The organism is Psychrobacter sp. Ps6 (assembly GCF_022129235.1).
GTDB lineage: Bacteria > Pseudomonadota > Gammaproteobacteria > Pseudomonadales > Moraxellaceae > Psychrobacter.
The window spans coordinates 1-57,671 of the sequence record NZ_JADQAI010000001.1; the positions used below are offsets into that span (position 1 = coordinate 1).

Below are 57,671 nucleotides of genomic sequence, written 5' to 3' on the forward strand. Positions count from 1 at the left end.
CCGACTATCTTATCATAATGATTTGAATTGTCAAGCTTTTTTATAATTTGTTTCACCAAGTTAACTGCGTTATCAATATGTAATTTACATATTCGTTGCCGCTAGTCCGTCTGATGAGGGCGTATTATAGAGGGTTTAATTTTTGTGTCAACCTGTTTTATTAATGTTTTTGGACTTATTTTACAACCATTTGAAATTTTAAGTGTTTTCAATAGGTTGGGGTTGGCTGCTTTAAAAGGCAAATTGAAGTTTGCTCTGATTAATAATTTTATCGGATATGTAGTGCTGTTTATTATCTTTGGATTATCTTCTACCTCTTTTAAGGCACTCCTACTCATATCTCCAATGTTGAGATTAATACAAACATCACTATATACAAGGTTAATCGCCAAGTTTTATATAGTTTTGCCAACATTCTATTGTGAAATGTTCAAAAATAACTTTCGCAGTTTATCTCTTATTGGGCTGAAGGCTCTATCCCTCGCTATCTAGTGTTGATAGACGGTTTTTGCTATAATCATCCTTTTATTACATTACTTATTTTTGCTGATTATCTATATTAGATAGATGACAAGGTTCTGTCTATGATGTCGGTCTTGGTTTGATACTCTTGAATAACCAATAAAACCCACAATATATAGCAGTAGAAAGTATTGCAAGTAATGTGTCACTCTCACTATATATCACAACGATTAGATATAATTGATGCGGTCTCACGGTTATATGATTGATTGTTGCAATCATCACTGCCAACGGACCCAATAACAGGCGAATAGATTATGGTAGCGATTACTTTACCCGATGGTAGCGTGAAAAACTTCGAAGGTCATACAACAGTCATGGAAGTGGCGCAAAGTATTGGGACAGGGCTCGCTAAAGCGACAGTTGCTGGACGTGTCAATGGTCAACTAGTAGATGCGCACGATCCTATCGTCGCTGATGCCAACGTTGAAATCGTAACGCCAAAAGATGACGATGGTGTTGATATCATTCGTCATTCATGCGCTCACTTATTAGGTCATGCAGTGAAACAATTATATCCTGATGTGAAGATGGTCATTGGTCCTGTTATTGATGATGGTTTTTATTACGATATCTTTAGTGAAACGCCATTTACGCCTGAGCACATGGAAGCTATTGAAAAACGCATGATGGAGCTGATCAAGCAAGATTATGACGTTATTAAAAAAATGACGCCACGTGCCGAAGCGATCAAGATATTTGAATCACGTAACGAAGACTATAAGCTAAAACTAATTAATGATATGCCAGGTGAAGAAGCCTTTGGTCTGTATCATCATCAAGAATACGTCGACATGTGCCGTGGCCCGCACGTACCAAACACTCGCTTTTTGAAAGTATTTAAACTGACCAAAATGTCAGGAGCTTATTGGCGCGGTGATGCGAAAAACGAGCAGTTGCAACGTATCTATGGTACGGCGTGGGCTGATAAGAAACAGTTAAAAGCTTATATCCAACGTATCGAAGAAGCAGAAAAGCGTGACCATCGTAAAATTGGTAAAGCGTTAAACCTATTTCATATGCAAGAGCAAGCGCCAGGTATGGTGTTTTGGCATGCGAATGGTTGGACGATTTATCAAGTGCTTGAGCAATACATGCGCAAAGTACAATACGATAATGGCTATCAAGAGATTAAGACACCACAAATCGTTGATCGTAGTTTGTGGGAGCGCTCAGGACATTGGGGCAACTATGCAACCAATATGTTCACGACCTCTAGTGAAAACCGTGATTACGCGGTAAAGCCGATGAACTGCCCTTGCCACGTGCAAGTGTTTAATCAAGGCCTAAAGTCTTACCGTGACTTGCCACTACGTATGGCCGAGTTTGGTTCTTGTCATCGTAACGAGCCATCAGGTTCGCTGCATGGTTTAATGCGCGTACGTGGATTTACGCAAGATGATGCGCATATCTTCTGTACGCAGTCGCAGATTCAACAAGAAGTTGCTGACTTTATTAAGCTAACGCTTGCTGTTTATGAAGATTTTGGCTTTGATAACATTATTATGAAGCTATCTACTCGTCCTGAAAAACGTGTAGGTAGTGATGAGTCTTGGGATTTTGCAGAAAAAGCGTTGGCAGATGCGCTTGATAGTTCAGGGCTAAACTGGGATTATCTACCTGGCGAAGGCGCTTTCTATGGTCCAAAGATTGAGTTTAGTCTAAAGGATTCATTAGGTCGTATTTGGCAGTGCGGTACCATTCAGGTTGATCCAAACATGCCTGAGCGTCTCGATGCTGAGTTCGTCAATGAGCAAAACGATCGCGAAGTGCCTATTATGTTGCACCGTGCAATCTTAGGTTCATTCGAGCGCTTCATTGGTATTTTGATCGAAAACTATGCTGGTTGGATGCCAGTATGGCTAGCACCACAGCAAGTTGTGGTCATGAATATCACAGATAAACAGGCTGATGCATGTGAAAACGTGGTTAGCGAGCTTAAAAATGCAGGTTTGCGCGCTATTAGCGACTTGCGTAACGAAAAGATTGGATTTAAGATACGAGAGAAAACATTAGAACGTATTCCCTATATGCTAGTATTAGGGGATAAAGAAGTGGAATCGGGCAGTGTTAACGTCCGAACTCGCGAAGGTGAGAACCTTGGCGTGATGAGTGTTTCTGAATTTATTACATTAGTACAAACCGCTGTCAGTAAAAAAGGCCGACAGACCCCAAAAACAGATGAGGAGTAATACCTATTAAACAGTCCAACCGTTTGAACATCAACGAAGATATCAACGTCAAAGAAGTCCGTCTCGTCAAAGAAGATGGCGAGCAAATGGGTGTGGTTGATATCGCAACCGCGATGAAAGCGGCACGTGATGAAAACCTAGATTTGGTTGAATTAGTTCCTGAAGCTAAGCCGCCAGTATGTAAGATCATGGATTATAAACATTTCCTCTATGATCAAAAGCAAAAGGCTAAAGAAGCTAAGAAAAACCAAAAGCAGACTCAGCTTAAAGAGATGAAGCTACGTCCTAGTACCGAAGAGGCCGATTATCAGGTTAAACTGAGAAAAATCGTGAGCTTCTTGGAAGATCAAGACAAAGTTAAAATTAGCATCCGTTTCCGCGGACGTGAAATGGCGCACCAAGACATCGGTCGCAAACAACTTGATCGTATCATTGAAGATACTGCTGATATCTCAAACGTCGAACAATATCCTAAGATGGAAGGTCGTCAAATGGGTATGTTGCTCGGACCTACAAAGAAAAAGTAATCTGTTCATTGGGTTACTTTGAGTAGTGGCTGTTAGTCCATATAGCTATTTATAACTCTAACCATCAATATGCTACGGGATATTGATGGTTTTTTATTATTTGGACTGCCTACTATCTCTTTTAAATGTATTTAGCCAGATATAATTGGCTGACGCTATTTTACAAAATCTACCTTCTCAACTATTTGATTACGCGGTAGTCTAAAGGTCTGTTTTATATTTGCTAATCAGTATTTATCAAAATTTTTAGTCAGTGTATAACAATAACGTATATCGCGACCGCTAGAGTCACGGATAAAACACACTACTTTTAGCCGACATCAAAGGAAATTTCATGCAAGAATTGACGCCACCAGAAAACGCCACAACTCCTAGTATTTCTCTTACAGCGCCTGAACCTGTCAAAGAAATACAAAAAAGTGAAGCCGATCAAATGGTCAAGTTGGATGAGAGCCAAATTCCAGAACTCGATGCCAAAGTTGATGCGTTCGTCGATCACGTGATTACTAACTCGGTGCACAGTCCAGAGTTTCAGCAAAACGTTCAATCTATTCATAATTTAGGTACGAAAGAAATTCGTGAGTCAGCGCAAGTCTCTAATCGAATGCTGGAGCTACCGGCCAAAAGTCTCAATGACAGTTTGTTTGATAACTCCCCTATCGCCAAATCTCTAACTGAGTTGCGCGGTATTGTCGAGGACTTAGATCCGAGCAAAAAAGAGCTGACCAATTCACGTAAGCTATTCGGTCTGATTCCATTCGGTAATAAAGTACAAGATTATTTCCGTCAATACGAGTCGGCTCAATCGCATATCAATGCTGTTGTCACCAGTTTATATAACGGTAAGGACGAATTGCTCAAAGACAATGCGATGATTGAGCAAGAGAAAGTCAATATGTGGGAGTTGATGCAGTCTATTCGTCAATATATCTATGTCGGCAAGAAGATTGATGAGCAACTAGAGCAAAAAGTTTATGCTATAGAGGCAACAGATCCTGAGAAAGCCCGCATTATTAAGGAAGAGATGCTGTTTTATGTCCGTCAAAAAAATACTGACTTCTTGACCCAGTTAGCTGTCAACGTACAAGGTTATCTAGCGCTCGATACCATTCGCCGTAATAATTTAGAGCTGATTAAAGGGGTTGATCGTGCAACGACGACCACTGTTTCAGCACTACGTACGGCGGTGGTAGTTGCTCAAGCCATGACCAATCAAAAATTGGTACTTGATCAAATTACGGCATTGAACAAAACAACCAGTAGTTTGATTGAATCAACTTCAGCGATGCTTAAACGTCAGTCAGGTGAAATTCATGAACAAGCGACTAGCAGTAGCATTGAGCTTGATAAACTGCAGAATGCCTTCAATAATGTCTATGACACGATGGATATGATTAGTAATTATAAAATTGAAGCGCTAGAGAATATGAAGCAAACGGTCAATACCTTGACCACTGAAGTAGATAAAGCACAAAAATACTTGGATAAATCAAATCAGACTACGGTATTAGAAGTCTCAAAAGAGCTTGATAGCAAAAAGATCACCAATCAATCAAACAGTATTGATATCGACATTTGATTTGTCCACATAGCAGTCATCAAAACTGACTGCTTCCTGCTACCGAGGACACATAAGACAATTGACGCAAGATATTGCGCCGTCGTTCGTGTTAAGATAGTCACTATTAATAATTTTAAAAATAGATACGGTAATTTATGAGTTGGAATGATCCAAACGCCTCAAATGAGGCAAAAAAATATGACAACCCGATTCCTAGTCGTGAGCTGATACTCAGCACGATTAATGAGCATGGGGAAGTCACGCATCAGCAATTGGCAAAAGCCTTTAATATTGATGATCCTGACCAGTTTGATGCTTTGGGCAATCGCTTGAAGGCGATGGCACGCGATGGACAAGTGAACCGCGAAGGCCGTCCTTATCGCTATCGCACGGTCACTAAACAAGATATCGTTACAGGTACGGTATCTGCACATCCAAAGGGTTTTGGTTTTGTGGTGCTAAGTGATATGCCAGATTTGTTTTTGCATGAAAAGCAGATGCGCTGGGTATTCAATGGCGATACGGTAGCAGCTGTCGGCACCTCGACAGACAATCGCGGTCGTACCGAAGGTCGTATTGTTGATGTAGTCGAGCGCCGCCAAAACAATTTCATCGGTACGCTTGCACGTGATGAAGACGGCTATTGTGTTGAGCTTGGCAGTCCAAACAATCATCAACCGATCACGGTTACTGATGACAACGTACAGGCATTGAATGCTAAACAAGGCGCGCCTGTCAAAGTCGATATCATTGACTGGCCAAACCAGCATGAATTTGGGACTGGTAAAATCACTGAAGTGTTGTCTGATGATAACGACCGTGAATTGATTATTGAGACGACCCTTCTTAACTATGATATTCCATCAGATTTCAGTGAAGCGGCACTCAAGCAAGCTTCTGATTATCAAGAACCAACTGAAAATGATATAAAAGGTCGCACAGATTTGCGTCATCTGCCACTTGTCACTATCGATGGTGAAGATGCACGTGATTTTGATGATGCCGTATTTGCTGAGAAGCGCTCAGGTGGTAACTACCGTGTCGTGGTTGCGATTGCGGATGTCAGCTACTATGTCACGCCAAACTCACCACTGGACCAAGATGCCTATGAGCGCGGCACGTCCGTATACTTCCCGCATCGCGTGATTCCGATGTTGCCTGAAGTGCTATCTAACGGTCTATGCTCATTGAACCCTAATCTAGATCGCTTATGTATGGTTGCTGATATCAAAATATCGCGCGCAGGCAAGGTCACAGGATATGAGTTTTATCCGTCAGTGATTCACTCGCAAGCACGCTTAACTTACAACCAAGTGAACGACTATCTTGCCAATCCAAATGATAAGAGACTTCCTAAATCATTAACGGGTAACAAAGACGTCAAAAAATCCATCGATACGTTATACCAGCTTTATGAGCTACTGATTAAGAAGCGTGAAGAACGTCATGCAATGGAATTTGAAACGGTTGAAACGTACATCAAGTTCAACGAAAAAGGTGGCATTGACGCTATTTTACCGCGTACTCGTGGTGACTCTCAGAAGCTGATTGAAGAATGTATGCTCCTTGCTAATACCTGCGCTGCAAACTTTGCGCTCAAGCACGAGCTACCAGTCTTATATCGTAACCATGATAAGCCTGATAATGAGAAGTCGATGCGTATTCACGAATATGCAAAAAACTTTGGGTTACCTTTCCCAGAAGAGAATCCAACGCAAGCGGATTATCAGCGCATTATCGAAGCGACCAAAGATAGACCAGATGCAATCAGTATCCATAGCATGTTGCTGCGTTCGATGATGCAAGCAAACTATGCGCCTGACAATATTGGTCACTTTGGCTTGGCTTATGATGAATATAGCCACTTTACCTCGCCGATCCGTCGCTACCCAGATTTGATGTTGCATCGCGGTATTAAAGCTCAGGTAACGAACAGCAAACAGCCTGTGATGGACTTCTCTCTTGATGGTGCTGGTACACAGACGTCAGATACAGAGCGCCGTGCAGAAAAAGCATCGCGCTATGTAGAATCTTGGCTTAAGTGCCACTACATGACTGATCATGTTGGCGAAGAGTTCGAAGGGGTTGTGACCTCAGTCACTAACTTTGGTCTATTTGTCACCTTGACTGACTTATACATTGACGGTCTGGTACACATATCAAACGTTGGCGATGACTTTTTCGTTTATGATGAGCAGCAACAACAGCTCATTGGTAAAGACAAAGGCACGCTCTTTGGACTCGGTGATTTGGTCAAAGTACAGGTTGCTGGCGTCAACATGGATCTATTGCAAATTGACTTTGATTTAAAAGAAAAACTGCAGTCTAGTGCCATGAATCAGACAAAAAAGCAGTCCGCAAAAAAAGATCAGCCTAAGAAAAGCCCTGCGAAGAGAAGTAATAACCGTAGAGGATCTAGCAAAAAAAGCTAATCTGAAACTGTAGTACCATAAATAAAAAGGGCTAACGATAACGTTGGCCCTTTTTTATGCTTTATTACCCCTAATAACAGGCTGAATTTTTTTACTGTGCGTTATTTATCTGATCCAAGCGATCTTGTTCAGATTGCTGTGCTTGGTCAATTTTATTGGTTGCATTATCTAACATGGCTTTTGGCTGTTCACCAAGTGGTGTGCTGGCGATATTTGCAGAGCTATTCTTAGAGCTATCTGCATCAGATACAGCTGCTGTAGGCTGTTCAGAGGCAGTACTGCTAACGGCAACCTCTCTGTTTTTCTCGTGACTATTGCCACTAATGATATTAAAACCAAGCAATGCCACGATGCCGATTACGGCGAATATGATTAGATGCTTCATTTCCATAAAAAATCTCGACTTTGATTAATGACCAAATACGAGTTTCATTGCACTTTTTGTGCCTACTTTTAAACCTGCTATCTCTTACTATTCTTGCGGACTATTATTATTAAGCAAATCTGTTTCGTCCGAACTTTGAGCAATCTCTTGCTCGACCTTTTCCATCAGCTTGTCATCAGGGCGGGCATCGAGAACCTCATCAGCATTACGGCCTTGCAAAATAACTTTGGCTCGCGCCTTCGCTTGTTTTTTATCTTTATCATCAATAGGATTCTCATTATTTTGATGAGTCAAAGTAGGCTCAGGCGTGGTTGAGGTAATCGTCATGTCAGATTTAGCACTGCTCGTACTGTTCTGCATATGTTCAATGGCTTTCTCTAATTTGTCATTAAACCGCAAACGATAAATGGGTTCAGGTAAGCTAAAGCCTTCGTTTTCTAATGCATGTTTGGTCTCGCGAATGGCAATACTACGCGCTTTGGCAAAATCTGTCTCTGATTGATCTACCCAAACCTGAAACTCTAAAACGATATTAGAGTCACCGACATTGATAATGACGGCAATCGCTTTAGGCTCATCCAATACAAATGCTAACGTACCTATTGCATCCAGTCCTACTTTGATAGCTGCTAATGGATCATCATTCGCATCAACGCCTAATTCAAAAGTAAAGCGGCGCTCGGGGTTTTTGGTATAGTTCAGAATGGTACCTTTAAAGACTTCAGCATTCGGAATACGCAACTGATTGCCATCTAATGTCATCAGTATCGTCGCACGTGAAGTCAGACGAACGACAATACCCTCTTGCCCATTGATGACCACTTGATCACGTGCGCGAAATGGCTGACGAATACTCAGCATTAGGGAGGCGATATAGTTTTCGATAGTATCTTTGACTGCAAAACCAACGGCAATACCGATGACTCCAGCACCGCCAAGCAGAGTACCTAAAATTGTTTCTGCCCCGATGAGACTCAGGCCTAAGATAAGACCAAAAATAATAAAAATGACTTTTACAGTCTGCGACAACAGCTCAGCGACAAAAGGATTGGGCGTTAGGCGCTGCCACATTCTTTTGCGATTCGACAACCAACTGCCAAACCATGTCACCAATGCAAAGATAACGATACCGACTAGCAGTAAAGGTAACGCCTTTACGAGGTTTTCTAATTGTACTTTTAGACCTTGATAAACCGTCGAGACATTCTCTTGAACGTCCAACGTTCGATTAATATTGTCATCGACCGTAACAACATCTGTCAAACGGTTGGTCAGATTGATGGCTTGCTGCGCTTTTTTTTCGTTGGCAGTCTCCCCTGTTAGCGTGACAACACCTTGGCTAACACTGACATTGACGGCCTGTAACCCTTCAATTTCAGAAAAAATACCATTGATACGCTGACGGATTTCATTGTCTTTTTGCGGGGTGGGTGTGGTTTCAATTTGACCGTTATTGGTGCTCTCGCCACTAATTACTGGTGGCGGAGCGGGTGTCGGTAATGAGGTGGCAGGTTCTGATGCCTCCTCGTCTGGCGCAGGATCACTATCAGGTGTTGCCTCTTCTGTACTCTCCACGCCTAGCGCGGTTGCAATGCCAGAGAGTTCTTCACCAGCAGCGTAGGCGGGCCATGTACAAACGATGCTTAACAGCAACAGCATTTGACCCCACGCGTTTATAGAAAGGCGTATCATTCGACGGTCAAAATAAGTGGCCATAAGCATCCTTTGCTTGTTTATAGATTTTACAGCGCTCAGCTTTGTGCTGACAATTAATTATCTTATGTTAGCTATCTAAGTAACGTTGTGCTTCACTCAAATTCAGCGTGCCTTCATAAATAGCACGACCAGTGATGATACCTTCGATACAATCACCATAAGGCTTTAACAGCTCGATGTCTTTCATATCAGTCACGCCACCTGATGCAATCACCGGTAGACCGCCTTCGCGAGCCAAATTGACGGTTTGTTCAGCATTCACGCCTTGCATCATGCCATCACGAGCAATATCAGTATACACAATAGAAGAAACACCCACATCAGCGAAACGCTTGGCAAGCTCGGTTGCCTTGGTATCGGTAACATTGGCCCAACCATGAGTGGCTACCATACCGTCTTTGGCATCGATACCAACGATAATGTGCCCTGCAAATTCACGGCAAGCTTCTGCAACAAAATCTGGATCTTCAACGGCTTTTGTACCAATAATAATGTAAGTCAGACCGGCAGTAATATATTGCTCAATAGTATTCATATTACGCACGCCGCCACCTAATTGAATAGGCAGGTTCGGATATGCTTTGGTAATATCATTGACCACTTGTCTGTGTACTGGCACGCCATCAAAAGCACCATTCAAATCGACCAAATGTAGACGACGTGCGCCCTCATCTACCCAACGCGCAGCCATAGCGACTGGATCATCAGAAAATACCGTATCATCTTCCATACGGCCTTGTTTTAAACGTACACATTTACCATCTTTTAAATCAATGGCCGGGATAATAACAGGCACAGCACACATATAGCATTCCTTATAAAGCACAATATTGGCAATAAATTTAGTAAATTACATTGTTGAGAATGAAACGATATTAGAGAATCAAACAACGATAGAAAACACCACTCAAACGCGGTATAAATTATAGACAGATTCAAAAAACCAAATAAAATGGGTCAGAAATCTGCTCAAATAGAGACAGGATACAATCAAAACCAAACAATCATAACCATAAGTTGTAGTACGTAGAATCACCACCAACATTCGTTAAATTCTATTACTGACTGGCAATTTTAGGTCAATTTAGCGTATAATCCTAGGTAAATTTTTATTTGTTTCTATGTGATAGTAACCAGGTGTTACGCTTTTTGTTGAGTCGTTATTGCTTAGTAGCATATTGAGACGATTCAGATACAACGAGCAATGGCTAAATATATCTGTATGATATTGACTGATATTTTGCCAGAAAGGGTTATAATAGAAATCTAAACTGGTAGCTTGTATACCACCGATTCTGCAGTCTTAAACCCTATTGGTTGCCTTTTAAATCCCTATCACGAGCTAACAATATTAGAACAGTTATGACTAGAGTTATAGCAGCTCACAATAATGACGTGATGCTTGCTTATCTAGGTTGCCTTTTAGCCAGTTTATCATCTACTTCAATAGATCGTTGTTTGGTCACACTTCTAAAAAATCGCGTATTTTTAAACGATACTGATTGGATAAAAGTGGCCCATCATACTGGTGTTACAAGTTTTTAATTTCAATGAAACGTGTGATAAGGCTGTTATTTTCAAAGTAATCTCTTTTGGCAGTGTGCTTTTGGTGATTGATTTTGATTCGATAGTTTTAGCATACACCTTGGTAGCCAGTCGCCACTTTGGTAATTCGAATAAGACATTAACGTGTTGTTAAGGAGTCTAAGGTCAGCGTTAATACTCTTAATAGTAGTTATGATTATGTATTGTCCTCACAGAGCTTTCATCGCTATTTCAATATAGAAATAGATGATTGAAGGCTTTATTGAGTGATATAAATGTTCATGCTACCGATGTACCAAACAGGACGTCTGGTATCGTTTTAGACTATGGACTAAGTTTTCGCTTATGATTACCATCAAAAAAGGTTTGGATTTGCCCATCACCGGTGAACCCTCCCGCGAGATATCTGAGCACCAACCGACACATGTAGCACTTGTTGGCTATGACTACGTGGGCATGAAGCCTACGATGAATGTCAAAGAAGGTGACATCGTAGCAAAAGGTCAGCCCGTTTTTGAAGACAAAAAACGTGTTGGCGTCATCTACACTGCACCTGCTGCTGGTAAGGTCGTCGCGATTAAACGCGGTGAGCGCCGAGTGTTTGAAAGTCTTGTGATCGCGGTCGACCCAAAAGGTGAAGAAATAGACTTTGAGCGCTATGACTCACAGCAGCTTGCTGACCTAGACTCTGAAGTCGTTGAAACCCAACTGATTGCCTCTGGCGAATGGACTGCGTTTCGTACGCGTCCCTACAGCCGTGCACCAGAAATTGGTGCTCGTCCACACGCTATCTTTGTCACAGCAATGGATACCAATCCATTAGCCCTTGACCCAATGCTGGTGATCAATGAGCAGCTACAAGCCTTCAATGATGGTCTTGCTGTACTTTCGACACTCACGCCAAAGACTTTTGTCTGCTATCATGGCGATGCACAGCTGACGCCAGTTGCAAAAACTGCGACCAATAATGTCACTGAGTATCACGCCTTTGCTGGTAAACATCCAGCAGGTCTTGCTGGTACGCACATTCACTTTTTGCATCCAATCATGCGCGGTGTAACCGTATGGACGATTGGATATCAAGACGTGATTGCGATTGGTAAACTGTTCACGACTGGACATCTGTATACACGCCGTATGCTGAGTTTAGCTGGTCCTGCGGTTACCAAGCCACATTTGGTTGCGACCGAGCGCGGCGCTGATATTACGGCATTGACTAAAGGTCAATTGGCGGCAGGCGAGAACCGTATTATCTCAGGTTCAGTTTTGTCTGGTCGTAAAGTGTTTGACAATATCGCTTATCTTGGTCGTTTTCATAATCAGATCAGTGTACTAGCTGAAGGCCATGAGCGCCCAGCGTTTCACTTCTTTAGCCCAGGTAAAAACCGCTTCTCAAAACTGCCCATCTATATTTCGCAGTTCTTTGGTGGCAAAAAATACAATTTCACCACGACAAGTAACGGCTCACCTCGCGCCATGGTACCCATCGGTGTTTATGAAGAAGTCATGCCTCAAGATTACCTACCTACTCAATTGTTACGTGCTTTGATTGTCGAAGACATCTTAAGCGCCACTGATTTGGGTGCACTTGAGTTGGACGAAGAAGACTTGGCACTATGCACCTTTGTATCTCCTGGCAAATATGAGTTCGGTGATATTTTGCGTGATAACTTAACGCGCATTGAGCTGGAGGGCTAACCACGATGAAATTTTTACACAATATGTTCGATCGTATGGAGCCATCTTTCACTAAAGGCGGCAAACACGAAAAGTACTACGCTATTTTTGAGATGTTTGATACGTTTTTACGTCAACCAGACTCAACCACCTATGCGTCATCGCATGTGCGTGACGGGATTGATCTAAAACGTATTATGATTACCGTATGGCTATGTACGTTCCCAGCAATGTTCTGGGGTATGTACAACATCGGTCATCAAGCACTAACTGCTATCGCACAGCTTGGCTTGCAGCCTGACGGCTGGCGTACAGTTATCACTAGCATGGCAGGCTATAACCCAGACAGTATCTGGGCCAGCTTTGTCTACGGAGCCATGCAGTTTTTGCCGATTTATATCGTCACTTTTGCTGTCGGTATTCTCTGTGAGATTATCTTTGCGGTCGTCCGCGGGCATGAAGTCAACGAAGGTTTCTTTGTGACCTCGGTTCTGTTTGCGCTATGCCTACCACCAGATATTCCTTTATGGCAAGTTGCCCTTGGTATTATCTTTGGTGTGGTTGTTGCAAAAGAAGTGTTCGGTGGTACTGGTAAAAACTTCTTGAACCCTGCCCTATCAGGCCGTGCATTTCTATATTTTGCTTATCCAGCGTATATGTCTGGTGACTCAGTATGGACGGCAGTAGATGGATTCTCAGGTGCGACCCCGCTTGGGCTTGCCGCGCTTGGTGTGGTTCCTCAAGACTTTGTTGATGTTTATGGTAATGCGATCACGTGGAGTGATGCATTCTTAGGCAACATGCAAGGTAGTATCGGTGAAGTATCAACGTTAGCTATCCTAATGGGTGCTGCGGTGTTGCTTTGGACGCGTATTGCTTCTTGGCGCATCATGGCAGGTTGTGTGGTTGGTCTGATCGCTACGTCTCTTGTGTTCAATATGGTTGGCTCTGATGACAATATGATGATGAGCTTGCCGTTCTACTGGCACTTAGTGATCGGTGGTTTCGCTTTCGGTGCTGTGTTTATGGCAACCGATCCAGTTTCAGCTGCGCATACCAATAAAGGCCGCTGGGCTTACGGTATTTTGATTGGTTTTATGACCGTATTGATTCGTGTCATTAACCCTGCTTTCCCAGAAGGCATCATGCTGGCCATTTTGTTTGCCAACTTATTTGCTCCACTGTTTGATTATTTTGTGACCCAAGCAAACATCAAACGCCAAACCGCTCGGAGGGTTCGTTATGTCCAAGCCCAAAAGTAATAACGCAAAAACCATTAGTGTGGCTTTGATGCTGTGCTTGGTGTGTTCCGTATTGGTCTCGGCAGCTGCCGTTGGCCTAAAGCCAGCACAAGTCGAAAATGCGCGCTTAGATCGTAACAAAAATATTTTGGTTGCTGCTGATCTATACGATGCTGAATCTGATACAGCAGATGATGTTGCCGAACGTTTTAAAGACTTTGATGTCAAAATCATTGATCTAAATAAAGGCAACTACCTTGATGACGATGAGTTAAAAACGGCTGGTATTCCTGATCGTAATGCTTATGACGCCAGTCAAGCGACAAAAAATCAAGCCTTAAGTGAAGACTTGGGTGACAATGATCCTGCTGGTATTGGCCGCAAGCCAAAATATGCTAAAGTCTATGTCAAAGAAGATGACGCGGGTAAGCCTGAGCTGATTGTCTTGCCAATTCAAGGCTATGGACTTTGGGGTACGATCTATGGTTTCTTGACGCTTGAAAGTGACATGAACACCATCAAAGGTATCAGTTTTTATGAGCATAAAGAAACCCCGGGTCTTGGCGCTCGTATCGAAGAGCCAGAGTGGCGCGCAAAGTGGAACGGTATCCGCTCTTATGATGACAATGGCGACGTTGCCACAGGCGTAACTAAAGCCGGTAATTCAAAAGAAAACTGGGTTGATGGCATCAGCGGTGCAACACTGACTAGCCGCGGCGTCAGTAATATGATTCAGTTTTGGTTAGGCGAGCAAGGCTATAAGCCTTATCTCGATATGCTACGTGAACAGAGCGGCCAGACACTTGATAATGCAGACACACAAGCAAATCAATCAAAGCCTGCAGCTCAACCTAAAACCGAATTGGCAGCCACGCTACCAGTAGCAAACGGCAAGGAGGCATAACATGGCTGATACTAAAAGTATTTTAACCACGCCTATTTTTGACAATAACCCCATTGGTCTACAGATTCTCGGTATCTGTTCGGCGTTGGCGGTCACAACGAGTATGGCAAATGCCATGGTCATGTGTGTGGCATTGACATTGGTGACGGCGTTCTCAAGCTTCTTTATCTCTGTCATTCGTAAAAAGATTCCATCGAGCATCCGTATTATTGTACAGATGACGATTATTGCATCTTTGGTTATCTTGGTTGATCAGGTATTAAAAGCCGTCGCTTATGATGTGAGTAAAGGTCTGTCGGTTTTTGTTGGTCTAATCATCACCAACTGTATCGTCATGGGCCGTGCTGAAGCATTTGCGATGAGCAACCCGCCAATTCCAAGCTTTCTAGATGGTATTGGTAACGGTCTTGGTTACTCAGCGGTCTTATTATTCGTTGCCACCATTCGTGAGCTGTTAGGCGCAGGTACTTGGTTTGGTATCACTATCTTACAGCCAGTTACTGATGGCGGTTGGTATATACCAAACGGTCTGTTGCTATTGCCACCATCAGCGTTCTTCATTATTGCTTTGTTTATCGCAATCGTCCGTATCTGGAAACCAGAACAAGTGGAAGAAGCTGAGTTTGTAATGAAGCCGCAATCTAAAGGCATGGCACATGGAGGCGGTCACTAATGGGACATTATATTAGTTTATTTATAACCTCAGTCTTTATTGAGAACATGGCACTTGCCTACTTCTTAGGTATGTGTACGTTTTTGGCCGTATCCAAAAAAGTCTCAACGGCTATTGGTCTAGGGGTTGCTGTGATTGTCGTGATGGCCATCACGGTTCCGCTAAACAACTTGCTATTCCAGTTTATCCTAAAAGATGGTGCGCTGGCATGGGCAGGCTTTCCTGATATTGATTTGAGCTTTTTAGGATTGCTCAGTTATATCGGTTTGATTGCTGCTACCGTACAGATTCTAGAGATGTTCTTAGACAAGTTTGTACCAAGTCTTTATAACGCGCTTGGGGTATTCTTACCACTGATCACTGTAAACTGTGCCATCTTAGGTGGTGTACTATTTATGGTAGAGCGTGACTATAACTTTGGTGAGTCTGTCGTCTATGGTGTGGGTGCAGGCTTCGGTTGGGCACTTGCTATTACTGCATTGGCAGGTATTCGTGAAAAGCTCAAATACTCAGACATTCCAGCGCCATTGCGCGGTCTTGGTATTACCTTTCTCACGGTTGGTCTTATGTCGCTCGGCTTTATGTCGTTCGGTGGTATGTCCATCTAAACTACTAAGCTCAAAGCTTCTATTAGCTATTTGATCTATTTAATTCATTTATTCGGTAAGGGTTCGGACACAGCTTAAAACATGTCTTCGCACCCCTACCCCATAGATTAAGGATACCTACCATGGATTACGCTACGGCGATTGGTGGCGTTGCTATGTTTACCTTGATCATCATGGGCCTCGTCGCTATTATTTTGGCGGCGCGCTCAAGACTGGTCAGTTCAGGCGATGTCACTATCCATATTAATGATAATCCCGATAATGACGTGGTGACACCAGCAGGCGGTAAACTACTGCAAACGCTAGCTAGCGAAGGCATCTTTTTGTCTTCAGCGTGTGGTGGCGGTGGTACTTGTGCGCAGTGTCGTTGCCGCGTTATTGAAGGTGGTGGTTCTATTTTGCCCACCGAAGAAGGCTATTTTACTCAAGGTGAGATCCGCAATCACATGCGCTTGGCTTGTCAGGTGGCTGTTAAGCAAGACATGAAAATTGAGATTGATCCTGAGTTCTTTGATGTACAGAAATGGGAATGTGAGGTTGTCTCTAATGACAACGTTGCGACTTTCATTAAAGAGCTGGTACTAAAAATTCCAGAAGGCGAAGAAGTAAACTTCCGCGCTGGTGGTTATGTACAGCTTGAAGCGCCGCCGCATGAAGTACATTATAAAGACTTTGTGATTGACGAAGAGTATAGAGAAGACTGGGAAAAATTCGGTATCTTCAACTATGTCTCAAAAGTTGATGAACCGGTTATCCGTGCTTACTCGATGGCTAACTACCCTGAAGAGAAAGGTCTGATCAAATTCAACATTCGTATCGCAAGTCCACCGCCACGTGGTGGTGATGGCATTCCGCCAGGCAAAATGTCTTCATGGGTGTTCAGCTTGGTCCCTGGCGACAAAGTGACGGTTTCGGGCCCTTACGGTGAATTCTTTGCCAAGAAGACCGAAGCTGAAATGATCTTTGTCGGTGGTGGTGCTGGTATGGCCCCGATGCGCTCGCATATTTTTGATCAGCTCAAACGCTTGAATACGGATCGTAAGATTAGTTTCTGGTACGGTGCTCGCTCGATTCGTGAGATGTTCTACGTTGAGGACTATGACCAACTAGAAGAAGAGTTTGACAATTTTGAATGGCATGTGGCTCTGTCTGACCCATTACCAGAAGATAACTGGGAAGGTCCAACAGGCTTTATCCATAACGTGTTGCTCGAAAACTATCTGAAAGATCATCCAAACCCAGAAGACTGTGAATACTACATGTGTGGGCCACCGATGATGAACGCTGCTGTGATCGATATGCTACACAGCTTGGGCGTAGAAGACGAAAACATCATGCTTGATGATTTCGGTGGTTAAATAACCCCGCCAGATAAACTTAAAAGCGTATATAAAAAGAGTCTCAATTGAGGCTCTTTTTTTGTTTGTTTAGTAGCGGTTTTGAGTTTTTAGGCTACAAATCTCACTGGTAGAGCCGCTTTATTATCCTATATTATGGACTATTTACAGGCTGAGAAAGGATGCTTATGAAAACGAAATACAAAGATCTGACCATTTGGATTACTGGTGCCTCTAGTGGTATTGGGCAAGCATTGGCTATTGCCTTTGCCAAGCGTGGTGCTAGAATTATTCTCAGTGGACGTGATAACGAAAAACTAGAAGCCGTCAAAAAAAGCTGCAAGCACTCCAAAAAACATATCGTCATTCCGTTTGATATTAGTGACGCTGCTCAAGCAAAAGCAGCCTATGACAATGCCAAAGCTCAGGCAGGAACAATCGATTGGCTCATCAATAATGCCGGTATCAGTCAACGCTCACTCATCATGGAGACAGATGAAGACGTCGAGCGTCAGATCATGGAGATAGACTACTTTGCCCAGACGCGCCTGACGAGACTGGTATTACCAGACATGATTGCACAAGGCGGAGGCAAAATCGTCATGGTATCAAGTGTCGCAGGTTTATTAGGTACACAATATCGCGGCACTTACGGGGCAGCCAAAGCCGCACTGCATATGTGGGCAAACAGCTTACGTGCTGAGCTATATGACCAAGGCATAGAAGTGGCGACGATATTCCCAGGATTTATCCAAACCAATATCTCTATCAATGCATTAACAGGTGATGGCAGTGCCCAAGGAACGATGGATGAGGCAACCAATAAAGGTCTGACTGCCACTGAGTTTGCAAAGCAAGTGGTGAAGGCACTCACAAAAGGTGAGGAATATATCATTGTTGCGGGCAGTAAAGAAAAACTGGCAACACGAGTCAATCGCGTGTCACCACCGAAACTTTATAAGCTAATACGCGAGTCGCAAGTAAAATAACTTAGTCTGTAGTAGTTAGTATGCAGTAGTTTGGCATGCAATAGATTGTCACTGAACATTGCCATCGTTGGTATTTCTAGGGTCAAGGGGTGTAAAATAAGCGTGTCTTGTTTTACACCCTATTCATTTCTGCGTCATACCGAAGATATTATGAAAAATACAATGTACTGCTTACTTTCTAAGAAAACGATCAAAAATACGCTGTTTGGCACGATGAGCCTTGTCAGCGTCCTAAGCCTCAGTGCTTGCCAGCAAACACCAGATTATAACTATCTAACTGGTGAAACGATGGGGACAAGCTACCATATCAGTTATCAGCTCCCTGACAATGCAGACGAAGCTGCCATACAAGCGTCAATTGATGAACGCTTGAAACAGATTAACGACAGCATGTCGACCTATCAGAGCGACTCGACCATCTCTAAATTTAATCGGTTGAATAAAAACACACCGATTATCATTGACGCTGATTTTAGTCGAGTGCTGGATGTGTCAAAGATTGTCTACGAGCAATCTGGTGGTGCGTTTGATCCTACTGTTATGCCTTTGGTAGAGACTTGGGGTTTTGGCAGCACTATGACAGTCGAGCGTCTACAGAGCCCGCCTACAGCGCTCGAGATTGCCCAAGCAAAAGCACTGGTAGACTTTGAGAGCATCGTAAAAGAAGACAATACCGTTTCTAAAACGAAAGACGGCGTTGAGCTTGATTTTTCTGCCGTTGCCAAAGGGTATGGGGTTGATGTCATCGCTGACGTGCTCAGAGAGGACTATCAAATCCGCAATTATATGGTTGAGATTGGCGGTGAAATTTCGACATCTGGCGTTAACAATCAACAGCAGCCATGGCAAATTGCGATTGACGCCCCTATTGAAGGCAGCACTGTCAGCGAGCGCCAAACGATATCTGCGATTCGTCAACCAAAAAACACGGCTAGCCAAATGCATCTGGCAACCTCTGGAAATTATCGCAACTCCGTCATATTTGATGGTAAACGCTATAGCCATACCATCGATCCGACCACTGGCAAACCTATTGCGGGCGGTGCGCCCTCAGTCACGGTAGCAGCTGATTCAGTTGCATTAGCTGATGCATGGGCGACAGCGCTGACAGCGATGCCTTATCATAAAGCACTAGATGTCGCCAAAGCTCAAAACTTGGCTGCTATGTTTGTAGTATTGGCTGACGATGTAAAAGCAGAAGGGTCTGAGAGTAATACTTCGGATAACGTGTCTGATGATAATATCGATGACTGGCAAGTAGTACAGACACCAGCAATGCAAGCATTACGTGCTGACAAAAAGCCCTAGTAGGTTTCTGGCATTGAAACAAGAGAATACGATAACGCACAACGAGCGATACCAAAATTTGCTATACTATTAATTAGTTGCCATTAAAAGTACATCGTTATCACTAACAGCAACTGCCCCACTTTTGACAATGAGGTTTCCTCTATGCTTAGCCAATTGCTTCCCATGCTTGCCATTACCTTTACGGTGTTTATCCTATTTTTCATTTTTATGGGCATCGGTTATATGGTCAAAAAAAAGCCGCTTAAAGGCTCTTGTGGCGGCGTTGCCAAATTGATGGGTGATGAGCAGTGCTCATTTTGCGGCGATGATCCCAACAAGTGCGACTCATTGATGGCAGAACAGCAAGAAAACGCGTTAAGAGCTGCCCAACTTGGCAAATCTGTGTAAAAACTCATTGATTACCATATGCGGGTAGTATTTACCTAACATCTGTTCGTATAATAGCGTCAAGTCATTCAAAAGTGACTTGGCGCTATTTTTATATCGCCATCTCTTATTATTCCTATTTAGACACTCTCTATTTAGATATTTTCTATTTAAAAATTGGCCAACAGACATATCTGTTTTGCCTTCTACAAATTTTTAGTCCTGATTGACGTTATTGATTACCGTTTAGGTACGTGTCTGAGTAAATGATCTTTGGTGTTGTTTTACAAGCGACGATTTTTCGGCGCTGTTTTATAACGTGTCCTTTTTCCCTGTTATCGTTGTGCTGCTATGTCTACCTCATCCAAACTGCCTTCATCACGTTTCACCTTTTGGTTAGTGCTATGTGCCATGATTTTGCTAGCGACCAATATGCGTGCCCCTATCGTTGCGCTGGGCGCTATCGCGCCAGTGGTAAAAGAAGCACTCAATATCTCGGAGATACAGATTGGCTGGCTGGGCGCTGTTCCGATGCTGGGTTTTGCCCTTGGTGCGCTGATCTCGCCAGCCATTGGCAAACGCTTCGGGCTTGAGAATACGCTGATTGCCATGATCGCACTATTAACCACTGGCATGATTTTGCGTACCGTTATCCCGACGTGGACTGGGTTTTTGATCGGTACTTTATTGCTGACTCTAGCCATTGGCTTTGCTAATACTTTAGCAGCTCCTGTCATCAAGCAACGTACCCCGCAACATATTCCGCTGATTACGGGTTTGTTTAGTTTAACCATGACGGTGACCGCAGGGATAGTCTCAGGCATCGTCCTCCCTTTGTCTGAGCAAGTAGGCTGGCAATGGGCGCTGGGTGGTTGGACGATTTTAGGTATTTTTGCGTTATTGATTTGGTTGTTTTTGCGTGTGCGTTTGGGCTCATCAAACCACCAACCCGTTATATCTACAGATAAAGATGCCTCTGATATCTCTATGTGGCGAACGACGTTTGCTTGGCAAATTGCTGTCTTTATGGGGCTGCAATCATTACTATTTTATACCGTTGCCAGTTTTTTGCCCTCTATTTTGGTTAGTAAAGGGCTATCTGCTGTGAGCGCTGGACAAATGGGTTCTGTGTTTCAGTTTATGGCGCCTATCTCTATTTTGAGTCTGACGTGGCTAATCAATCGTGGTCGTCCTATTCAAGCGCTTGCCGTGTTTGCCGCTGTACTCAATGTCATTGGCGTATTAGGTATCAGTTATCTATCCACGGATTTGGCGTGGCTATGGTCAGCCATGATGGGAATTGGGTGCTCAGCGATTTTTACCTTGAGTATGATGCTGTTTTCCCTGCGTACCTATACCACCAATCAATCAAGTGAGCTGTCTGGTATGGCGCAAGCCGTCGGTTATTTGATTGCATTTTTTGGGCCGCTTGGCACAGGCTGGCTCCATGAATCGACTGATAGCTGGAGTCTGCCGCTTTTTATTATGCTGATACTCATGATTGCAAACGTGGTAATTGCGTGGCTCGTTAGTCGTACAGTGATGGTCGATGGCAAATACATTTGATTTCAATCTTTTGACTTCCATAAGCTTTTGATTTCTAACGCGTAATAAAGCTGTCTTTAAATTAACCTTAGGGCAATATTGGTTGCTGTCTTATTTTGCTACACTTTTTGCTACACTGGTTTGATTGCATATAGGACATAACCCCCATGATGAATTTACCCTTTCGTTTCGCTCAGCGTTTGCCTGCTATCGTCATACTCGCAGCCGTAATGGCGATCAGTGGCTGTCAAAAAAATGCCGAACCTACAGCGCCGACTGACACACAGAATACCGAAATAACTAACAATCAAGCCGATGCTGCGTCCGTAACCACGGAGGCCGCAGCGCCCGTGGATCAACAAGTCAATTCATCACCAATCACTATTTTAGCGCTTGGCGACTCACTGACGGAAGGCCTTGGGGTTGATAAAAATGATAACTACCCTGCGCAGTTAGAAGATCGTCTACAAGAGATGGGCTACGACAACGCCAAGGTGATCAACTCAGGGCTGAGCGGTGAAACCAGCACGGGGCTGGTCAATCGCTTAGATTGGGTGTTACAAACCAAACCTGATGTGACGATTTTGACCATTGGTGCTAACGATGCCATACGTGGTATCGATGTGGCGACGATTGAAGCCAATATTCGTACGGCGGTTAAACGTCTACAAGACAATGGTAGTGTCGTTATTTTGGGCGGGATGTCGATCTATGACAATTTAGGTAGTGACTATGTTGCAGCATTCTCAGACATTTATCCTCGCGTCGCGAAAGACATGAACGTGACCCTTATTCCGTTTTTCTTAGAGGGCGTGGGCGGTGATCGCGCGCTCAACCAAGCCGATGCGATTCATCCAACGAAGGAAGGCTACACGATCATCGTCAATGACAATATCTTGCCTATTCTAGAGCCTAAATTAAATGAGTTAAAAACAACCGATACAGAGAATACGACTGAAACAGTTCAAGCCGAAACGACAAAAAATACGCCAAATGAGACTACTTAACGAGACCATTTAACGAGACTATGTAATGACATCATCACCTTCGATTGTCGCTTTCACGCCACAAGCAGACGCTAAGACACAAGCCCTACTGACCGCCTCACAGTTAAATAAAACGGTGCAAGTCGGTGAGCAAAAATTATCTATCATTAAAGACGTAGATATCTATATCAACGCGGGCGAGTTTGTGGTCATCATGGGTAAATCAGGCTCGGGTAAATCGACCTTACTAGGGTTACTCGCGGCATTAGACTATCCTGATAGCGGTACAGTGTCGCTAGCAGGTCAAACGCTCAGTAGTCTGGACGAAGATGCGTTGGCGGTCATTCGTCAACAGGACATGGGCTTTGTCTTTCAGTCATTTCATCTACTCCCAACATTGACCGTCGCCGAAAATATCGCCTTTCCGTTAGATATCGCTAGACGTCCAAACCCATCACGTGTAGACGAGCTGATAGATGCGGTTGATTTGGGTCATAGACGTAACAGCTTACCCAATCAACTATCTGGTGGTGAGCAGCAGCGTACAGCAGTGGCACGAGCTTTGGTCTCTCATCCCAAGATTGTCTTTGCCGATGAGCCAACGGGTAACTTGGATGAGCAAAATGCCGATCAAGTCATGCAATTGTTATTAGACTTACGCCAGCAGGTTGGCTCGGCACTGGTGGTCGTGACTCACGATCCTGCGCTTGCTGAGATGGCAGATCGCGTTATTACCATGCATGATGGGCGGATTGAAGAATAAATAGGCATTCATTCTTTAGTCTTTAATACTCTACTTCAATAAGGTTAGTTCAATGGGAACTCTTGAGATAGAAAGCGTGGCAAAAGACTTACTTGCTGGAAAGTTCACTTTTGAAACCGAAGATTATAGCCAAGCAATCAATCAGTTGGTTTCGATCTATAAATTAGATAACGCGCTTTATTATTTAAAACAGATGGCTGACTCAAACGATCATTCCATTACTTTTGCACTCTCTTTTATATTAGAGCATTACTCAAAACCTTTCATCAATGCCAACAGAGACGAGATAAGTCAGCTTACTCTACAAGCAATAAGTAGGGGGTATTTGAGAGCAAATAATTATTTTCTATACCCTTTGACGTACTTTATGGAAAATGATGATGAGTATCTTTGTTTTTTAGACTTACTACAGAATGAGCAAAATACACTACAAAATGAGGTATTAAGACATTTATATTACTTTGATACTTATAAATATGAAAAGTTGAACCACCTCAGTAAACAGCTAGATTTTTCTTTGTTCTATAATTTACCTAGCAAAATAAATAAACACTGGTTTGAGCAACAAACAAAAGGTAAGCCTCTTCTTTATCAGAAAGTAGTCGCTAGCGCAGTATATAAGACAGTCAAAGATAAAAAATTCGTTCATTCATTAACTGATATGACAGATGCAGAGTTGTTCGACTTTATCTATGTTTGGTTACCTGATGACACACTTTAAAATTTCTTAATACGTCTACCGATTAAGCAAAAAATTATGACTAAAGCTACGATCAAAAAAAGCGATACTGCTATCAATAATCAAGCTACTGATACTAAAGGGAGCCGTTTTTTTAGCGGTCAAACTTTGGGCTCGCAAGCACTCAGCCGTAGCTGGTGGCAGCGCTGGGTCTATCCTGTCTTATTTCTACTCACATTGACCTTATCACTTGCAACCTACCTGACCCTCGACTCGGTACAGCAGTCTGTCGATCGCTATATCAATGACAATCAGCGCGCGCTCGTTGGTGGTGATTTGATTTTAAACAGTAAACAAGACTGGCCCAGCGAGGTACTGGCACAAGTAGAAACCCTCCCCGATACGCAAACCGTGTATGACTATCAGTTTAGCGCCATGCTCGTCACCGATGAGCAAACTTTGCTTGCCAGCGTCAAAGCCATCTCACCGTCTTATCCCTTATACGGTACAGCTGAGCTTGCCTCAGGACAACCGCTGTGGGATCAGCTGACATCCGACAGTGTGATCGTCGCGCCAGAAGTCCTCAGCGGACTCAAAGCCAGTATCGGCGACCGTATCACCATTGGTGATGCGCAATTCACGATCAGTGATGTACTGACCAAAGAGCCTGACCGTCCGCTGACCACATTTGGTTTTGGCGGACGCGTGTTAATGAAACAAGATGCGTTAGAGGCGACCAATCTACTCGGTCAGCGCAGCCGCATCAATTACCGTATCGAGATGGCAGGTGATCCTGAGCTGATAAACACGCAGCGCAAAAAGCTCACAGGCATACTGACCAGTTATTCTGATATTGAGCTCTCTGATGCTGATTCGGCGGACACTTCGGTCTCGCGTATCTCTGATAATGTATTGATGTTCTTAAAGCTACTGGTCATCGCGGTGTTGCTACTCTCTGCGGTCGCCATGTACGGCGTCATTAGTGCGTTCGTCAGCAAGCAGCAGTCCAATAATGCCATTCGTTTGGCATTAGGCGAGCCGCTTGGCTCACTCAAACGTAGCTACTATCAATTGCTTATCGTCACGACTGTCATTGCTTGTGTTGCCGCGATTGTCCTTAGTCTGGGATTACTTAAAATTGGCCAGCCGTATCTGGTGGCTATCTTACCTGCTGACGTGGGTCTATCTATCAATCCAATTAGCGCGATCAAGACCATCTTCATTGCCTTAGCCCTGACATTGCTGATTGCGCAGCGTGGTTTGAGCGCGCTTAACACAACCAAACCCGCTACCCTACTCAATCAAGGAGCAAGCACGCAGATGCAAAATCTGCCGTGGTATCGACGCACGCCATTACTGTGGTATGGCATCGTGCTGGCAGGGCTGTATGCCTTCTTTGCTTATGAAGTGGGGTCGCTGTCATTAGGCGCGCAGTTATTGGGCGGCTTAATCGTACTGGTAGCGATATTTTGGCTACTAGCGCGTGGGTGGCTGTGGCTGCTTAACAAGTTGGCGAGCAATGCCAAGGTCAGTTGGATGCAGCGTATCGCCATTCATAATCTGGCGCGTAAAGGCAATCAATCTGCGCTGTTCTTTGTCACTTTATCGCTATCGGTTGCAGTGCTGACACTCATCACGACACTCAATCACAGTATCAATGCGCAGTTTATCAATGCCTATCCTGAAGATGCGCCCAATTTGTTTTTGCTGGATGTGCAGAGCGATCAACATGACGATATTGATGCGATCATTGATGCGCCCGTCACTTATTATCCCGTCATTCGCGCGCGTGTGGAGACGGCCAATGACGTACCTGCAAAAGATATCGAACCTGAGGATGGCTTTGATGATCCTACACGGGTGTTTAACTTAAGCTACGCAGATACGGTGATGGATACCGAATACATCGTTGACTCACTCACAGACGATGCGCTGTATACGCCTATCGATGATGCCGATCAGCAAGTCAAACCTTTATCTATCTTGGACACTGCCGCCAGTATGCTCAATGTCGGTATGGGCGATCAGGTACGCTTTAACATTCAAGGTATCGAAATCGTCGGGCAGATCACCAGTATTCGCACGCGCTATGAGCGTGGCCCAAGCCCGTATTTCTATTTCTTGTTTGAGCCGTCCGTGCTGTCCGCTGCCCCGCAGATTCAATTTGCTACTGCGCACGTATCAGAAGATGCGATTCCAGAGCTACAAGGCAAACTGGTACGCCAGTTCCCTGCGGTCACCACCATCGATGGCACGGCTATCGCTAAGCAAATCCAAGAGCTGGTGGTACAAATGAGCCGCTTGGTCTATGTGTTTACTTTGCTTGCCCTACTCACTGGCGTCATGGTGCTGATCAGCTCGCTACTGTCTACTTCGCAAGATCGTATGAAAGACAGCGCGTCATTTAGACTGCTCGGTATGCAAAAGCGTGACCTGTATATGCTCAATATTTTAGAGTTGGGTGTGCTTGGTATTAGCGCGGCGACCTTTGCCGTGGTCATTGCCAGTGTTGGCGCATGGGCGGCAATCACGCAATGGTTTAATCTACAGTTTAGTGTGGCGTGGACGAGTTTGGCTATTGGCGGTGCAGCGTTAATCGTATTGCTGTTTGCCATTGCCATTATCTATGTGAGATTGGTGATTGGACGTGGGATTATGGCTAGGGTACGGGCGATGATTTAACTTTGAAAAATAAAAATATATTTTGAGTAGTAAATTTAACATCCATCATTTTCAATGTGCTACATTAAACAACTTTAAAAAATTAACAAGGTTTAATATGTCTAAAAGAATTGCTGTATTTAATCACAAAGGTGGAGTAAGTAAAACTACTTCTGTATATAACTTAGGCTGGATACTTAGTAAGGATATGAATGTTCTTGTAGTTGATGCGGATCCTCAGTGCAACCTGACAAGTTTAATATTAAATGATGATTTTGAAAGATATTACATTGAAGATTCGACGAAATCGCAAAATATTAAAGATGGAGTAAGTGCAGCTTTTTTAGGTAGGCCACAGCCTATACAGTCAGTAGAATGCTATTCACCAGAGAGAGCAGATAATTTATTTTTATTAGCTGGTCACGCTAACCTATCTGAATATGATGCAGCTCTTACTTTTGCTCAAACGTCTAATAACGCGCTTGCCACTTTGCAAAATCTACCAGGAGCTTTTTCAGAGCTTCTAAAATTAACTGAGGAAAAATATAATATTGACGTTACCATTATAGATTTAAACCCAAGCTTAAGCGCTATAAATCAAAATTTATTTTTATCATCGGATGCATTTATAGTACCAACCAATCCTGACCCATTTTCAATTATGGCTATTGATACTCTAATTAGAATTCTTCCTAAATGGGTACAATGGAAAGAATCTTCTATCGATATTTTTAAAGACTCTGCTTACCCTATGCCTACGGAAACACCAAAATTTCTTGGAAGTTTGATACAGCGATTTAATATTAGGAATGGTAGAGCTGCTCGACCTTATAGAAATAACATTACTGAGATAAAAAATAAAATATCGAATGAGTTTTATCAATCAATGTTAAATTCAGGAATGACTCTAGATGGTTTCTATGGCCAGGATATTATAGATAGAGGATATTGTTTAGCAGAAATACCAGATTTTCAAGGTCTTTTACCAAAATCACATGTTGCCCATGTGCCAGTATTCGCTTTGCTTGATGGGGATATGGATAATACAGGCAGCGTTTTAGAAACAATGATAAATAAAAGAAACTCTTTACTTGAGCATTTTGAATCCCTTTCGAAAGACATAAAAAAGTTATTAGAACATGTATAATTCATATAAAAATTTTTTAAAAAACATAGAAGATGTAAAGAGTTTAACTACAGTTTATAGTTACTTAACTAATAATGTTACTGTGCCTTTATGCTTTGACGACCTTTTAAGAGCTCAAATTGTCAATTCGCTTAGTGCTTTTGACAAACTCATTCATGACTTAGTCAGAATAGGTATTGTAGAAATATTCAAGGGTAGTAGGATTGCTACACCTAAATATTTATCTGAGCCTTTAAAAATGGATATCTATCATAAAATTTCAAATATTAATTCAACAACTATAGAGGCTGAATTTGAAAAGTTAAGTATATTTGAGCAATCAATTTACGACAAGCTAAAGTTTATTTCTTACCAAGACCCTAGTAAAATATCAGATGGCTTAAGTTACATTGTTAGTGATAATTCTAAGTGGTTTAAGATATCTGAGCATATGTCTATGAAAGAATCAGAAATAAAAACCCAACTTAAACTGATTGTTAGTAGACGTAATTCTATAGTACATGAGTCCGATATTAATCCACAGGATTTGAATAAGCTTCAAATCCTTCAGATAGATTGTGAAAATTGTATAGATTTTATATCAAAGCTTGGAGAGGCTATATATTCGTTAGCTAAACAGCCATAACTAAAGGCATCATAAATATTAATAAAGCATAGCTAAAGATAAATTTTCGGTATTTATAGATTTAGATTCAGCTTTTTAACCTAAGATGTTCCTAACTCAGTCTTGGCTCGCTCTCTATCCCCTCAAACCACCTCTCCCCTCATCCCCACCTTTTGCTATACTAGCCCAACTTTATCGGTTAAATATCCACTTATAACACCCTCCCAAACAGCATGGTAGCCTTATGAAATTCTCAAAGTTCGGTCAAAAATTTACCCAGCCCACTGGCATCTCACAATTGATGGATGATCTGGGCGACGCGCTAAAAAGCGATCAGCCAGTCAACATGCTGGGCGGTGGTAACCCTGCTAAAATTGATGCCGTCAATGAGCTATTTTTGGAGACCTATAAGGCGCTGGGCGTTGATAACGATACAGGCGTGCCCAATAGTAGCGCGATTATCAGCATGGCAAACTACTCTAATCCGCAAGGGGATGCAGGCTTTATCGATGCGTTGGTTGGCTTCTTTAACCGTCATTACGATTGGAATCTCACGGCAGAAAACATCGCCCTGACCAATGGCTCACAAAATGCGTTTTTCTATCTGTTTAATCTGTTTGGCGGCGCGTTCACAAATGAGCAGAGCCAATCTGTCGACAAATCCATTCTACTGCCATTGACCCCTGAGTATATCGGCTATAGTGATGTGCATGTGGAAGGTCAGCATTTCACAGCGGTATTACCGCATATTGATGAAGTGACGCATGATGGCGAAGAAGGCTTCTTTAAATATCGTGTGGATTTTGAGGCGTTAGAGAACTTGCCAGCACTAAAGGAAGGTCGTATCGGCGCGATTTGCTGCTCACGTCCGACCAACCCGACGGGCAACGTGCTGACCGATGACGAAATGGCGCATTTGGCCGAGATTGCGGGGCGCTATGATATTCCGCTGATTATCGACAACGCCTACGGTATGCCCTTCCCCAATATCATCTACTCTGATGTCAATCTGAACTGGGATAACAATACGATTCTCTGCTTTAGCCTATCGAAGATTGGCTTGCCCGGTATGCGTACCGGTATTATCGTGGCTGATGCCGAAGTGATCAAAGCGGTCAGTGCGATGAATGCCGTGGTCAATCTAGCACCGACACGCTTTGGTGCGGCGATTGCCACGCCATTGGTAGAAAACGATCGTATTAAGCAATTATCTGATAACGACATAAAGCCGTTTTATCAAAAGCAGGCGAAACTTGCTGTAAAGCTATTAAAAGAAGCCTTGGGCGATTATCCTTTGGTCATTCATAAGCCTGAAGGCGCGATATTTTTATGGTTATGGTTTAAAGACTTGCCGATTAGCACGCTGGATCTATACGAGCGCCTAAAAGAAAAAGGCACGCTTATTGTACCAAGCGAATACTTCTTCCCCGGTGTCGATGTCAGCGATTATCAGCATGCGCACGAATGTATCCGTATGAGTATCGCGGCTGACGAGCAGACACTGACGGATGGTATTAGAGTGATTGGTGAAGTAGTGCGTGAGTTGTATGATGAGAAGTAGGTTAGCTTCATAATATGACTTTGCGTGAGGCCTCTATGCGTTACAAATTTGAAAATTTGAAAATCAGTAGAGAAAAAAGATACTCGCTAGGTAGAGAAACCACTACCAATAAATATTACTTATCTTTTCCAGTTAGTCCGCCAAATCATAGGTATGTTGAGTATGAAGAATATTATGAAATTTCTTTTGAACAGCTCAATGAATTTTTAAAAAACGAAGATTCATTAATAGAATTTTTGGATCAATGTAGAAGAAGAAAAATGGATAATTTAGTTCTTTTTTATCCGATAGCTCCTATTCGAGGTTATCCAAATTAGATTACCCGCTTGAAAAAAACGGACTCATTAATAGTCCGTTTTTTTATGCTATGAAATGATTTATTTCAAGTGAACGGCTTGCCAACCTTTTAGCTAAGCGCTTTTAGTAATTCAGTAGCGCTCAGTTTACCAAACTCATTGGCAGCTAATGGTCCATCCCCCGAGATCAGTTTTCTGTCTTGATGAGTGCTACCGGTGGCCAGTTTATTGCTAATGGTGACGCCTAGGTCTTCAAGCTTTTCACCAAAGTACCATGGCATCGTACCAGGCAGATAGCCAATTTTTGGCATTTGCTTATCCATACTAGTGGGGAACGCTACCATCTCATAACCTTTAAAGATAAAGTCGCGCTCGGACTTATCATCTGCCTTATCAGAACCGTTTAGGTTAGCGGACAATAAAGCGGCAGGTCCATGGCAAATCGCCAAGGTAAACAAGTCATTTTCATGGCCCCAGCGTAGCAATTCACCAAGGTTCTTGTCCTCAGGCAAGCCTAGCATCGCGCCATGACCACCTGGAATAAAAATCGCTGCATAATCGTCGCTATTGGCCATGTCATTTTTGACAAAGTCAGCGATACTTTTCGGACTCTCAAGCTTTGACTGATACTCAGCGTATATTTGTTTAACATCGTCATCATCTTTTGGCATCGCCCATTGCTCAACTTTGACAGTTTCTCCTGTTGGCGTAAAGATATCCGTGTCAAAACCCGCTTTTTTAAAATGCAATAAAGGCACCATCATCTCAACAGGATGATTGCCGGTATCAAACTTTTTACCATTTTCCATAGTCATGTATTGCTGCTCGCTACAGACCATGAGGATTTTTTTATTGCCCGTATACGGCGTGTCATACTTTGTGTTGTCGTAGTTGGTTTTACTTGGGGCCGCCAATTTCAAAGATGACTTGGAAGGAATATATACTCCCGCTTCGGCTTCTTGTGCTTGCAACCCTAACGTTTCTTTTGCGTTGTCTAGTATTTCTTGGATATTCATAGTGCTTCCTAGTTATTATTAATTATGGAGAATGGATACCGAGTCAGGCGATATTTAAAGACAATATACTTAGGATATACGCCGATACCGCGACTCTTTTATCTTAAGATAACAAACTGAGAAAGGGTTAAATAGACAAGACTTTTTATATTTCGTAAGCTTTGTAAAGAGAGCGTGTTTAATCTGTCAAATTACAACCGCTGCAATAGCTACCGACTTAGGCATAAGCTATTTTAGAAGTCATTGTGTGGATGCTTTTACAGGAGTATTGTTCTTGACGAACAAACGCAAAAGCGTGGTATAAAAGCGATTGGCGGAAGTGTTTTGTGAACTTTGTGATTGAGCGCAAAACAAATAATTGTAAATAAAGCGAACAAATAAAAACGGACTCATTAATAGTCCGTTTTTTTATGGCGTTTGGTTATTGAAGTAGATCTATTGGTCGGGTGAAATATAGTCGTCCACTTATTCAGCGCAAAGAGCAGATAAGGCAGCAGGCACGTATTCATCAGATCATGCAGACTGGCCTTTATGTCCACCATTTCTAATGCCAAGAGGCCTTTTGGTATGATGATATGGCGATTGTCCAGATACTCACCTGATAACGCCACACCAGTGACCACGATCAACGCGATGAACGCTCTGATATTGTGGTTTTTGATGATAGGACGCAGCACAAACAGACACAATAGATAAACGCCAACCCCGACATAGATATGTAAGGCATCTTTGGCAAGGCCAGTTGTTTCAACAACATTTATTTTAAAGGCGGTAAAGTCCACTAGAGTATTCCAAATATAAGCGAGCAGAAAATGATTGAGCGTATCACTAAACAATAATAACTAAAAATTGATGGTTAAGAATGACAATAGTGGAGAATAAAATAGGGTAGATTATACAAGCGATAATCTACCCTATTCTGAAGCGAGTGTGCAATTTACGTTTACTGCCTGTCTACACATTCCACTCGACAAAATTCTTTAGCAGTTGCAAGCCAGCGGTATGGCTCTTTTCTGGATGGAACTGGGTGGCAAACAGATTATCTTGAATCACACTGGCACAAAACGGCTGTCCATAGTCGCATACCGCTGCCACTTGCTTGCGGTCGCTAGGTGCACAGTAGTAGCTATGTACAAAATAAAAATGCGCGTTGTCCTCGATACTGTGCCAAAGCGGATGGTCGAAATCCATACCACTAATGGTGTTCCAGCCCATGTGTGGTACTTTTATCGTTGCGCCTTGTTTGTCTTTCCACGTAGGATCAAATGCTTCTACCGTGCCGTTCAAGATACCAAGGCAATCTGTACCACCATTTTCAGCCGATTGCTCAAACAACGCTTGCATCCCCACACAGATGGCCATCACGGGTTTGTTAAACACTGCATGGCGTATCACCTCATCAATGCCTGCCTCATGCATACCAGCGATACAATCACGCATCGCGCCGACACCAGGGAATACAATTTTATCTGCTGCTGCCACGACTTTTGGGTCATTGGTGATAGAGACGTCTGCCCCGACGACCGACAAGGCTTTGCCAGCTGAATGCAAATTGCCCATACCATAATCTAATAGCGCTACTTTGGTCATCAATTGGTTCTCGTTTTTAAATATTTTGACTACTATACTATGTATACTATTTTCTGTTACTAAGGTGTAGATAAGGTTTTGCTACAAGGAAGTTAAACGCAGGCTGTAAAACCAGTACGCCAAGCTTAACTGGCCCTTTTGAGTAATCTTGTAGAAGAGCCTTAAATGCGCCTTAGAAAGCCTCTTTGGTCGATGGCAAGGTGTTTAGCGCACGCTCATCATATTCGCACGCCATACGTAGGGCACGTGCAAACGCTTTGAAGGTTGATTCAATCTGATGATGGCTGTTTTTGCCTTTGAGATTGTCCAAATGCACGGTCATCCACGAGTGATTGACGAAGCCATAAAAGAACTCACTGAATAGATCAACATCGAAGCGGCCAACGTGCGAGCGCGTAAATGGAATATCCATGTGCAGACCTGGACGACCTGACAAATCCACCACAGCGCGTGTCAACGACTCATCTAATGGCGCATAAAAGTGTCCATAACGACGGATGCCTTTTTTGTCGCCCAAGGCTTTATTGAAGGCTTGACCAAGGGTGATGCCCGTGTCTTCGACGCTATGATGGTCATCAATAAAGGTGTCACCGTTGCACTTGATATCCAAGTCAAACAAACCATGACGCTTGATCTGATCGATCATATGATCCAAAAATGGCACGCCCGTGTCTACCACACCTTTACCCGTCCCATCGAGGTTGACGGTACAAGTGATCTGGGTTTCCGCAGTATTACGCTCAACGGTCGCAATGCGCTCAGGGCGACCGTATAGATTTAGGTTTGTTGCTTGATTTTGCTCAGTTGCATTGGCTGTCATGGCTATTCTCTATCGGTTTTTTATCAGTGAAAAGCGGTCAATTATAAATAGGGCAAAACAGTACCCATTACTGTCCATAACATCACCGCTAACGCTGCCCTCAGCGCCAGCAAAAAATGTATGAAAAAATGATATATACAAAAGATATCAATATATTAGGGTTGATGTGTCCCACATATTATCTAGCCTCATCATAGCAAACCCTAACATTTACTGCCACGACCAAGCACCAAACCACGCACAAATTTACGTCATTCTGCTAAAATAGTGTGTTCAGTATTATCAATCATGACTGGCGCGAATGTTGACAGTCTCACCTTTATGGCACTACTCTCTATGACATGGTGCTGTCTGACCATAAAACCCCTCTGTTTATAGGAACTGCTATGCCGTTAGAAGCGATCGCCATTAATAATTTGGATGCGCCACTTATCAAAAAACCTGCCCGTGACAATGAGTTGTCAGAACGCTTGCAGGCATTGTACGATAGTGATGACGCGCAGCCTGATGGTGCCGAGGTATTAGATATCGTTGCGCAAGGGTTCAAACGCGGGCAGTATCTCTATGTCGGTATGTTCAATGATAAACCCATTGCTGCGGTTGCCTGCTTTGATGATGGGCAGACCAATGCCAAGCGTTTGCAGTATCTGACGGTACATCCAGAGAACCGTAAACGCGCCATCGATGCCAAATTCATTAAATTGGTCTATGACTGTGAGGTCAAAAAAGGCGTGCGTGAATTTGTCCCTGCTGATGCTGATATTCACCGAATCATGAGCGAGTACGAACTCCTGCGCGTAAAAGACTAAATATAGAGTAAATAGGGCTCATTTCGCGAATATTTGATTATTTATCGACTTTTATGAGATATAACGCAAAAATCACTTGACAGCCGAGCCTATATTTAGTTTAATAGCGCCTCAACGAAGACGGCTCGATAGCTCAGTAGGTAGAGCAACGGATTGAAAATCCGTGTGTCGGCAGTTCGATCCTGCCTCGAGCCACCATTCGTTAATAGATTCTAAAAAGCCCCGAACAGTGATGTTTGGGGCTTTTTTTATGTTTAAATTTTACCGTATTCTTTAGCGTCCATTTTATTCATGCGTCGCTCTTATTCGTAGAGCCGACCACGTAATAGCAAATGACAGCGCTCGCGTGAATCCAAGTCATAGATCGTTGCGCGATAATCAATCCCGTGACGTCCTTCAAAAAATATCACGCGATCACCCACGGCTAAGAAACAAGACGTGCGCGCGTCATAAATAAAGCCATCAATCACGAACGCCAAATCACGATCTATCGCGCGTACAGTATACGTCTCACCCTGCGGAATCAACTTTTCGAACCAAGCGCTATGGGCTGCCATACTCGTAAACATACTTGTCGTTAGCAGTAGTAGCGCAATCCATATATTTTTGGATACTAACGAACGGATTTGCTTAATGACGCTTGTTTTATGTTTTAACAGGATATTTCTCATCGCTCACTTTACTCACGGTTGCATAACATTTTTGTGCTTTTTTCTACACCGCTTGGCTCAGTATACTCATTAACTATGAATGAGCAGATACCCATTATAGTACAGAGCCTAGGTGGCAGATATGAGAGAATTTGATTACGACTTGGATTATAAGAGTTTGGATTTGCGTGCTCAGCCTGAGTTGTACCGTGTCGGTCGCGGTGAGCAAGGCGTATTATTGGTAGAGCCTTACAAGTCTGAGATTTTACCCCATTGGCGTTTTGCGACTCCTGATATCGCCCGAGAGAGCAGTGAGACGATTTATCAGATGTTTCTAGATTACTTGGCTGCCGATGACTTCGTCGGTGCAGATATGGCGCGTAAATTTATTCAAATGGGCTATACCCGCGCGCGTCGCTATGCCAATCATAAAGGCGGTAAAAAGTATAAAGGGCCGGTACCTGATGATAAAAAAGGCCAAAGCGGCGCTCATGGTCGCGAAGAGTTACCACGACAAACCGAAGACCCTATCAAAGCAGAATCAGCACGTATTTTTAAGCAAAAATGGGACGAGTGCCGTGAGAACGAAGATTATCTAAGAATGAAGAAAGAACACCGCGCGCGTTATAAAGATGTCGAGTAATTGCTAATGCTCAGCGCCTTGAGAATATAACAACACTAAATTGACCAGTCTTAAAATACTACTGTGCTAAGGTATAACACGGAATATCGAACATAATAAATAGAGTTACTTTTAATAGTGAGGAACGATGAATAAGCAACTTTTAATTTTTGACTTTGATGGAACGCTCATTGATAGCGTGCCCGATTTGGCCGATGCGACCAATGCAATGCTGACCACGCTTGGCAAAGACACCTACCCGATTGAGACGATACGCAATTGGATAGGAAATGGTTCACGAATGCTCGTAGAGCGTGCTTTGTTCGGTGATGTCACTGTCCTAGAGGGCGCATTGACCCAAGCTGAAGCCGATCACGCAGAGCAAATATTTTTTGAAGCTTATAAAAACCTCAGTGGTAGTAAAACCGTTGCCTATCCAGATGTCGACGAGGGACTCAAAAAACTCCATGCCGCTGGTTATAATCTTGCCCTAGTCACTAACAAACCGATTCGTTTTGTGCCAAAAATATTAGAATCATTTGGCTGGCAGGATTTGTTTAGTGAAGTGATGGGCGGTGACAGTTTGCCCGTCAAAAAACCAGACCCAGCGCCTCTATTGCACGTTTGCAACGCTCTCAATGTTAATGTCGCGCAGTCAGTGATGATTGGGGATTCTAGAAACGATATGTTAGCGGGGCAAAACGCCAATATGGACACGCTTGGACTGTCCTATGGCTATAACTATGGGCAAGATATTCGCGAGCTAAACCCAACCGAGGCGTTTGATAATTTTGCGGATTTGGTTGCTTGGATTATGAAAGATAACATCTAACCCATAAAAACATTTATCAAATCGATGTGATAGCTGGCTCAAACGAAGACTACTCCTTACTACGATAGCTGAGCGCCTCTGACACATGGGCGCTGGTAATATCGACACTCGCAGCCAAATCAGCAATCGTGCGTGCAACGCGTAACACTCGATGGTAGCCACGTGCGGATAAATTCAAGCGCTGCTGAGCAAGTTGCAATAGTTGTTTTTCGCTGTCGCCTAATTTGATGTATTCATCGATTTCGCTCGGGCTTAGCTCATTATTAACTTTTCGTTGTCGTTTTAATTGATGCTGATGCGCGGCTGCTACTCGCTCGCGTACTTGTTTGGAATTTTCACCTGCCTGCGCGCTTTGCAAGTCAGCAATGGGTAGGGCTGGTACGGTAATATGCAAATCAATACGATCTAATAGTGGTCCTGAGAGTTTGTCTTGATAGCGTTTGATTTGCTCAGGCCGACAGCGGCAGCGACCTGAGATATCGCCATCATAGCCACATGGGCACGGATTCATCGCTGCGACCAGTTGAAAATTCGCTGGAAAGGTCATTTGCGAGTTAGCACGGCTAATAGTGATTTGCTTGGCTTCTAACGGCTGGCGCAATACCTCAAGCACGCTCCGATCAAACTCTGGTAATTCATCAAGAAATAACACCCCTTTATTAGCAAGCGTAATCTCACCCGGTTTGGGCCGTGAGCCGCCGCCAACCAAAGCCACGGCTGATATGGTGTGATGCACTTGTCTAAAGGGACGTGTGCCGTAATCATAATCACTGTCTGCCACTGAATACGTACTGGCAACCTCGAGCGCATCCTCATCATTGAGATCAGGCAATATCGTCGGCAAACGTGAGGCCATGAGCGTTTTGCCAGAACCCGGTGGCCCTGTAAACAGCAACGAATGACCGCCAGCTGCTGCTATCTCTAGCGCGCGTCTGGCATGGTGCTGTCCTTTGACATCGGCTAAGTCCACTTGATAGCCTACATGCTGCGGTGCTGGACTGGGCTGCACCACATTCAAACACTCATAAGGTCCGCTTGGATCAGTCAGCGACTGCAAGTGGTCGCAAACTGCTTTTAGATTCTGCGCTGCTAGTACCGTCACGCCATCAACGCGGCTAGCCTCACGACCATTATCAATCGGTACGATGAGCTTCGGTGTCTGCGCTAAATGGCTTGGCTCACTTTGCGTTTGTTCATTTGTGTCTATCGCCTGTGATAACTTTAATGCCAGTCCTTCTGCTTTAATCGCGCGGGCGACTGCCAAACTGCCGGTTACCTGCCGAAGCTCACCGTTAAGTGCCAACTCTCCAATAAATTCAAACCCCGACAACACTTCTGGCTCAAGTTGTCCGCTTGCCGCCAATATACCAATGGCAATCGGCAAGTCCAAACGCGCGCCATCTTTAGGTAAGTCAGCGGGTGCCAAATTGATCGTGAGACGCCGATTAGGAAACTGAAATCCTGAATTAAGAATGGCAGAGCGTACCCTATCTTTACTCTCGCGCACGGCCGCTTCAGGTAGACCAACAATGGTCAATGCGGGTAATCCCTGTGACAGATGAACCTCAATGATGACCTTGGGGGCGTGCAGACCGACGACTGAGCGGGTATAGACTTGGGCAAACGACATCAGCGTTTCCTAATATTAGAGATTAATCGATGATAAAGTATTATTTATCAGCGCGCAAATGTCGTGTTTTATAGTCTATTTTATTTACTAGCATAGTTATCAAAAATTATTATATGATAAGTAGGTGCTCTTAGGCCTCGTCTTAACTGACTTGATTTTTTGATTTACTCAATGTCTATCAAATAGGCTAGATATAGTAAAAAATTTTCTCAGTATGGCACGTCCAGAGTTAGAAAGAGCATTGGCAATAAAAGGATTTTATTGATCATATAAAGCTCGGTGATTGCTGTTTTCTACGGCTTTATACACACCAACTAACCATGGATGGATAAGCTTATGAGCATCGATATGCTTAATCGGCGTGTGCCTAGGCTCGCGCTACTCACAGTGGCAGTTTCTATAGGGTTATCTGGTTGTTTCGGCGACGACGATAACGATTCATTTACCTCTCAATCAACTTATTCAGCAAACATTCAGCGTACCGAGTTCGGTATACCTCATATCACTGCCAAAGACTATAAAGGACTTGGTTACGGCGTGGGTTATGCTTTTGCCGAGGATAATATCTGCTCGCTGGCACGTGAAGTCGTTGTGGCTAGCGGCCAAAGTATGCGGTATCTGGGCGACGAAGGTGATGTGGACAGCGACGTTTTTTATACGTGGTATAACTCTCCGGAGAGACGCGCTAAATTTTTGGCCGCTCAGGATCCAGAGGTCGTTGATGCGGTCACTGGTTACGCGGCTGGCTATAGCCGATACCTACGGGATAAAGGGGTTGATAACATCAACCCTGATTGTGCGGGTGCAGAATGGGTACGTGAAATCACAATTGATGATTTGCTGACCGTATATGGCAAAGCGAACCTGCGCGGTGGACTGTCTAACTTTGTCCGACCCATCGTAGCGGCCGCACCGCCTGATCAAAATACAACGATGAACAGCAGTAGAATGCGTACTGTGAGTCCAGAGCCAGTAGCCGAGTTTGATAACTCCACGATCAATGCGATGAAAGGTGGCAGCAATGCTTATGCTTTTGGCAGCGAGGTAACTGGTACAGATAGTGGCATCTTATATGGCAATCCGCATGAGCCATGGGAAGGTGTACAGCGCTTTTACGAGTTTCATTTGACCTTGCCAGGCGAGCTTGATGTGATGGGCGCCGCTCAGCAAGGTCAACCCTTTATTAACATCGGCTTTAACAAGGATGTGGCTTGGAGCCATACAGTTTCTACAGCCAAACGCTTCACCCTTTACCAGCTCAGTTTGGTAAACGGCAATCCTATGAAATATAACTATCAAAACAGTGCAGGTGTGTTTGAGCAACGTGATATCGAAAAAGTCGATGTGACCATTCAACTGCCGAACAATCAGACATTGGTTCGTCCTATCTACTTATCACAGTATGGACCTATGCTGAACGTGAAAGCGTTGAACGGTCAATTACCTAACTGGGGCGATAACAATCTCGCTTATACGATCCGTGATGCAGCTTCTGAAAACCCGCGTGCCCTGAACCAATGGCGCAGTATGAACAAAGCACGCAGTGTGGAAGACTTGGTTGATAGAATGCAAGATACCCTTGGTCTTGGTTTCGTCAATACCATTGCTACTGATCGCTATGGTAAAGCACTATATGCCGATATCTCAACCGTACCGCATGTTACCAAGCAACAACTAGAATCTTGTAGTGCCAATGCTGGTCCATTCCTTGGCGCGTTGATTGCATCAGACTTGCCAGCACTAAACGGAGCCACAGCTGCCTGTGAATGGGGCAATGATGCTGACTCGCCGCAAGCAGGTATTTTCGGCCGCTCAAATCTGCCTTTCTTAATTCGTGATGATTACGTCGCCAACTCGAATGACAGCTACTGGTTGAGCAACCTCAAGCAGCCATTGACTGGTTTCTCACCTCTCCTACGTCGTCGTCTATCACCATTTTTAGGGCCTAATGCCGTAGACGGTGTGCCGTTACTCATGCGTTCGCGCATGGGACTGACACAGATCTTAGACCGACTCAGCAACAAAGACCAACTTGGTGGCAACACTTTTAATTTAAATAATATGCAAGACGTTGTCTATGGCAACCGCAGCTACGTCGCCGAGCTCGTACTCGATGATGTGTTGGCAGACTGTACAGCCAATCCTGTGATGCCACTGACCAGCGGTGGTACGATCGATGCCACTCAGGCTTGTGCCGTTTTGAGCAATTGGGATCGTCGTGATAATTTAGATAGTAAAGGCGCTCATGTATTTAGAGAATTCTGGCGCAAGGTCAATTTTACGGAAACCACGGACGATGCATTCAATGTAAAGTTTGATATTAACGACCCTGTCAACACGCCTCGTGACCTCATTATCAATGACAATACCCGCAGCGCATTGGGAGATGCGATTGCCTTCTTTAATAGCAAAAATATAGCGCTTGATGCAACTTTGGCAGATCTACAATATGTCATTGATGCAGGCAATAATAATGAAAAAATACCTATGCATGGTGGACTTGGACGCGAAGGTATATTTAACGTTGCTCAAGGTCCAGGACTAAACGAAGATGGTACTTATAAGCCAATTACCAATGGTCCTACCTATATGCAGACCGTCACCTTTGATAGTAAAGGACCCGTCGTAGAGGCACTATTGGCTTATTCACAAGCCTCAGACAGTACACGCCCTCACCATCGTGATCAGACACGTCGTTACTCAGCTAAAGACTGGATACGCTTACCGTTTAGTCAAGCTGAAGTGAACGACCAGGCCGTTGGTAATAGCCTTCAGCTAAGAGAATAGTTTTCATAGAAAAAAGCATAAATATAAAAGACCTCAGCTCAGTGCTGGGGTTTTTCATATTTGCATAACAACCCTTCTTCAACACCTAAGTACACGCACCGACCTCCCCACTGCTAATAAGGATTTGCTATACTAGCTGCTACATATTTAGCAGCACCTATTTCTACTAATAGACGATTCAAATAGCTCTAGTAACCATTATAAAAACACAAAATCGACTCCAAATATGAGTCCTTGACAGTACAAAATCCAGCAGTGTCGAGAGTCAAAACGAGGAATACCGCATGACAGACTATTCAGAGCCGAACACTCAGCAGCCCTACAACCGTGCGGACGAGCCGCCAACCACTGTGCGCCCTGTTATGCAACCAGACAACCCTTATGCCAGTACACGCGGCAGTATCACCAGTAAGCAGCTACCAGCATTTGATGAGGCGATCATCAATAAGTACAATCGTTCGGGACCACGTTATACCTCTTATCCAACTGCTCTAGAGTTCACGCCAATACCAGATAGTTTTGAGACAGTTGGTCTTGAAACAAAAATCCTGCAGAATCGCGAGTCGCGTGCGCCGTTGTCTTTATATTTTCATATTCCCTTTTGTCGACACCTTTGCTATTACTGCGCTTGCAATAAGATCATTACCAAAAAAAATAGCGACTCTGGTGATTATCTGCAGTATTTAATGGCTGAGATTGCTATCAAACGTCGCTTATTATCTGTGTCAAAGGGCCGTGATAAGCCCTTGGTCAAGCAGCTACACTTGGGCGGCGGTACGCCAACGTTTTTGCGTGATGACGAGATGGTACAACTGTGGGAGTTCTTGCAGACACAGTTTGAATTTTTGCCAGAAAATGAAGGCGACTATTCTATCGAAATCGACCCGCGGGAGCTGAGCGATAATACGCTTAAGATATTGCGCAACCTTGGTTTTAATCGTATCAGCTTAGGCGTGCAGGACTTAGATGAAACGGTACAAATTGCGGTCAATCGAGTGCATTCAGTAGAGCTTATTGAAAGTGTCTTGACAGAGGCGCGCGAGCTTGGTTTTCGTTCTATCAATATCGATCTGATTTATGGTTTACCGCATCAAACGCCTGCCACGTTAGACAAAACGGTACAACGTATCATAGAGATGTCACCAGATCGTCTGTCTGTCTTTAACTACGCGCATCTACCTGAGCGTTTCAAAGCCCAGCGCCAGATCAAAGACGAAGATCTGCCTAGTCCAGCCGCCAAACTGACCATGCTTGGTGATACCGTCAATACATTAACCGAAGCGGGTTATCAATATATCGGTATCGATCACTTTGCCAGGCCTGATGATGAGTTGGCCATTGCTCAGCGCGAAGGCAAATTGCATCGTAATTTTCAGGGCTACACCATCATGGGTGACTGTGACTTATTGGGCTTTGGTGTCTCATCCATCAGTCAAATTGCCAATAGCAATACGCGCTATATCCTACAAAATGACACCGATTTGCAAAACTACCAAGCTAAGATTGATATGGCGAAAATCAATCCTACGGTTATGCCTGCCATGAAATATATTAAGACATCCATCAAAGATCGCTTACGTGAATATGTCATCATGAACCTGCTTTGCCATGACTATCTCGATTTTAAAGATGTGAATCAAAAATTCGGTATCGATGCGATTACCTATTTTATTGATGAGATTCAACAGCTGGGCGAGATGCAAGCAGATAGACTGATTGATATGGATGCAGCAGGTATTCGTGTCTTACCTAGAGGCCGCCTGCTAGGTCGCAATGTCGCCATGGTATTTGATGAATACTTAGAGAAGAAACATAAAAACCGTTTCTCAAAAGTGATTTAAGTTAATTAGCATTCAAACCATTTATTAAATGTAAAAAAGACCTCACTTGAGGTCTTTTTTAGATATTACTGTGGATATTTACAGCTTTAATTTATCGCCAACCATGCCTTTAACAGTGCTCAAAATATCGGCTGGCAACACTACCATTTTTGAATTGTCAGACTCTGCTAGTTGGCGAATAGACTTGATGTACTGCTCGCCAAGTAAATAGACAATCGGCATCTCTTCATCACCCATCGCCGCTGTGATAAGACGGATTGATTCCTCCGAGCCTTTAGCCAGTACCACTTGCGCCTCAGCATCGCGACGTGAAGCTTCCAGACGACCATCTGCTTCCAAAATAGCCGCTTGTTTTTGACCATCGGCACGAGTAACGGTCGCACGGCGTAAACGCTCTGCCGCTGCTTGCTCTTCCATAGAGGCTTGCATGGTTTGCGATGGGTTAATGTCTTGAATCTCTACAGTTTTAAGCGTAATACCCCAATCTGCGATATCTTCTGAAATCGCATGTTTGAGCAAGGCTTTAATCTCATCACGACTCGATAAGGCATTATCCAAATCCATCTCACCAATAATCGAGCGCAAGGAAGTTTGTACCAAGTTGCGGATACCATGCTCATAATCTTCAATACCGTAGACCGCTTTGTCTGGACGCAGGATGTTGATATAAGCCACAGCATTAGCGATGATAACGACGTTATCACGGGTGATGACCTCTTGTGATGGAATGTCTAATACGATGTCTTTTGTGGTGACTTTATAAGCGACTCTATCCACAAAAGGAATGATAATGCTAAATCCTGGCTCTAGTGTTTGCTGATATTTACCTAGCCGCTGCACGACCCACTTATACCCTTGCGGGACGATACAAACGCCTTTAAAAACGGTAAAAATCACCAATGCTACTAATACCAGCATCACGATACCGACGCCATTTAAACTACTCAAGATGCTACCCATGTGATTCTCCTTAACCATCGCTTTATTTGCCAGCGACGTGATTTATGTCCTTTTTTTCTTAATTTAAAAATCTTTGGTACCTGATGACGTTTATTTGCTAGTACCTGTCTCTTTGAGATCAGGTTTGTGCAAGCTCAGTCTACTCGCTTTAGATTGTTTGGCAGGCATTTGGCTACTTGCAGGCACTTGGCTGTTGATCGTCGGGGTAATATTTGGCTGTATGGTTTTGGGTGCTTGGAGGCGCTGCGTGGGTGCAACCACCATCTCATCGCCGACCACCTTTATGACCACCACCCGATCACCTGTCTCGACATTCACGCCTGCTGTGCGACATGGCCACTCATCTGCACCCCAAATAGGCACGTTAAAACGCACCATACCTGAAATACCTTTTTGCGGTTTGACCACGATCATACCCGTCTCACCAATAATCAGATCGCTACTCTGCCCCGCCTTTTTGCGGTTCATGGACAGCGGCTTGATGTATTTGACCCAAGCATACATAAACAAAACCGATAGCGTAAGCCAGATCAATACTTGAAATAATAACGGAATAGGCAACAGCCACGCTAAAGCGGCAACGATCACGGCGGCGGCTCCAAACCAAAGGCTGGCAAAGGTCGGAATAAATATCTCAGCAATCATCAAGGAGAAGCCCAACACCAACCAATGCCAAGGTTCAATCATCCAGATAGTCTCAATCATCGCTGCCTACTCCTGTATCTGCCTACCTTCCAATGTAGCACAGTTTTGCAGATAATATTATCTTGAAAATCAATTACCTATTATTATTTATGGTGTAGTATTTTGATAAAACAAGTACAATGAATGCTAAAATTGGCACGAAAAAAACGACCACTTAAAGTGATCGTTTTTTAGTCATCCACACAAATGAAAGCTTAGAATTTGTAATGTGCACCAAGAGTTAATAGCGTAAGGTCTTCAGCAACATAGTCATATTCAGCTTCAACACTCACGTTAGGGTTGAAGTTATAACCCAAGCCAATACCGCCCGCTACACCACTGTCGCTATCGCTATCACTTCCAGAGTTTCCAAGAATATCTTCAGCAGAAACTTCAATCTCAGCTTTAGCAAAGCCTAGTTTACCTTTTGCATATAAACCAGTATTTGGGAATGCATAACGGTAAGTACCATAAGCACCATAAGTTTTTAGATCAAATTCAGCGTCAATGCCACTGTTACCTGTATCAACATCAGCGTCATTAGAGCCTACATACTCAATCTCAGCACCAAAGTTAGGATCGAAGTTATAACCAGCATAAACGCCATATGCAGTTGGATCATCTAAATCATCAGCATCTACCATGAATTGACCAGCTTTAATACCAACGTACGATTGGCCAGCACCATAAGAAATGGCTGCTTGTGCGCTCATGGTCATTACTGAGCCTGCGATTACTGCAAGTAACGCTTTTTGTAGATTTTTCATAAACTATTCTCAACCTTGGATTCAATAAACAAATAATTTGTTGAATATCAAATACTACTCAACTATTTTCTACTTGTTATTAGTAGTGGCGGTATCATACCAAATTATTTACTAAAGTAAACATATGTTGCAAAAATATTTTATAGACATAAAAAAACGACCATATAAAATGGTCGTTTCTTTGTTTTTGACTATGGTTATAGGCAAGCTATATTAGCTTAGAACTTTAAGTTAGCGCCAACAGTAAGCAGCTTAGTATCTGCATCACTATCCATCATGGCATACTCTGTTTCGACATTGAAGTTAGGATTCACTGCGTAACCAAGACCGACACCACCGGCAATACCAGTATCACTCACTGAATCGCTGCTACCATTATTAAAATCAGCTTCTAGCTCTGTTTTAGCGATACCAAGTTTACCTTTGGCATAGAGTGCAGTATTTGGGAACATATAACGGTAAGTGCCGTATGCACCATAAGTTTTGGTATCGTAGTCGCCAGCATTGTTGTCTAGGTCAGCATCATCTGAACCAACATATTCAACTTCCATACCAAAGTTAGGATCGAAGTTATAACCAGCATATACACCATAAGCAGTTGGATCGTCGCCACTTACGTCATTGTCAAATTGACCAATTTTAGCACCAACATATGGTTGACCTGTATAGCCATTACCATAGTTAACGGCGGCGTTTGCACCTACAGTAAGTAAAGAACCAGTTGCTAGTGCAAGTATAGTTTTTTGTAGAGTTTTCATTATTAGCTCCTTCAAGTAAGTTTGGACAAACAAGTTATTTATTTATATTGGCTTTGTAGCCCTATCGCCTTGTCTGCTAACGATGAGTACATAGTAACAAACTATTTCAGACACTCTGTCAGTGTTTAATGGTATGAGAGTTAAGATTTGAAAGCGTTTATCAGTGTGTGGGTTACAAAGGCTGGTATATGAAACTTTTTGTTACACGTCACGTTTTTGTGCAATAATCCCTACTCATTGTGTTTCGCATATACTGACGAATAAAGAAAAAGGACGGCTCTATATGTCAGCTTCTATCAACGCACAACTACAAACTGCACTCTTACAACTCAAAGACAAACAGCAGTATCGCAAATTACCAGATATCGAACACCAAGGACGGTATGTAATTGTTAATGACAATGCCCTATTAAATATTGCTAGCAACGATTATCTAGGTTTGGGCAGTGATGCTGAGTTGCAGCGTGAGTTTTTTGAATTTATTCAGCAATCAATGGACTGTTTGCCCAAAATGAGCGCAACATCATCGCGTCTGTTAACTGGTAACGATGCACAGCTACAAGCGCTAGAGGACGAGCTACAAGCTTGGTATGAAACCGCAGCTGGAATAAATCAAACTGCGACAAAATCTGCGCTGGTATTGAATAGTGGCTACCACGCCAATATCGGGATTTTACCTGCACTGGCTGCACTACCAGTGAGGACGGTTATTTTGGCAGATAAGTTGGTACACGCCAGCATGATTGATGGTATCAGGCTCAGCGAAAGCAAGCGCTGCCTGTATCGCCGCTATCGACACAATGATTATGCGCATTTGGCTGTTATGCTCGCGCAGGTTGAAGAAGACGTGGAGCGCATCATCATCGTCACCGAAAGTATTTTTAGTATGGACGGGGATCGCGCCGATCTACCTGCTTTAATTAATCTAAAAGCCACTGACAGTCGTATCGAGCTATATATCGATGAAGCACATGCAGTCGGTGTGCTTGGCGCGCAAGGGTTAGGTCTGGCTGAAGAAACAAATACCCTAACTGAGATTGACTACCTAGTTGGTACGTTTGGTAAAGCATTTGCTTCAGTTGGTGCCTATATCCTATGTGATGAGGTGGTCAAATCATGGCTCATCAATCAGATGCGTCCGCTGATTTTTAGTACCGCATTGCCGCCAATCAATCATGCTTGGACACGGTTTATTTTGGCAAAAATGCCACAACTCCAGACGCGGCGACAGCATTTGGCGCAGATTTCATTACAACTTAGCCAAGCCATTAGCGCTGAATATCGTGTAGCATCAGCAGCAAAAGATCCTATTTACGAGTCACCCATTGTGCCTTATATTTTGGGTGACAACGCTCGTACGATGACAAAGGCAAAGCAGCTCCAAGACGCTGGATTTTATGCCTTACCCATTAGGCCACCGACCGTCCCTACTAATACGTCACGTATTCGCTTGGTACTCAATGCAGCCATTACCCATGCAGAGTGCGAGCGCCTGATCATGCAATTATCCATATGACGACAGCATTTTTTGATGCTCATTATAAACCTTTATGTGAAAGAACGATTATGGAATATCCCCTCACTACTTCCGAGCTAAGTGCCCGCAAGCAGACCATTGCGCGGCATTTTTCTCAAGCCAGTCAGTACGACAAACATGCTCATATTCAGCAGCAGGTTTGTCAGCACTTATTAATGGCTATCGATAATACCAATCAGGACAGTGTGCTTGAAGTCGGTGCAGGCACAGGAAAACTAACGCAGCTCCTGGCAGCACATGTAAAAAGTGCGCGATGGTCTATCAACGAGTTATGTGAACAGCAAGCCACTCATTTACAAGACTTGTTGCCACAAGCACAAATCCTTATTGGCGATGCGGAAACGATGGATTTAGGCGGTGAACATAGCTTAGTCATCAGTGCCAATGCGATTCAGTGGTTTGATGATCCACTCAGCTTTGTTGCACAGTCAGCCTCAAAGCTAAAACCTAATGGACAGTTACTACTCAGTACCTTTACCCCAGATAATTTTTTGCAAATAAAAACCTTAACAGGACAAGGACTGCATTATCCAGATATTAGTGAATGGCAATCAGCACTGGATCAAGCAGGATTTAGACACATCAAGCTATCAACGCAGCGTTTTGAAGTACCATTTACAAAGCCTTATGAGGTGCTTAAACATATGAAGATGACAGGTGTATCTACCAATCAAACACATAGCAATCAAACCTGTGGCAAGCAAACGATTGGCGAGCAAGCGCCTAACACACATCCTTTTGTCTGGACCAAAACCCGCCTGCAAACGTTCGAGCGCGACTATTGGCAGCAGTTTTCAGGTATTGATGAGCGTGGGCAACCTTGCGTATATCTGACTTACGACATACTTGTTATTGATGCGCATTCACCATAATGGCACGCTTGAAAATATACTTGAATATCAGACATAAAAAAACGCATCTCGAAAGATGCGTTTTTTTAAATTGACTACTTACTAATTCTACCACTCTCAAAAACGTGAGTAGCAAGGAAAACGAGCGTAAGTACTACATTTAGTAGACTAAGCGAGTTTGACACAGCTAATCGCGTTTTTGGGTTTGGTATTACTTTTTGTCTTCGTCTACTTCAGTGAACTCAGCATCAACGACATCGTCATCCGCTTGGTTGCTACCAGCAGCGTCAGCACCTTGTTGGAACTGGCTTGGATCCATACCTTCGCTACCTGCGCCACTGTCAGCATAAATCTTCTGGCTAACTGGCAAGAATGCATTGTCTAGCGCTTCAAGCTTGGCTTTGATTTCGTCATGATCGTCTTCTTTCGCCGCCGCTTCAAGCTCAGTGATCGCAGATTCTACTGTTGATTTTTCTTCATCAGTAACTTTATCTTCTGCTTCTTTCAGCGCTTTTTGTACCGCATGGATACGACCATCTGCTTCGTTACGAACTTGCGCTAAGTTAGCGAACTTCTCATCTTCAGCAGCATTGGCTTCTGCATCGCGAACCATTTGTTCTACTTCTTCGTCCGACAAGCCAGAATCCGCTTTGATCTGGATGCTTTGTGCTTTACCAGTACCTTTATCCGTTGCAGAGATGTTCATGATACCATCAGCGTTGATGTCAAACGACACTTCGATTTGTGGTAAGCCACGTGGTGCTGGTGGGATATCCGTCAAGTCAAAACGACCAAGCAGTTTGTTTTGGTTAGCGATCTTACGCTCACCTTGATATACCTGAATCGTTACTGCTGGCTGGTTGTCTTCAGCTGTTGAGAATACCTGTGATTTCTTGGTAGGAATCATGGTGTTTTTCTCGATAACTGGCGTCATAACACCGCCCATGGTTTCGATACCTAGCGTCAATGGCGTTACATCAAGTAGCAATACGTCAGTTTTATCACCAGACAATACGGCACCTTGAATCGCTGCACCAGCTGCAACTGCTTCATCAGGGTTCACGTCTTTACGTGGCTCTTGACCGAAGAATTCTTGTACTTTTTGCTGTACTAGTGGCATACGCGTCTGACCACCAACGAGGATTACATCATCGATATCGCCGATTTTTAGGCCAGCATCTTCAAGGGCGATTTTACAAGGGCCCATGGTGCGCTGTACTAGATCTTCTGTCAAGCTCTCAAGTTTTGAGCGGCTGATGGTTACAACCAAATGCTTAGGACCACTGCTATCAGCAGTGATATATGGCAAGTTCACTTCAGTGCTTTGTGCACTTGATAGCTCAATCTTCGCTTTTTCAGCCGCTTCTTTTAGACGTTGCATCGCAAGAGAGTCACCTTTTAGGTTCACGTCTTGCTCTTTTTTGAACTCAGCTACCAAGTAATCGATCAACGCTGAGTCAAAGTCTTCACCACCAAGGAACGTGTCACCGTTGGTCGCTAGTACTTCAAACTGTTGCTCGCCGTCTACGTCTGCAATCTCAATGATTGATATATCAAAAGTACCACCGCCCAAGTCATATACAGCAACGGTGCTATCGCCTTGCTTTTTGTCCATACCGTAAGCAAGTGCCGCAGCAGTTGGCTCGTTGATGATACGTTTTACATCAAGACCGGCGATCTTACCCGCATCTTTGGTGGCTTGACGCTGTGAGTCATTGAAGTAAGCAGGTACAGTCACAACCGCTTCGGTCACGCTCTCACCAAGATAGTCTTCTGCTGTTTTTTTCATTTTCTTCAAGATTTCAGCAGAAACCTGTGGTGGCGCAAGCTTTTTGCCGTTGATTTCTACCCATGCATCGCCGTTATCTGCTTTAGCGATTTTATAAGGCACCATACCGATGTCTTTTTGTACAACTTTGTCATCAAAACGACGACCGATCAGACGCTTGATCGCAAACAACGTGTTGCTTGGATTGGTGACTGCTTGACGCTTGGCTGACTGACCAACAAGCGTTTCGTCATCTTTATAAGCGACGATTGATGGTGTGGTACGTGTACCTTCAGCATTTTCGATGACTTTAACTTTGTCACCTTCCATCACTGCCACACAAGAGTTGGTCGTACCTAGATCAATACCAATTACTTTACCCATAATGAATTGCTCCTAATTTATTTTAACTATAAATACTTATTTATTCAGACCGTGATCGGTCACTTGTTGCTATATATCGGTTTGCTTGTCATATTTTTCAAGGTAAAAATCACGCAAAAATGGTCTTTCCTGTGATTTTTTGTGAAAAACCTTCATATTAGTAGGGTTTAGCCCCTAAAAATATTATTGTCCAACACGTACCATGGCTGGGCGTAGCAAGCGACCATTTAGGCTATAGCCTTTTTGTAAGACAGTGCCAACGGTATCTACTTCTGCTTCTGGGTCGATACCCACGGCTTCATGGAAATCAGCGTTGAATTTCTCACCTTCTGGATCAACCACTTCTACGCCATGGCGAGTCAGTACAGAGACCAATGCTTTATGAGTTAATTGCACCCCTTCAGCGACTGGATCGTTTGCATCTGCGTTTTCCATAGCGCGCTCCAAGTTATCGACGATATCGAGTAGCTCTTTGGCGAATTTCTGTAGTGCAAATTTTTTGCTCTTATCCGCTTCTTGCTCAGCACGCTTTTGGGCGTTATAAGCTTCAGCATTGGCACGAGCGGTGCTTTCTTTGGCCTGCTTTACTTCGCCTTCTAATTCAGCGATGCGCGCTTTGAATGTATCAAGGTTGATCTCGTTTTCAATTGTGGCTTCTTCGCCTGAGTTGTTCTTTGGATCAAACTCATCCAAGGTTTCTTCTAAGATACTTTCTTTATGCTCAACGTTGTCATGTACGACCGTTTGGTCAAACTTTTCTTGATTTGGGTTTTGCTCACTCATAATAGCTCCTTGGAATTTCAAAAATAATTGAGATAAGACACAATAAATCAGCCAATCGCTGGCTGTATCATGCCTTTATCAGATACTTAATGTTTATCACTCATTTTTTATATTAATACGCTCTAATAGCTGCTTGATAAAGGTAGTAAGTATAAATTTCAAGCCTAAAGCAAAGGAATTTTTCGCATTTATGACAAATATGGTTAGATCTGTCTTTAAAACAAGTGCTCAGTATTTCTCCGCTGTGTCAAATGGTCTCAATATACGTTAACAAAACGTACAAAAAACCGTCAATTACTCTAAATAGGTTACCGTTGCTACCCACACTATTACTAAATAACACCCTGTTTTACGCACTACTGCCTTATTATTGCTGCAAATATTATTCCTTACCTTAAAGTGTACGCTGATGTAACAGTAAACACTCAAAAACAGTTATGAGAGATGTTATGTCTAATTCAACAGTATCATCAATCAATACTTTACTGAACAAAACATTGATAGCGCTGCATTTGGCGTCGAACGATGAGATCATTAGTGAAGCGAAAGACAATGGTGTACAAAAAAAGCGGTTGAGCGTGAAAGAAAAAATGCTCAGTTATAACCCAATGGCACATTGCCAACCACACACTTTACACTATGCGATGAAAGGTCTTGGCTATCTACCGACGCCAGTATTAGAAGGTTTGATTGGTTATTTAAAAGGGCCTCACTCAAAGCAGTATCTGCATGCCAATGCTCATTTGCGCCTGATCCTTGCGGTAAATAGTCATCTTAAGACGCCATTAGAGCTGACGCCCATGCATGAACTCCGTGAAAGGTTTGCTGCGGATGCAGTAGCGATGCAAGCACCGAGCGTATGGCACCAAGCGGGTGGCAGCATGCTAAGTAATATCAAACCTTTTATCAAAAAAGGCGAAACACCTGTCAATTGGGAAGATAAAACCATAGCCAACGCGGATGATGGCGATATGACCATTCGCTGCTATCAGGCAGGTACCAAAAGTATTGGCGCTAAAAAAAGACATGCTCATAACCCTGACAAAACAGCCATGTTGTTTTTTCATGGTGGCGGGTTTTGTATCGGTAATGTCGATACACATCACGAGTTCTGTCACGCGGTCTGTGAGCAGACTGGTTGGCCCGTGATCAGTGTGGATTATCGCTTGGCTCCTGAGTGTCCTGCACCCGCAGCGTTAAAAGACTGTATCATCGCTTATGCTTGGTTGGCTGAGCAGTGCCATACCTTAGGTGCCTTACCGTCACGTATCGTTCTTGCAGGCGATAGCGCAGGTGGCGGTCTTTCTACCTTGATTGCACAGCAACTCACTGCACCAAACGAAAACGCTTGGCTAGATTTGGGTGCAGATGGTCAGAAAATGTTTGATCTATTAAAGAAACTACCTGCGCCGCTAGCACAGATGCCGCTGTATCCTGTGACTGATATTGAGACAGATTATCCGAGTTGGGAGCTGTATGGTGAAGGCCTGCTATTGGATCACGCTGATGTGGCAGTATTTGACGCTGCTTGTCTTGAGAATAGTCCGTTGCCACGCATACATATACTAAATTCGCCCATGCTTGGTGATAATAGCAAAGTATGTCCCACCTATATCGTCGCCGCTGAACTCGATGTATTGCGTGACGAGGCATTTGCTTATGCCAAGCAGCTAGAGAGCTATAAAGTCCCTGTTGAGACCCATACTGTATTGGGCGCACCGCATGGCTTTATTCATTTTATGAGCGTACATCAAGGACTTGGGCAGGAAACAAAAAATATTATTAATGGTTTTGGCGGCTTCGTCCGTGAGGTCATTAGTACAAAATCGCGGCTCGTGGCATAGTGGTTAGCTAATACTAACTATTTATTAGTATGACCAGAAACGGTAATTAACCAAATCTCTGAGCGTGAGCCCAACCGAAACGGAATACCCCAAAAACCATAACCCGAGGACACCACAAAGTGTCCTCTGCCAATGGTCTCATATCCATAGCCTAATCGGTTTATGGCGCTCACGATGAAGTTGGCGGGGAATACTTGTCCATTGTGAGTGTGTCCCGATACCTGTAGATCAATTGGTAACTGGCTGTGCTCATCAATATCGCTGGGTCTATGATCCAGCAGTATCACTGGCTGTGAAGTATCAACTTTCGCGAGCAGATCAGTTGTCGCGACACGCTGGCGTTTATGATTATCAAAACGTCCAACCAGCCATATAAGCTGACCCTCATGTTCGATACTAAGCACGTCATCATTTAATAAATGTACGCCTGCATCGACTAACGCTTGGCTGATTGGTTGTTCGTGCCCGTACAAATCATGATTGCCCAATGTTGCATAGACGCCGTATGGCAGGTTGCTGCATAGCTCAGCTAAGTTTTTCGCCATATTATAGTGATTAAATGCGTCTGTATTGTCATCCATGATATCGCCTGGCATAAGCAGCATATCAGCCTGCGAGTCAATCATTAGACGGTTCAACCTATCTATCGCTGCTACGCCAAATAGTCGTCCTAAATGCAGGTCACTTGCGACCGCAATGCGCAGTGGTTTAGCGAGCGGTTTGTTGATACTAATGGACAGCTTACGTACGACTGGCACATAAGCACTATATAATGCGAAACTGAACAACCCTAAAAATACCACCAACGTAAGCGCTCGTAGGCCCATAGAAAGCATATTAGATTCATATAACGGGGCGCCTAAGAGTGATGCTACCAGCCAGTATCCACCATAGAGTAGGCTTATCAGCAATGCCGTGAGCAGCATAAAATGCATAGCCAACATCCAACCGCTAACCCAGCGGTAGCTATTGGCAAAAGCTCTTTTGACACTTAATATCAACAACCCATTAGTAATAATAAATATAGCAGACCATATAGCGATCTGAAGCGTTGGCGTGATCCAAGGCTGTAACCACCACTGTAAGCTTAGAGCAGCACCCGCACTAAACAGCTGCAAGAGCAAAAAAATAGTGATGAAAAATGCGTAACGCATGGATTGCCCTTAGACAAAAATATAATCCAGTAAATATTTAATATAAGCCGACCTTATTATGTTTCACATGAAACAGTCACGATATAACTATTTCTGATCCTCTAATGCTTGTTTGAGTGTCACATGCTTGAATACGTAACCTGCATCTAATAGCGCTTGTGGCAGCACCTTTTGTCCATCAATCAGTAGCGTCGACATCTCGCCAAACATGAGCTTAAGTAAAAACTCTGGCAAGGTAAAAAGTGTCGGCCGATGTAACCATGAGCCAAGCGTTTTAGTAAAAGTATGGTTACTCACGGGATTGGGCGCCGTGAGATTATAGACAAAGGCTGGCGTATCACTTCTTGTCTCTATGACATTATCACTATGTGAAATTCTTTGTTTATGGCCAAATTGATTGGCAAGATGCTGCTCAATAATAAAAATCGCCGCCCCCACCCAATCGTCACGGCTAATCCAGCTCATGATTTGTTGACCATCACCCAACTGCCCGCCAACGCCAAACTTAAATGGTAGTAGTAATTTGGCCACCATACCACCTTCAGGATGTATCACAACGCCTGTTCGCACAATAGCGACAGGGACATCGTAATCAGTCGCTTTGAGCGCCAAGCTTTCCCACTCCTCACATAAGCGATGGGCAAAGTCTGTCTCAAAACTGCTGTGTTCAGTTAATGGCTTATCGCCTTGCGTGCCGTACCAACCGATTGCTGAGCCGCTTACTAGTAGTTTTGGCTTTGTTGCCGTACGTTCGATGAAGCTTAATATCGATTGAGTAGGCTTAATACGACTGGCTATTAATTGCTCTTTACGCTCATCGCTCCAACGCGCGTCAGCAATACCTGCGCCAGCTAAGTTCATTATGACATCAAAACTCATATCAGACTTTTCAAGCTCGTCATAAGTCATCATACTGATGTCATCAGGGTGATCTTGACTGCTATCTCTGGTCAGCCAAGTAATCATCACCTCTTTATCTTGCGTGCGATACCGTTCGATTAACTCTCGGCTAAACGCACTACCCAAAAACCCTGAGCCACCACTAATTAAAACTTTCATACCCTACCCCCTATATGTATCAAATATCGTAACGATGACCTATTGTTGAAAGATTCATCGTTCAATAAAAATCAGCCCCTTTTAACTATCGTCTACTTTTTTGTCGTTTTTATCAAAATAACTTTTACATACTTTTAGTAAAGCAACGGGAGCAAAGGAAGCGGGTTTAGCGATAGCTAGCGCTGAGACGGTATATTTTTCTATGGCTACAGAACGATAACCATAGCAATCTTCAGCTGGCGAAACACAGTTTAGCAATGGCGACAGCACAAAGAAGACAGTACAAAAGACTAGGCTATGATGGTATGAAAACTCGTTCATTGCCTACTAACGAATGACTGAGCCTGTCGTTGCGTCACGGATTTGGCTGGGTAAGATATAACCTAGAGTATTAGCCTGAAAATAGCCAATCTGCTCACCAAAGTAACCATAGGCAGTATCAAAGGTGCTGGCAGGCGATTGACCTGATGGGTTGCAACTAGTCGAAACAATGAAGCCAAATGGATTATTTGCGCTGACCATCTGTTGGCACAGTTCTCGTATGACAGGATGGGCGATGACCCTGACTGCAATGGTCTGATGCTCACCCATTATCCATGAGGGCATCGTGGTCGAAAGTGTCTGAGGAATGGGTAATAACCAAGTATGCGCTTGGCGATTTTGTAGCTCGCCGTCATTAACATCTGACTGCCAGCTATCGATAATTTGCTGGCGCTGGGCATTATTTAAAGAGGCTAATAGAGGTGACAAACGCTCTACGCTATCGGTAATGACGATCATGCCTTTGGCTTGCGGACGTTGTTTGATATCCAAGATACGCTGCACAGCGGCTTGATTATAAGGGTCGCAACCGATACCCCAAACGCTTTCTGTTGGGTATGCAAGCAGCTTTCCTTCTTTAAGCCAGTTTGCAGCTTGTATGGCAGAGTCAGTGATAAAAGGTATAGATTGGCTCATAGCTTACATGTTTCATGCTGGAATAGAGACACTAATAATAGCACAAGAGACAGGCTGACTAAGGTAGCGATATTTAGAATCCATCCTACTTATTTCTATGTGGTAGTTAGGAATTACGATACGCTATACACGTAAATAGCGTCCGCCTTGCACACTGATGACGCCCATTAGCTCAAGTTCCATCAGCTGTCCAATCAGTTGTGGCGGCGCAAGCTTAGTGGCAATAACAAGCGCATCTAAGTCCTGTCCATGCCAATCGAGCTGCTCATAGATTTGTGTTAAATGCTCAGGGACAACGATCGCGCTACGAGGGGATTTGATATGAGAAGTTTCTGGCTGACTGACCGTTGTGACAGAGCTCCTCTCTACATTTGATGCGTCAGAGGGCTGAGTGACCAGCGATTGGTGGCTATTAGCGCTTGTAATAATATCTGTTGGTCTATACGAGCGCTTATCATAATCAAGCTGACCATTGACGTCCTCTAACACCTGCTGAGGATGATAAATCAACGTCGCCCCTTCACGTATCAGATGATGGCAACCTTCGGCATTGCTATTATCAATATGACTTGGAATGGCAAAGACCTGCTTGCCTTGCTCAGAAGTCAAACGGGCGGTAATGAGCGAGCCACTTTTGATCGTCGCTTCAGTCACAATAGTGGCTAGACTCAGCCCAGCTACCAGACGGTTACGGCGCGGAAAGGTATGTTTGTGCGGCTGAGTATGCGGTAGTAGTTCACTAATAATGCAGCCACCTTGCTCGATGATTTGAGCAAATAACTGGTCACGATGATTGGGATAATTCACATCAATCCCTGTCCCCATCACGCCGATAGTACGACCTTGATAGTCAAGATCAGTCTGCGCCAAAGCGCCCAGATGAGCCCGTTTGTCCACGCCTATTGCCAGACCACTGGTGATGATATACCCTGCCTGTGCCAGATATTGCGCCATATCGAACGTGATTTTTTGTGCATGGGCTGTCGGTTTTCGACTGCCCACGATAGCAATTTGAGCTTGATGCAGGCGCGCGCTATTACCTCGAAAAAACAGTAATGGCGGCGGATCATAAATATGAAGAAGCTGAGCGGGATAGTCAGGCTGACCGGCAAACAATAAACCATAGCGCCCATCTAAAAGCGCTTGCTGTATCTTATCGATAGCAGCATGTGTTTGCTCTGGCTGTTCATGGCGTTTGAGATGAGTGTGATGAATGTCTAGCTGCTTCCATGCTTCTACCTTGGCTTGCCACGCGAGCTGCGCGTCACCATAAGTGGTAACAAGCTTATGATAAGCAGATAAGGATGCATTCACCTCATACCACAGCGCCAATATCGCAC

49 protein-coding genes and 1 tRNA gene (1 of these 50 running past the window's edge) are annotated in these 57,671 nt (G+C 43.7%); 31 read left to right on the top strand and 19 right to left on the bottom strand.

The features are described 5' to 3' along the window. Nucleotides 1-779: 779 nt before the first annotated feature. From thrS to rnr, 4 genes are all read left to right on the top strand, one after another. Nucleotides 780-2,714, top strand: a complete 1,935-nt coding sequence (thrS, locus tag I3255_RS00005; RefSeq protein WP_238035763.1) for a threonine--tRNA ligase — start codon at nt 780-782, stop codon at nt 2,712-2,714. A 23-nt stretch (nt 2,715-2,737) separates the two neighbouring features. Next, on the top strand, nt 2,738-3,241 hold the full coding sequence (gene infC, locus I3255_RS00010) for a translation initiation factor IF-3 (RefSeq protein ID WP_057762155.1): 504 nt from the start codon (nt 2,738-2,740) through the stop codon (nt 3,239-3,241). A 334-nt stretch (nt 3,242-3,575) separates the two neighbouring features. Continuing rightward, nucleotides 3,576-4,820 (top strand): toxic anion resistance protein, encoded by a 1,245-nt coding sequence (locus I3255_RS00015; protein WP_238035764.1) that lies wholly within the window; start codon nt 3,576-3,578, stop codon nt 4,818-4,820. 137 nt (nt 4,821-4,957) lie between these two features. Beyond that, a complete protein-coding gene (gene rnr / locus I3255_RS00020) occupies nt 4,958-7,234 on the top strand; it encodes a ribonuclease R (protein ID WP_238035765.1) in 2,277 nt (758 codons plus the stop codon). Nucleotides 7,235-7,325: 91 nt separating this feature from the next. Here the strand turns inward: rnr and I3255_RS00025 are convergent, their stop codons facing one another. The 3 genes from I3255_RS00025 to hisA form a co-directional block, all read right to left on the bottom strand. Beyond that, complete coding sequence (locus I3255_RS00025; protein WP_238035766.1) at nt 7,326-7,625, bottom strand: hypothetical protein; 300 nt, start codon at nt 7,623-7,625, stop codon at nt 7,326-7,328. 81 nt (nt 7,626-7,706) lie between these two features. Beyond that, nucleotides 7,707-9,335 (bottom strand): mechanosensitive ion channel family protein, encoded by a 1,629-nt coding sequence (locus I3255_RS00030; protein WP_238035767.1) that lies wholly within the window; start codon nt 9,333-9,335, stop codon nt 7,707-7,709. 67 nt (nt 9,336-9,402) lie between these two features. After that, the gene (gene hisA / locus I3255_RS00035) at nt 9,403-10,140 is read right to left on the bottom strand and encodes a 1-(5-phosphoribosyl)-5-[(5-phosphoribosylamino)methylideneamino]imidazole-4-carboxamide isomerase (protein ID WP_238035768.1); all 738 of its coding nucleotides are present in this window, start codon (nt 10,138-10,140) and stop codon (nt 9,403-9,405) included. Between the two features lie 1,085 nt (nt 10,141-11,225). Between hisA and I3255_RS00040 the strand changes: the two genes are divergently transcribed. The 18 genes from I3255_RS00040 to I3255_RS00125 all read left to right on the top strand — a co-directional run bounded on the left by I3255_RS00040 (nt 11,226) and on the right by I3255_RS00125 (nt 30,249). Continuing rightward, nucleotides 11,226-12,578, top strand: a complete 1,353-nt coding sequence (locus tag I3255_RS00040) for a Na(+)-translocating NADH-quinone reductase subunit A (protein WP_238035769.1) — start codon at nt 11,226-11,228, stop codon at nt 12,576-12,578. 5 nt (nt 12,579-12,583) lie between these two features. After that, nucleotides 12,584-13,819 carry an NADH:ubiquinone reductase (Na(+)-transporting) subunit B gene (locus I3255_RS00045; protein WP_201602227.1) on the top strand — a complete coding sequence of 412 codons (1,236 nt, stop codon included), beginning with the start codon at nt 12,584-12,586 and terminating at the stop codon, nt 13,817-13,819. After that, complete coding sequence (locus tag I3255_RS00050) at nt 13,800-14,702, top strand: Na(+)-translocating NADH-quinone reductase subunit C (RefSeq protein ID WP_238035770.1); 903 nt, start codon at nt 13,800-13,802, stop codon at nt 14,700-14,702. The genes I3255_RS00045 and I3255_RS00050 overlap by 20 nt, the downstream gene beginning before the upstream one ends. A 1-nt stretch (nt 14,703) precedes the next feature. Continuing rightward, entirely contained in the window at nt 14,704-15,375 is a 672-nt protein-coding gene (locus I3255_RS00055; protein ID WP_201602231.1) for an NADH:ubiquinone reductase (Na(+)-transporting) subunit D, read from the top strand. Further along, nucleotides 15,375-15,983, top strand: coding sequence for an NADH:ubiquinone reductase (Na(+)-transporting) subunit E (gene nqrE / locus I3255_RS00060; protein WP_075107228.1), 609 nt, complete (start codon nt 15,375-15,377; stop codon nt 15,981-15,983). Before I3255_RS00055 ends, nqrE begins: the two co-directional genes overlap by 1 nt. 122 nt (nt 15,984-16,105) lie before the next feature. Continuing rightward, entirely contained in the window at nt 16,106-17,341 is a 1,236-nt protein-coding gene (nqrF, locus tag I3255_RS00065) for an NADH:ubiquinone reductase (Na(+)-transporting) subunit F (protein WP_238035772.1), read from the top strand. Nucleotides 17,342-17,508: 167 nt separating this feature from the next. After that, complete coding sequence (locus tag I3255_RS00070) at nt 17,509-18,309, top strand: SDR family NAD(P)-dependent oxidoreductase (protein ID WP_238035773.1); 801 nt, start codon at nt 17,509-17,511, stop codon at nt 18,307-18,309. 150 nt (nt 18,310-18,459) lie between these two features. Then, a complete protein-coding gene (locus I3255_RS00075) occupies nt 18,460-19,617 on the top strand; it encodes an FAD:protein FMN transferase (RefSeq protein ID WP_238035775.1) in 1,158 nt (385 codons plus the stop codon). Nucleotides 19,618-19,761: 144 nt separating this feature from the next. Beyond that, nucleotides 19,762-20,007, top strand: a complete 246-nt coding sequence (nqrM, locus tag I3255_RS00080) for a (Na+)-NQR maturation NqrM (RefSeq protein ID WP_238035777.1) — start codon at nt 19,762-19,764, stop codon at nt 20,005-20,007. A 330-nt stretch (nt 20,008-20,337) separates the two neighbouring features. After that, entirely contained in the window at nt 20,338-21,552 is a 1,215-nt protein-coding gene (locus I3255_RS00085; protein WP_238035779.1) for an MFS transporter, read from the top strand. 146 nt (nt 21,553-21,698) lie between these two features. Then, the gene (locus I3255_RS00090; protein WP_238035782.1) at nt 21,699-22,538 is read left to right on the top strand and encodes an arylesterase; all 840 of its coding nucleotides are present in this window, start codon (nt 21,699-21,701) and stop codon (nt 22,536-22,538) included. 25 nt (nt 22,539-22,563) lie between these two features. Next, nucleotides 22,564-23,280: an ABC transporter ATP-binding protein gene (locus tag I3255_RS00095; protein ID WP_238035784.1), complete on the top strand. Its 717-nt coding sequence runs from the start codon at nt 22,564-22,566 to the stop codon at nt 23,278-23,280. 52 nt (nt 23,281-23,332) lie between these two features. Beyond that, complete coding sequence (locus I3255_RS00100; RefSeq protein WP_238035786.1) at nt 23,333-24,001, top strand: hypothetical protein; 669 nt, start codon at nt 23,333-23,335, stop codon at nt 23,999-24,001. 36 nt (nt 24,002-24,037) lie between these two features. Next, nucleotides 24,038-26,641: an FtsX-like permease family protein gene (locus I3255_RS00105; protein ID WP_238035788.1), complete on the top strand. Its 2,604-nt coding sequence runs from the start codon at nt 24,038-24,040 to the stop codon at nt 26,639-26,641. Between the two features lie 97 nt (nt 26,642-26,738). After that, on the top strand, nt 26,739-27,767 hold the full coding sequence (locus I3255_RS00110) for a ParA family protein (protein WP_238035790.1): 1,029 nt from the start codon (nt 26,739-26,741) through the stop codon (nt 27,765-27,767). Further along, nucleotides 27,760-28,392: a HEPN domain-containing protein gene (locus I3255_RS00115; protein ID WP_238035792.1), complete on the top strand. Its 633-nt coding sequence runs from the start codon at nt 27,760-27,762 to the stop codon at nt 28,390-28,392. The genes I3255_RS00110 and I3255_RS00115 overlap by 8 nt, the downstream gene beginning before the upstream one ends. A gap of 223 nt (nt 28,393-28,615) precedes the next feature. Beyond that, complete coding sequence (locus I3255_RS00120; protein WP_238035794.1) at nt 28,616-29,932, top strand: valine--pyruvate transaminase; 1,317 nt, start codon at nt 28,616-28,618, stop codon at nt 29,930-29,932. A 14-nt stretch (nt 29,933-29,946) separates the two neighbouring features. Beyond that, complete coding sequence (locus I3255_RS00125) at nt 29,947-30,249, top strand: hypothetical protein (protein WP_238035796.1); 303 nt, start codon at nt 29,947-29,949, stop codon at nt 30,247-30,249. A gap of 89 nt (nt 30,250-30,338) precedes the next feature. Here the strand turns inward: I3255_RS00125 and hchA are convergent, their stop codons facing one another. The 4 genes from hchA to hisB form a co-directional block, all read right to left on the bottom strand. Then, nucleotides 30,339-31,244 (bottom strand): glyoxalase III HchA, encoded by a 906-nt coding sequence (gene hchA / locus I3255_RS00130; protein WP_238035799.1) that lies wholly within the window; start codon nt 31,242-31,244, stop codon nt 30,339-30,341. Between the two features lie 392 nt (nt 31,245-31,636). Then, a complete protein-coding gene (locus I3255_RS00135; protein ID WP_238035801.1) occupies nt 31,637-32,026 on the bottom strand; it encodes a hypothetical protein in 390 nt (129 codons plus the stop codon). A gap of 172 nt (nt 32,027-32,198) precedes the next feature. Then, nucleotides 32,199-32,834: an imidazole glycerol phosphate synthase subunit HisH gene (hisH, locus tag I3255_RS00140; protein WP_238036490.1), complete on the bottom strand. Its 636-nt coding sequence runs from the start codon at nt 32,832-32,834 to the stop codon at nt 32,199-32,201. A 172-nt stretch (nt 32,835-33,006) separates the two neighbouring features. Then, the gene (gene hisB, locus I3255_RS00145; RefSeq protein ID WP_087041717.1) at nt 33,007-33,654 is read right to left on the bottom strand and encodes an imidazoleglycerol-phosphate dehydratase HisB; all 648 of its coding nucleotides are present in this window, start codon (nt 33,652-33,654) and stop codon (nt 33,007-33,009) included. Between the two features lie 386 nt (nt 33,655-34,040). Between hisB and I3255_RS00150 the strand changes: the two genes are divergently transcribed. Both I3255_RS00150 and I3255_RS00155 read left to right on the top strand, forming a co-directional pair. After that, nucleotides 34,041-34,463, top strand: coding sequence for a PanM family protein (locus I3255_RS00150; RefSeq protein ID WP_238035803.1), 423 nt, complete (start codon nt 34,041-34,043; stop codon nt 34,461-34,463). A 122-nt stretch (nt 34,464-34,585) separates the two neighbouring features. Then, nucleotides 34,586-34,661, top strand: a tRNA-Phe gene (locus tag I3255_RS00155). A 104-nt stretch (nt 34,662-34,765) separates the two neighbouring features. On the opposite strand, the gene I3255_RS00160 is transcribed toward I3255_RS00155, so the two are convergent. Then, on the bottom strand, nt 34,766-35,020 hold the full coding sequence (locus I3255_RS00160) for a hypothetical protein (RefSeq protein ID WP_238035805.1): 255 nt from the start codon (nt 35,018-35,020) through the stop codon (nt 34,766-34,768). A gap of 235 nt (nt 35,021-35,255) precedes the next feature. Here I3255_RS00160 and I3255_RS00165 point away from each other — a divergent pair, with 235 nt between their 5' ends. Beyond that, nucleotides 35,256-35,756, top strand: coding sequence for a DUF4385 domain-containing protein (locus I3255_RS00165; protein WP_238035806.1), 501 nt, complete (start codon nt 35,256-35,258; stop codon nt 35,754-35,756). A gap of 127 nt (nt 35,757-35,883) precedes the next feature. Next, nucleotides 35,884-36,567, top strand: a complete 684-nt coding sequence (locus I3255_RS00170; protein ID WP_238035807.1) for a phosphoglycolate phosphatase — start codon at nt 35,884-35,886, stop codon at nt 36,565-36,567. A gap of 49 nt (nt 36,568-36,616) precedes the next feature. Here I3255_RS00170 and I3255_RS00175 read toward each other — a convergent pair whose 3' ends face one another. Then, nucleotides 36,617-38,197 carry a YifB family Mg chelatase-like AAA ATPase gene (locus I3255_RS00175; protein WP_238035808.1) on the bottom strand — a complete coding sequence of 527 codons (1,581 nt, stop codon included), beginning with the start codon at nt 38,195-38,197 and terminating at the stop codon, nt 36,617-36,619. A gap of 336 nt (nt 38,198-38,533) precedes the next feature. Here I3255_RS00175 and I3255_RS00180 point away from each other — a divergent pair, with 336 nt between their 5' ends. Together I3255_RS00180 and hemN are read left to right on the top strand one after the other, a co-directional pair. Then, nucleotides 38,534-40,984, top strand: coding sequence for a penicillin acylase family protein (locus I3255_RS00180; RefSeq protein WP_238035809.1), 2,451 nt, complete (start codon nt 38,534-38,536; stop codon nt 40,982-40,984). 284 nt (nt 40,985-41,268) lie between these two features. After that, nucleotides 41,269-42,825 carry an oxygen-independent coproporphyrinogen III oxidase gene (gene hemN / locus I3255_RS00185; RefSeq protein ID WP_238035810.1) on the top strand — a complete coding sequence of 519 codons (1,557 nt, stop codon included), beginning with the start codon at nt 41,269-41,271 and terminating at the stop codon, nt 42,823-42,825. A gap of 78 nt (nt 42,826-42,903) precedes the next feature. On the opposite strand, the gene I3255_RS00190 is transcribed toward hemN, so the two are convergent. The 4 genes from I3255_RS00190 to I3255_RS00205 form a co-directional block, all read right to left on the bottom strand. After that, the gene (locus I3255_RS00190) at nt 42,904-43,785 is read right to left on the bottom strand and encodes an SPFH domain-containing protein (protein WP_238035811.1); all 882 of its coding nucleotides are present in this window, start codon (nt 43,783-43,785) and stop codon (nt 42,904-42,906) included. 90 nt (nt 43,786-43,875) lie between these two features. Continuing rightward, nucleotides 43,876-44,490: an NfeD family protein gene (locus tag I3255_RS00195; RefSeq protein WP_346268612.1), complete on the bottom strand. Its 615-nt coding sequence runs from the start codon at nt 44,488-44,490 to the stop codon at nt 43,876-43,878. A gap of 194 nt (nt 44,491-44,684) precedes the next feature. Continuing rightward, a complete protein-coding gene (locus I3255_RS00200; protein ID WP_238035812.1) occupies nt 44,685-45,236 on the bottom strand; it encodes a porin family protein in 552 nt (183 codons plus the stop codon). 218 nt (nt 45,237-45,454) lie between these two features. Continuing rightward, nucleotides 45,455-45,994: a porin family protein gene (locus I3255_RS00205; protein ID WP_238035813.1), complete on the bottom strand. Its 540-nt coding sequence runs from the start codon at nt 45,992-45,994 to the stop codon at nt 45,455-45,457. Nucleotides 45,995-46,277: 283 nt separating this feature from the next. Between I3255_RS00205 and I3255_RS00210 the strand changes: the two genes are divergently transcribed. After that, nucleotides 46,278-47,510: an 8-amino-7-oxononanoate synthase gene (locus tag I3255_RS00210; RefSeq protein ID WP_238035815.1), complete on the top strand. Its 1,233-nt coding sequence runs from the start codon at nt 46,278-46,280 to the stop codon at nt 47,508-47,510. 50 nt (nt 47,511-47,560) lie between these two features. Then, nucleotides 47,561-48,403, top strand: coding sequence for a methyltransferase domain-containing protein (locus I3255_RS00215; RefSeq protein WP_238035816.1), 843 nt, complete (start codon nt 47,561-47,563; stop codon nt 48,401-48,403). Nucleotides 48,404-48,593: 190 nt separating this feature from the next. On the opposite strand, the gene dnaK is transcribed toward I3255_RS00215, so the two are convergent. Both dnaK and grpE read right to left on the bottom strand, forming a co-directional pair. Then, on the bottom strand, nt 48,594-50,534 hold the full coding sequence (dnaK, locus tag I3255_RS00220; RefSeq protein WP_238035819.1) for a molecular chaperone DnaK: 1,941 nt from the start codon (nt 50,532-50,534) through the stop codon (nt 48,594-48,596). A 183-nt stretch (nt 50,535-50,717) separates the two neighbouring features. Further along, nucleotides 50,718-51,317 (bottom strand): nucleotide exchange factor GrpE, encoded by a 600-nt coding sequence (grpE, locus tag I3255_RS00225; protein ID WP_238035821.1) that lies wholly within the window; start codon nt 51,315-51,317, stop codon nt 50,718-50,720. A 449-nt stretch (nt 51,318-51,766) separates the two neighbouring features. Here grpE and I3255_RS00230 point away from each other — a divergent pair, with 449 nt between their 5' ends. Continuing rightward, the gene (locus I3255_RS00230; protein WP_238035823.1) at nt 51,767-53,161 is read left to right on the top strand and encodes an alpha/beta hydrolase; all 1,395 of its coding nucleotides are present in this window, start codon (nt 51,767-51,769) and stop codon (nt 53,159-53,161) included. 17 nt (nt 53,162-53,178) lie between these two features. Here I3255_RS00230 and I3255_RS00235 read toward each other — a convergent pair whose 3' ends face one another. The 4 genes from I3255_RS00235 to dprA form a co-directional block, all read right to left on the bottom strand. Beyond that, nucleotides 53,179-54,315 carry a metallophosphoesterase gene (locus I3255_RS00235; protein WP_238035825.1) on the bottom strand — a complete coding sequence of 379 codons (1,137 nt, stop codon included), beginning with the start codon at nt 54,313-54,315 and terminating at the stop codon, nt 53,179-53,181. An 87-nt stretch (nt 54,316-54,402) separates the two neighbouring features. Continuing rightward, nucleotides 54,403-55,374, bottom strand: coding sequence for a DUF1731 domain-containing protein (locus I3255_RS00240; RefSeq protein WP_238035827.1), 972 nt, complete (start codon nt 55,372-55,374; stop codon nt 54,403-54,405). Nucleotides 55,375-55,701: 327 nt separating this feature from the next. Beyond that, complete coding sequence (locus I3255_RS00245; protein WP_238035829.1) at nt 55,702-56,331, bottom strand: Sua5/YciO/YrdC/YwlC family protein; 630 nt, start codon at nt 56,329-56,331, stop codon at nt 55,702-55,704. 123 nt (nt 56,332-56,454) lie between these two features. Next, on the bottom strand, nt 56,455-57,671 hold the 3' portion of the coding sequence (gene dprA, locus I3255_RS00250; RefSeq protein WP_238036492.1) for a DNA-processing protein DprA. It continues 37 nt past the right edge of the window; 1,217 of the gene's 1,254 nt are visible here — the last part of the coding sequence; its start codon lies off the right edge, out of view — the gene reads right to left on this strand; it ends in the stop codon at nt 56,455-56,457.

Coding starts and splice junctions, on each gene's coding strand:
- I3255_RS00070 (WP_238035773.1), top strand. CDS start 17,509: ATGAAAACGAAATACAAAGATCTGACCATTTGGATTACTGGTGCCTCT.
- hisA (WP_238035768.1), bottom strand. CDS start 10,140: ATGTGTGCTGTGCCTGTTATTATCCCGGCCATTGATTTAAAAGATGGT.
- I3255_RS00055 (WP_201602231.1), top strand. CDS start 14,704: ATGGCTGATACTAAAAGTATTTTAACCACGCCTATTTTTGACAATAAC.
- I3255_RS00150 (WP_238035803.1), top strand. CDS start 34,041: ATGCCGTTAGAAGCGATCGCCATTAATAATTTGGATGCGCCACTTATC.
- I3255_RS00105 (WP_238035788.1), top strand. CDS start 24,038: ATGACTAAAGCTACGATCAAAAAAAGCGATACTGCTATCAATAATCAA.
- I3255_RS00210 (WP_238035815.1), top strand. CDS start 46,278: ATGTCAGCTTCTATCAACGCACAACTACAAACTGCACTCTTACAACTC.
- I3255_RS00205 (WP_238035813.1), bottom strand. CDS start 45,994: ATGAAAACTCTACAAAAAACTATACTTGCACTAGCAACTGGTTCTTTA.
- I3255_RS00050 (WP_238035770.1), top strand. CDS start 13,800: ATGTCCAAGCCCAAAAGTAATAACGCAAAAACCATTAGTGTGGCTTTG.
- I3255_RS00195 (WP_346268612.1), bottom strand. CDS start 44,490: ATGATTGAGACTATCTGGATGATTGAACCTTGGCATTGGTTGGTGTTG.
- I3255_RS00175 (WP_238035808.1), bottom strand. CDS start 38,197: ATGTCGTTTGCCCAAGTCTATACCCGCTCAGTCGTCGGTCTGCACGCC.
- I3255_RS00030 (WP_238035767.1), bottom strand. CDS start 9,335: ATGGCCACTTATTTTGACCGTCGAATGATACGCCTTTCTATAAACGCG.
- I3255_RS00120 (WP_238035794.1), top strand. CDS start 28,616: ATGAAATTCTCAAAGTTCGGTCAAAAATTTACCCAGCCCACTGGCATC.
- I3255_RS00100 (WP_238035786.1), top strand. CDS start 23,333: ATGGGAACTCTTGAGATAGAAAGCGTGGCAAAAGACTTACTTGCTGGA.
- nqrE (WP_075107228.1), top strand. CDS start 15,375: ATGGGACATTATATTAGTTTATTTATAACCTCAGTCTTTATTGAGAAC.
- dnaK (WP_238035819.1), bottom strand. CDS start 50,534: ATGGGTAAAGTAATTGGTATTGATCTAGGTACGACCAACTCTTGTGTG.
- I3255_RS00160 (WP_238035805.1), bottom strand. CDS start 35,020: ATGGCAGCCCATAGCGCTTGGTTCGAAAAGTTGATTCCGCAGGGTGAG.
- thrS (WP_238035763.1), top strand. CDS start 780: ATGGTAGCGATTACTTTACCCGATGGTAGCGTGAAAAACTTCGAAGGT.
- I3255_RS00180 (WP_238035809.1), top strand. CDS start 38,534: ATGAGCATCGATATGCTTAATCGGCGTGTGCCTAGGCTCGCGCTACTC.
- I3255_RS00240 (WP_238035827.1), bottom strand. CDS start 55,374: ATGAAAGTTTTAATTAGTGGTGGCTCAGGGTTTTTGGGTAGTGCGTTT.
- hemN (WP_238035810.1), top strand. CDS start 41,269: ATGACAGACTATTCAGAGCCGAACACTCAGCAGCCCTACAACCGTGCG.
- I3255_RS00085 (WP_238035779.1), top strand. CDS start 20,338: ATGTCTACCTCATCCAAACTGCCTTCATCACGTTTCACCTTTTGGTTA.
- rnr (WP_238035765.1), top strand. CDS start 4,958: ATGAGTTGGAATGATCCAAACGCCTCAAATGAGGCAAAAAAATATGAC.
- I3255_RS00025 (WP_238035766.1), bottom strand. CDS start 7,625: ATGGAAATGAAGCATCTAATCATATTCGCCGTAATCGGCATCGTGGCA.
- hchA (WP_238035799.1), bottom strand. CDS start 31,244: ATGAATATCCAAGAAATACTAGACAACGCAAAAGAAACGTTAGGGTTG.
- I3255_RS00095 (WP_238035784.1), top strand. CDS start 22,564: ATGACATCATCACCTTCGATTGTCGCTTTCACGCCACAAGCAGACGCT.
- I3255_RS00190 (WP_238035811.1), bottom strand. CDS start 43,785: ATGGGTAGCATCTTGAGTAGTTTAAATGGCGTCGGTATCGTGATGCTG.
- hisH (WP_238036490.1), bottom strand. CDS start 32,834: ATGACCAAAGTAGCGCTATTAGATTATGGTATGGGCAATTTGCATTCA.
- I3255_RS00045 (WP_201602227.1), top strand. CDS start 12,584: ATGAAATTTTTACACAATATGTTCGATCGTATGGAGCCATCTTTCACT.
- I3255_RS00230 (WP_238035823.1), top strand. CDS start 51,767: ATGTCTAATTCAACAGTATCATCAATCAATACTTTACTGAACAAAACA.
- I3255_RS00235 (WP_238035825.1), bottom strand. CDS start 54,315: ATGCGTTACGCATTTTTCATCACTATTTTTTTGCTCTTGCAGCTGTTT.
- hisB (WP_087041717.1), bottom strand. CDS start 33,654: ATGACAGCCAATGCAACTGAGCAAAATCAAGCAACAAACCTAAATCTA.
- I3255_RS00090 (WP_238035782.1), top strand. CDS start 21,699: ATGATGAATTTACCCTTTCGTTTCGCTCAGCGTTTGCCTGCTATCGTC.
- I3255_RS00170 (WP_238035807.1), top strand. CDS start 35,884: ATGAATAAGCAACTTTTAATTTTTGACTTTGATGGAACGCTCATTGAT.
- grpE (WP_238035821.1), bottom strand. CDS start 51,317: ATGAGTGAGCAAAACCCAAATCAAGAAAAGTTTGACCAAACGGTCGTA.
- I3255_RS00110 (WP_238035790.1), top strand. CDS start 26,739: ATGTCTAAAAGAATTGCTGTATTTAATCACAAAGGTGGAGTAAGTAAA.
- I3255_RS00125 (WP_238035796.1), top strand. CDS start 29,947: ATGACTTTGCGTGAGGCCTCTATGCGTTACAAATTTGAAAATTTGAAA.
- I3255_RS00215 (WP_238035816.1), top strand. CDS start 47,561: ATGGAATATCCCCTCACTACTTCCGAGCTAAGTGCCCGCAAGCAGACC.
- I3255_RS00200 (WP_238035812.1), bottom strand. CDS start 45,236: ATGAAAAATCTACAAAAAGCGTTACTTGCAGTAATCGCAGGCTCAGTA.
- I3255_RS00040 (WP_238035769.1), top strand. CDS start 11,226: ATGATTACCATCAAAAAAGGTTTGGATTTGCCCATCACCGGTGAACCC.
- I3255_RS00245 (WP_238035829.1), bottom strand. CDS start 56,331: ATGAGCCAATCTATACCTTTTATCACTGACTCTGCCATACAAGCTGCA.
- nqrF (WP_238035772.1), top strand. CDS start 16,106: ATGGATTACGCTACGGCGATTGGTGGCGTTGCTATGTTTACCTTGATC.
- I3255_RS00115 (WP_238035792.1), top strand. CDS start 27,760: ATGTATAATTCATATAAAAATTTTTTAAAAAACATAGAAGATGTAAAG.
- I3255_RS00015 (WP_238035764.1), top strand. CDS start 3,576: ATGCAAGAATTGACGCCACCAGAAAACGCCACAACTCCTAGTATTTCT.
- I3255_RS00075 (WP_238035775.1), top strand. CDS start 18,460: ATGAAAAATACAATGTACTGCTTACTTTCTAAGAAAACGATCAAAAAT.
- I3255_RS00165 (WP_238035806.1), top strand. CDS start 35,256: ATGAGAGAATTTGATTACGACTTGGATTATAAGAGTTTGGATTTGCGT.
- nqrM (WP_238035777.1), top strand. CDS start 19,762: ATGCTTAGCCAATTGCTTCCCATGCTTGCCATTACCTTTACGGTGTTT.